The 57,671-nt window shown below is 33.2% G+C and carries 35 protein-coding genes, 46 tRNA genes, 6 rRNA genes, 1 other RNA gene and 2 other annotated features (1 of these 90 cut by a window edge); of the genes, 1 reads left to right on the top strand and 87 read right to left on the bottom strand.

Annotated features, from left to right (window positions below):
* Nucleotides 1-6: 6 nt before the first annotated feature.
* The 73 genes from IC758_RS00520 to IC758_RS00160 form a co-directional block, all read right to left on the bottom strand.
* Nucleotides 7-1,722, bottom strand: a complete 1,716-nt coding sequence (locus tag IC758_RS00520) for a proline--tRNA ligase (RefSeq protein WP_227437074.1) — start codon at nt 1,720-1,722, stop codon at nt 7-9.
* 63 nt (nt 1,723-1,785) lie between these two features.
* Nucleotides 1,786-1,994, bottom strand: a binding site (T-box leader).
* Between the two features lie 94 nt (nt 1,995-2,088).
* On the bottom strand, nt 2,089-2,574 hold the full coding sequence (gene ispF, locus IC758_RS00515; protein WP_227437075.1) for a 2-C-methyl-D-erythritol 2,4-cyclodiphosphate synthase: 486 nt from the start codon (nt 2,572-2,574) through the stop codon (nt 2,089-2,091).
* Complete coding sequence (gene ispD, locus IC758_RS00510; RefSeq protein WP_227437077.1) at nt 2,571-3,284, bottom strand: 2-C-methyl-D-erythritol 4-phosphate cytidylyltransferase; 714 nt, start codon at nt 3,282-3,284, stop codon at nt 2,571-2,573. Before ispD ends, ispF begins: the two co-directional genes overlap by 4 nt.
* 277 nt (nt 3,285-3,561) lie before the next feature.
* Nucleotides 3,562-4,494 carry a biotin/lipoate A/B protein ligase family protein gene (locus tag IC758_RS00505; protein ID WP_227860687.1) on the bottom strand — a complete coding sequence of 311 codons (933 nt, stop codon included), beginning with the start codon at nt 4,492-4,494 and terminating at the stop codon, nt 3,562-3,564.
* Nucleotides 4,495-4,671: 177 nt separating this feature from the next.
* Entirely contained in the window at nt 4,672-5,322 is a 651-nt protein-coding gene (locus IC758_RS00500) for a class II aldolase/adducin family protein (protein ID WP_227834975.1), read from the bottom strand.
* Nucleotides 5,323-5,497: 175 nt separating this feature from the next.
* A complete protein-coding gene (locus IC758_RS00495) occupies nt 5,498-5,971 on the bottom strand; it encodes a hypothetical protein (protein ID WP_227437083.1) in 474 nt (157 codons plus the stop codon).
* A gap of 29 nt (nt 5,972-6,000) precedes the next feature.
* Complete coding sequence (locus IC758_RS00490) at nt 6,001-7,356, bottom strand: PTS galactitol transporter subunit IIC (RefSeq protein WP_227437085.1); 1,356 nt, start codon at nt 7,354-7,356, stop codon at nt 6,001-6,003.
* Nucleotides 7,357-7,433: 77 nt separating this feature from the next.
* Nucleotides 7,434-7,736 carry a PTS sugar transporter subunit IIB gene (locus IC758_RS00485; RefSeq protein ID WP_227437087.1) on the bottom strand — a complete coding sequence of 101 codons (303 nt, stop codon included), beginning with the start codon at nt 7,734-7,736 and terminating at the stop codon, nt 7,434-7,436.
* Nucleotides 7,737-7,817: 81 nt separating this feature from the next.
* Complete coding sequence (locus IC758_RS00480) at nt 7,818-8,282, bottom strand: PTS sugar transporter subunit IIA (protein WP_227860686.1); 465 nt, start codon at nt 8,280-8,282, stop codon at nt 7,818-7,820.
* Nucleotides 8,257-11,208 (bottom strand): sigma 54-interacting transcriptional regulator, encoded by a 2,952-nt coding sequence (locus tag IC758_RS00475; RefSeq protein ID WP_227437091.1) that lies wholly within the window; start codon nt 11,206-11,208, stop codon nt 8,257-8,259. Before IC758_RS00475 ends, IC758_RS00480 begins: the two co-directional genes overlap by 26 nt.
* A gap of 389 nt (nt 11,209-11,597) precedes the next feature.
* Nucleotides 11,598-13,328: a dihydrolipoyl dehydrogenase gene (gene lpdA, locus IC758_RS00470; RefSeq protein WP_227825406.1), complete on the bottom strand. Its 1,731-nt coding sequence runs from the start codon at nt 13,326-13,328 to the stop codon at nt 11,598-11,600.
* Between the two features lie 157 nt (nt 13,329-13,485).
* Nucleotides 13,486-14,532 (bottom strand): 2-oxo acid dehydrogenase subunit E2, encoded by a 1,047-nt coding sequence (locus IC758_RS00465; protein ID WP_227860685.1) that lies wholly within the window; start codon nt 14,530-14,532, stop codon nt 13,486-13,488.
* Nucleotides 14,533-14,544: 12 nt separating this feature from the next.
* On the bottom strand, nt 14,545-15,531 hold the full coding sequence (locus IC758_RS00460) for an alpha-ketoacid dehydrogenase subunit beta (protein WP_227437097.1): 987 nt from the start codon (nt 15,529-15,531) through the stop codon (nt 14,545-14,547).
* A gap of 24 nt (nt 15,532-15,555) precedes the next feature.
* Complete coding sequence (locus IC758_RS00455) at nt 15,556-16,518, bottom strand: thiamine pyrophosphate-dependent dehydrogenase E1 component subunit alpha (RefSeq protein ID WP_227437098.1); 963 nt, start codon at nt 16,516-16,518, stop codon at nt 15,556-15,558.
* Nucleotides 16,519-16,555: 37 nt separating this feature from the next.
* Entirely contained in the window at nt 16,556-17,509 is a 954-nt protein-coding gene (locus IC758_RS00450; RefSeq protein WP_227437100.1) for a sugar-binding transcriptional regulator, read from the bottom strand.
* A 932-nt stretch (nt 17,510-18,441) separates the two neighbouring features.
* A complete protein-coding gene (locus tag IC758_RS00445; RefSeq protein ID WP_227851840.1) occupies nt 18,442-20,619 on the bottom strand; it encodes a hypothetical protein in 2,178 nt (725 codons plus the stop codon).
* A 128-nt stretch (nt 20,620-20,747) separates the two neighbouring features.
* Nucleotides 20,748-21,842, bottom strand: a complete 1,095-nt coding sequence (locus tag IC758_RS00440; protein WP_227437104.1) for a PIN/TRAM domain-containing protein — start codon at nt 21,840-21,842, stop codon at nt 20,748-20,750.
* Between the two features lie 88 nt (nt 21,843-21,930).
* Nucleotides 21,931-23,001, bottom strand: coding sequence for a DNA integrity scanning diadenylate cyclase DisA (gene disA, locus IC758_RS00435; protein WP_227437106.1), 1,071 nt, complete (start codon nt 22,999-23,001; stop codon nt 21,931-21,933).
* A 2-nt stretch (nt 23,002-23,003) separates the two neighbouring features.
* Complete coding sequence (gene radA / locus IC758_RS00430) at nt 23,004-24,377, bottom strand: DNA repair protein RadA (protein WP_227437108.1); 1,374 nt, start codon at nt 24,375-24,377, stop codon at nt 23,004-23,006.
* Nucleotides 24,378-24,556: 179 nt separating this feature from the next.
* The gene (locus IC758_RS00425; protein WP_227437109.1) at nt 24,557-27,004 is read right to left on the bottom strand and encodes an ATP-dependent Clp protease ATP-binding subunit; all 2,448 of its coding nucleotides are present in this window, start codon (nt 27,002-27,004) and stop codon (nt 24,557-24,559) included.
* The gene (locus tag IC758_RS00420) at nt 26,991-28,016 is read right to left on the bottom strand and encodes a protein arginine kinase (RefSeq protein ID WP_227860684.1); all 1,026 of its coding nucleotides are present in this window, start codon (nt 28,014-28,016) and stop codon (nt 26,991-26,993) included. The genes IC758_RS00425 and IC758_RS00420 overlap by 14 nt, the downstream gene beginning before the upstream one ends.
* A 15-nt stretch (nt 28,017-28,031) precedes the next feature.
* On the bottom strand, nt 28,032-28,526 hold the full coding sequence (locus IC758_RS00415) for a UvrB/UvrC motif-containing protein (RefSeq protein WP_227437113.1): 495 nt from the start codon (nt 28,524-28,526) through the stop codon (nt 28,032-28,034).
* Between the two features lie 6 nt (nt 28,527-28,532).
* Complete coding sequence (locus IC758_RS00410; RefSeq protein WP_227437114.1) at nt 28,533-28,997, bottom strand: CtsR family transcriptional regulator; 465 nt, start codon at nt 28,995-28,997, stop codon at nt 28,533-28,535.
* Nucleotides 28,998-29,488: 491 nt separating this feature from the next.
* Nucleotides 29,489-31,417 carry an elongation factor G gene (locus IC758_RS00405; RefSeq protein WP_227437116.1) on the bottom strand — a complete coding sequence of 643 codons (1,929 nt, stop codon included), beginning with the start codon at nt 31,415-31,417 and terminating at the stop codon, nt 29,489-29,491.
* A 239-nt stretch (nt 31,418-31,656) separates the two neighbouring features.
* Nucleotides 31,657-35,088 carry a pyruvate carboxylase gene (locus IC758_RS00400; RefSeq protein ID WP_227483617.1) on the bottom strand — a complete coding sequence of 1,144 codons (3,432 nt, stop codon included), beginning with the start codon at nt 35,086-35,088 and terminating at the stop codon, nt 31,657-31,659.
* 303 nt (nt 35,089-35,391) lie between these two features.
* Nucleotides 35,392-35,805, bottom strand: coding sequence for a hypothetical protein (locus IC758_RS00395; RefSeq protein ID WP_227437120.1), 414 nt, complete (start codon nt 35,803-35,805; stop codon nt 35,392-35,394).
* A gap of 74 nt (nt 35,806-35,879) precedes the next feature.
* A tRNA-Val gene (locus IC758_RS00390) sits at nt 35,880-35,955 on the bottom strand.
* 12 nt (nt 35,956-35,967) lie between these two features.
* Nucleotides 35,968-36,044 (bottom strand) — tRNA-Arg (locus IC758_RS00385).
* A 7-nt stretch (nt 36,045-36,051) separates the two neighbouring features.
* Nucleotides 36,052-36,125: transfer RNA gene (locus IC758_RS00380), tRNA-Cys, on the bottom strand.
* Nucleotides 36,126-36,132: 7 nt separating this feature from the next.
* Nucleotides 36,133-36,208, bottom strand: a tRNA-Lys gene (locus IC758_RS00375).
* Between the two features lie 8 nt (nt 36,209-36,216).
* Nucleotides 36,217-36,293: transfer RNA gene (locus IC758_RS00370), tRNA-His, on the bottom strand.
* Between the two features lie 21 nt (nt 36,294-36,314).
* Nucleotides 36,315-36,391, bottom strand: a tRNA-Ile gene (locus tag IC758_RS00365).
* A 15-nt stretch (nt 36,392-36,406) separates the two neighbouring features.
* Nucleotides 36,407-36,480 (bottom strand) — tRNA-Met (locus IC758_RS00360).
* Between the two features lie 7 nt (nt 36,481-36,487).
* A tRNA-Phe gene (locus IC758_RS00355) sits at nt 36,488-36,563 on the bottom strand.
* A 3-nt stretch (nt 36,564-36,566) separates the two neighbouring features.
* Nucleotides 36,567-36,655, bottom strand: a tRNA-Ser gene (locus tag IC758_RS00350).
* Between the two features lie 2 nt (nt 36,656-36,657).
* Nucleotides 36,658-36,733 (bottom strand) — tRNA-Lys (locus tag IC758_RS00345).
* A gap of 11 nt (nt 36,734-36,744) precedes the next feature.
* Nucleotides 36,745-36,820, bottom strand: a tRNA-Gln gene (locus IC758_RS00340).
* Between the two features lie 9 nt (nt 36,821-36,829).
* A tRNA-Arg gene (locus tag IC758_RS00335) sits at nt 36,830-36,906 on the bottom strand.
* 23 nt (nt 36,907-36,929) lie between these two features.
* Nucleotides 36,930-37,004, bottom strand: a tRNA-Gly gene (locus IC758_RS00330).
* 23 nt (nt 37,005-37,027) lie between these two features.
* Nucleotides 37,028-37,111, bottom strand: a tRNA-Leu gene (locus IC758_RS00325).
* 9 nt (nt 37,112-37,120) lie between these two features.
* Nucleotides 37,121-37,205, bottom strand: a tRNA-Tyr gene (locus IC758_RS00320).
* A gap of 14 nt (nt 37,206-37,219) precedes the next feature.
* Nucleotides 37,220-37,294, bottom strand: a tRNA-Thr gene (locus tag IC758_RS00315).
* Between the two features lie 18 nt (nt 37,295-37,312).
* Nucleotides 37,313-37,389 (bottom strand) — tRNA-Asp (locus tag IC758_RS00310).
* A 5-nt stretch (nt 37,390-37,394) separates the two neighbouring features.
* Nucleotides 37,395-37,470: transfer RNA gene (locus IC758_RS00305), tRNA-Val, on the bottom strand.
* A gap of 6 nt (nt 37,471-37,476) precedes the next feature.
* Nucleotides 37,477-37,550 (bottom strand) — tRNA-Gly (locus IC758_RS00300).
* A gap of 17 nt (nt 37,551-37,567) precedes the next feature.
* Nucleotides 37,568-37,642: transfer RNA gene (locus IC758_RS00295), tRNA-Glu, on the bottom strand.
* 7 nt (nt 37,643-37,649) lie between these two features.
* Nucleotides 37,650-37,725 (bottom strand) — tRNA-Met (locus IC758_RS00290).
* A gap of 16 nt (nt 37,726-37,741) precedes the next feature.
* Nucleotides 37,742-37,827, bottom strand: a tRNA-Leu gene (locus IC758_RS00285).
* 5 nt (nt 37,828-37,832) lie between these two features.
* A tRNA-Asn gene (locus IC758_RS00280) sits at nt 37,833-37,907 on the bottom strand.
* A gap of 6 nt (nt 37,908-37,913) precedes the next feature.
* Nucleotides 37,914-37,987 (bottom strand) — tRNA-Cys (locus IC758_RS00275).
* A gap of 7 nt (nt 37,988-37,994) precedes the next feature.
* Nucleotides 37,995-38,070: transfer RNA gene (locus IC758_RS00270), tRNA-Lys, on the bottom strand.
* 8 nt (nt 38,071-38,078) lie between these two features.
* Nucleotides 38,079-38,155: transfer RNA gene (locus IC758_RS00265), tRNA-His, on the bottom strand.
* A gap of 8 nt (nt 38,156-38,163) precedes the next feature.
* A tRNA-Pro gene (locus IC758_RS00260) sits at nt 38,164-38,240 on the bottom strand.
* A 19-nt stretch (nt 38,241-38,259) separates the two neighbouring features.
* Nucleotides 38,260-38,336: transfer RNA gene (locus IC758_RS00255), tRNA-Ile, on the bottom strand.
* Between the two features lie 14 nt (nt 38,337-38,350).
* Nucleotides 38,351-38,424: transfer RNA gene (locus tag IC758_RS00250), tRNA-Met, on the bottom strand.
* Nucleotides 38,425-38,431: 7 nt separating this feature from the next.
* Nucleotides 38,432-38,507 (bottom strand) — tRNA-Phe (locus tag IC758_RS00245).
* A gap of 3 nt (nt 38,508-38,510) precedes the next feature.
* Nucleotides 38,511-38,599 (bottom strand) — tRNA-Ser (locus tag IC758_RS00240).
* Between the two features lie 6 nt (nt 38,600-38,605).
* Nucleotides 38,606-38,669: transfer RNA gene (locus IC758_RS00235), tRNA-Lys, on the bottom strand.
* A gap of 23 nt (nt 38,670-38,692) precedes the next feature.
* A tRNA-Gln gene (locus IC758_RS00230) sits at nt 38,693-38,768 on the bottom strand.
* A gap of 7 nt (nt 38,769-38,775) precedes the next feature.
* Nucleotides 38,776-38,852, bottom strand: a tRNA-Arg gene (locus tag IC758_RS00225).
* A gap of 30 nt (nt 38,853-38,882) precedes the next feature.
* Nucleotides 38,883-38,966, bottom strand: a tRNA-Leu gene (locus IC758_RS00220).
* Nucleotides 38,967-38,975: 9 nt separating this feature from the next.
* A tRNA-Tyr gene (locus tag IC758_RS00215) sits at nt 38,976-39,060 on the bottom strand.
* 14 nt (nt 39,061-39,074) lie between these two features.
* Nucleotides 39,075-39,149, bottom strand: a tRNA-Thr gene (locus tag IC758_RS00210).
* Between the two features lie 18 nt (nt 39,150-39,167).
* A tRNA-Asp gene (locus IC758_RS00205) sits at nt 39,168-39,244 on the bottom strand.
* Between the two features lie 5 nt (nt 39,245-39,249).
* Nucleotides 39,250-39,325 (bottom strand) — tRNA-Val (locus IC758_RS00200).
* Nucleotides 39,326-39,333: 8 nt separating this feature from the next.
* A tRNA-Gly gene (locus IC758_RS00195) sits at nt 39,334-39,407 on the bottom strand.
* Between the two features lie 16 nt (nt 39,408-39,423).
* Nucleotides 39,424-39,498: transfer RNA gene (locus IC758_RS00190), tRNA-Glu, on the bottom strand.
* Between the two features lie 7 nt (nt 39,499-39,505).
* A tRNA-Met gene (locus tag IC758_RS00185) sits at nt 39,506-39,581 on the bottom strand.
* A 15-nt stretch (nt 39,582-39,596) separates the two neighbouring features.
* A tRNA-Leu gene (locus IC758_RS00180) sits at nt 39,597-39,682 on the bottom strand.
* Nucleotides 39,683-39,688: 6 nt separating this feature from the next.
* Nucleotides 39,689-39,763 (bottom strand) — tRNA-Asn (locus IC758_RS00175).
* A 6-nt stretch (nt 39,764-39,769) separates the two neighbouring features.
* Nucleotides 39,770-39,886: ribosomal RNA gene (gene rrf, locus IC758_RS00170) — 5S ribosomal RNA — on the bottom strand.
* A gap of 183 nt (nt 39,887-40,069) precedes the next feature.
* A 23S ribosomal RNA gene (locus IC758_RS00165) occupies nt 40,070-42,968 on the bottom strand.
* Between the two features lie 221 nt (nt 42,969-43,189).
* A 16S ribosomal RNA gene (locus IC758_RS00160) occupies nt 43,190-44,692 on the bottom strand.
* The 16S, 23S and 5S rRNA genes sit together here with 44 tRNA genes alongside, the layout of an rRNA operon.
* Nucleotides 44,693-45,185: 493 nt before the next feature.
* Here IC758_RS00160 and IC758_RS00155 point away from each other — a divergent pair.
* Nucleotides 45,186-46,391, top strand: a complete 1,206-nt coding sequence (locus IC758_RS00155) for an MGDG synthase family glycosyltransferase (RefSeq protein WP_227437604.1) — start codon at nt 45,186-45,188, stop codon at nt 46,389-46,391.
* Between the two features lie 64 nt (nt 46,392-46,455).
* Here IC758_RS00155 and IC758_RS00150 read toward each other — a convergent pair whose 3' ends face one another.
* The 14 genes from IC758_RS00150 to IC758_RS00085 all read right to left on the bottom strand — a co-directional run.
* Complete coding sequence (locus IC758_RS00150; RefSeq protein ID WP_227437601.1) at nt 46,456-46,677, bottom strand: hypothetical protein; 222 nt, start codon at nt 46,675-46,677, stop codon at nt 46,456-46,458.
* Nucleotides 46,678-46,818: 141 nt separating this feature from the next.
* A complete protein-coding gene (recR, locus tag IC758_RS00145; protein WP_227437599.1) occupies nt 46,819-47,418 on the bottom strand; it encodes a recombination mediator RecR in 600 nt (199 codons plus the stop codon).
* A gap of 12 nt (nt 47,419-47,430) precedes the next feature.
* Nucleotides 47,431-47,781: a YbaB/EbfC family nucleoid-associated protein gene (locus tag IC758_RS00140; protein ID WP_227437598.1), complete on the bottom strand. Its 351-nt coding sequence runs from the start codon at nt 47,779-47,781 to the stop codon at nt 47,431-47,433.
* Nucleotides 47,782-47,839: 58 nt separating this feature from the next.
* Nucleotides 47,840-49,477 carry a DNA polymerase III subunit gamma/tau gene (gene dnaX, locus IC758_RS00135; RefSeq protein WP_227860683.1) on the bottom strand — a complete coding sequence of 546 codons (1,638 nt, stop codon included), beginning with the start codon at nt 49,475-49,477 and terminating at the stop codon, nt 47,840-47,842.
* A gap of 76 nt (nt 49,478-49,553) precedes the next feature.
* An RNA gene (gene ffs / locus IC758_RS00130) (signal recognition particle sRNA large type) lies at nt 49,554-49,818 on the bottom strand.
* A 41-nt stretch (nt 49,819-49,859) separates the two neighbouring features.
* Nucleotides 49,860-49,951: transfer RNA gene (locus tag IC758_RS00125), tRNA-Ser, on the bottom strand.
* Nucleotides 49,952-50,407, bottom strand: a complete 456-nt coding sequence (locus tag IC758_RS00120) for a nucleoside deaminase (protein ID WP_227437594.1) — start codon at nt 50,405-50,407, stop codon at nt 49,952-49,954. It abuts the tRNA gene before it with no gap.
* A 319-nt stretch (nt 50,408-50,726) separates the two neighbouring features.
* Entirely contained in the window at nt 50,727-51,998 is a 1,272-nt protein-coding gene (serS, locus tag IC758_RS00115; RefSeq protein WP_227483911.1) for a serine--tRNA ligase, read from the bottom strand.
* 126 nt (nt 51,999-52,124) lie between these two features.
* Nucleotides 52,125-52,330, bottom strand: a binding site (T-box leader).
* Between the two features lie 126 nt (nt 52,331-52,456).
* A complete protein-coding gene (locus IC758_RS00110) occupies nt 52,457-53,338 on the bottom strand; it encodes a mechanosensitive ion channel family protein (RefSeq protein WP_227437590.1) in 882 nt (293 codons plus the stop codon).
* Between the two features lie 11 nt (nt 53,339-53,349).
* Nucleotides 53,350-53,859 (bottom strand): transcription repressor NadR, encoded by a 510-nt coding sequence (locus tag IC758_RS00105; protein WP_227825475.1) that lies wholly within the window; start codon nt 53,857-53,859, stop codon nt 53,350-53,352.
* 131 nt (nt 53,860-53,990) lie between these two features.
* Nucleotides 53,991-54,107 (bottom strand): 5S ribosomal RNA (gene rrf, locus IC758_RS00100).
* Between the two features lie 115 nt (nt 54,108-54,222).
* A 23S ribosomal RNA gene (locus IC758_RS00095) occupies nt 54,223-57,121 on the bottom strand.
* A 312-nt stretch (nt 57,122-57,433) separates the two neighbouring features.
* Nucleotides 57,434-57,509 (bottom strand) — tRNA-Ala (locus tag IC758_RS00090).
* Between the two features lie 55 nt (nt 57,510-57,564).
* A 16S ribosomal RNA gene (locus IC758_RS00085) occupies nt 57,565-57,671 on the bottom strand; it runs 1,396 nt beyond the window's last position.

Below are 57,671 nucleotides of genomic sequence, written 5' to 3'. Positions count from 1 at the left end.
AAATTATTATCCTAACTTAACATTGTTTTTGATAAATTCTGCTTTTACTTTTTCACTTATTTCTTCTATTTTAATTAATTCTTTATCTTCTTCGTATCTAAGTTTAAATTCTACTTTACCTTCATCAATATTTTTACCTACTGTAATTCTCATAGGTATTCCTATTAATTCTGAATCATTGAATTTAACACCAATTCTTTCATCTCTATCGTCTAACAAGACTTCTACACCCATATCTTGTAAATCATTATATATCTTTTCAGCTAATGACATTTGTTCCTCATTTTTCATATTTGCTGGAACTATCACAACATGATATGGAGCTACTGATAAAGGCCAAATTATACCTTTTTCATCATTATGTTGCTCAATTATAGCTGCTGCTGTTCTTTCTACACCTATACCATAGCATCCCATTATTATAGGTTTTGATTTACCATCTCTATCAATAAAGTTTGCATTCATAGCTTCTGAGTATTTAGTTCCTAACTTAAATATATGTCCTACTTCAACACCTCTAGCTATTTCAAGAGGTTTACCACATACTATACATTTGTCACCTTCTTGAACATTTCTAAAGTCTCCAACTATACCCTCAAAATCTCTTCCATAGTTAGCATTTCTTATATGATACTCAGTCTTATTAGCTCCAACAACTATATTTCTTTGCTCAACAATTTCTTTATCTATAAAAACATAATCAGCATTTACTCCTATTGGTCCAGCAAACCCAACCTCTGCATTAGTTACTTTTCTTACAACGTCGTCTGTAGCAAGTGCAAATTCTATAACAGAACCTATTGCATTAGATACTTTAACTTCATTAACCTCTCTATCTCCTCTTACAACAACTACAACGGTTTTCCCATCTGCTTCATATACTAAAGTCTTAGCAAATTTATCTGGAGAAGCATTTAGGAATTCTTCTAATTCTTTTATTGTAGCTGCTCCTGGTGTATGAACTTCTTCTAATTCCTTCATTTCTTCTTTTTCTGATACTGCATTACAAGACTCTGCTCTTTCTACATTGGCTGCATAATCACATCCACTACAGAATACAACTTCATCTTCTCCAACTTCTGATTTAACCATAAATTCAGCTGATGTAGAACCTCCTATAGCTCCTGAATCTGCTTGAACTGGACTGTTATCTAATCCACATCTATCAAATATACTTACATATGCATCAAACATATCTTGATATGATTTATCTAATCCTGCTTCATCTACATCAAAACTGTATGCATCCTTCATTGTAAAAGTCTTAGTTCTCATAACACCAAATCTTGGTCTTCTCTCATCTCTATACTTAACTTGTATTTGATACAAATTAAGTGGTAATTGTTTATATGAAGTAATCTCTTGTCTTATTATGTCAGTAAAAGCTTCTTCATGTGTTGGCCCAAGGCAGTACTCTCTTTCTGTTCTATCTTTTAACCTAAACATTTCTGCACCCATAGCAGTCCATCTTCCAGATTCTTTCCACAATTCTGATGGAAGTAAAGCCGCACATAGTATTTCTTGACAATCTTTTTTATTTAATTCTTCTCTAATTATTTGCTCAATTTTTTTAAATACCCTTAACCCCATTGGTAATTGATTATAAACCCCTGAAGTCATTTTTTTTATCATTCCTGACCTTACCATTAATTGATGGCTTGTAATTTCAGCATCTGCTGGAATCTCCTTCAATGTTGGCATAAACATTTTAGACATTTTCATTAATAAATTCCTCCTGAATATTGTTTTCCTGAAAATACAAAAAACCTCTCATCTCTATACAAGTATAGAGACGAAAGGTTTGATTTCCGCGGTACCACTCTAGTTAGCTATATAAATAGCTCTCTTTAGGGAATGTAACGGTTCCTACCGTAAAGATTTTTATACCTTTAAGCTAAAAGACAGGTTCAAAGACTTCCTCTTGAAAACTCTCACCTCTGTTTTCTCTCTGTGAAGATTTCATCATTTTACTATTTCTTTATCATAGCTAATTTTATATTTATATTAATTTTACTTAAATTCACATATTATAGATATTCTATATAGGCCTATTATTTGATATCCATTAAACTTATTACTAATAATATATTAATTATTCTGACTTGTCAATAATAATAAACAAATACTTTGTGAAGCTATTCCTTGTTTTGCACCTGTAAAACCAAGACCTTCTTCTGTAGTTGCTTTTATATTTATGTTTTCAATATCTGTATTTAAAACTTTTGCTATATTTTTTCTCATATTCTCAATGTGGGGAGCCATCTTAGGACTTTGAGCAATTATAGTACTATCTATATTTCCAATTTTATACCCTTTACTTGTTATTAGATTATATACATGTTCTAGTAATTTCATACTATCTATTCCCTTATATTTTTTATCTGTATCTGGGAAATGCTTACCTATATCGCCTAAAGCTAGTGCCCCCAAAATAGAATCCATTATTGCATGTATCAATACATCAGCATCAGAATGACCTAGTAAGCCCTTATCATGTGGTATCTCTACTCCACCAATTATAAGTTTTCTTTCTTCTGCCAATTTGTGTACATCATATCCCAATCCTATTCTCATATAATTCTCCTTCTACTATTCACTTCATCTCTTTTTTCCATGTTTAATATTTGTTCTGCTATATTTAAATCTTCTGGACTCGTTATTTTTATATTTTCATAAGAACCCATTACCATCGTAACACTTTGCCCTATATTTTCTACTAGCATTGAGTCATCTGTTCCATAATAGTTAGTCTTATACGCTTGTTCGTAAGCATTTATTATAAGATTATATTCAAAAGTTTGAGGGGTTTGTGCCGCCCACAATAGTCTTCTTTCTGGAGTTTCTTGTACTGTACCATCAGATACTATTTTTATAGTATCACTTACTGGTACACCTACAACTACGGCCTTTTTTTCTTTAGCCATTTTTATAGATTCATTTATTATTCTGTGGTCTACAAAAGGTCTCGCTCCATCATGAATAAGTACTATATCACAATTTTTATCTAGTTTTTTTAATCCATTATATATTGAGTCTTGTCTTTCTTTTCCGCCATATGCTATTTTTATATTTTTAAAGTTATATTTATTTATTATATTTTCCTTAAAAAAATCTTCCTCTTCTTTTTTTATACATACCACAATTTCATCTATATTTATATTTTCGTAAAAAACTTGAATTGTATGCGCTATGATTTCTTTTTCTCTTAATTTTATGAACTGCTTATTTACGTCTAAGTTCATTCTCCTTCCACTTCCTGCCGCAACAATTATAACACTATACATGGTATCACCTCGTATTTTATTTTTACCTATCATTTATTAAAACTTTTAATGTTTTTATATTTTAACCATCTGATTAATTATATATTAAATTTTCAGTTGTATAAATAGGTAATATCCATTTTCTAACCTAAAATATGTGCATCTGTTGCAAATTATATTGATTTTTCAATAACTTCATCTTTTTATTTTACAACTTTGTAACAGTTTGTATATCTATAAAAAATGTTTAAACCTCTAGATTGATATAAAACAAGTTTATCAATCTAGAGGTTTTGTATTAGAATATTAAATTAATTAAATCTATGTAATTCGGATAATTTTCTAAAATATTGTTTTTTATTTCTTGTTTATCAAAATCTACTTCTATCAATTTATCCATATTTACTATACCATCTATACAAGAAATAAAACATTTTGATATTTTCCATTTATTAACATGTAAATTAATTTTTCTTCTATTGTCAATTGGTAAAACTATTTGAAACTTAGGCGTTTTATTATATATCCATTCTGTTTTTTTATATTTATCTTCTACCAGATTGTATACACTTTTGATATCATCATCGTCTAATTCAATTTCTTTTATATTTTTTATATTATTTTTTATATAATCAACACAATAATCTAAAAAATAGTTTATATCTTTTTTGAGTAGAAAATTAATATTTGTAACTTTACTTGAAACAGACTTAGTTGCCTTTGATTCTGTTGATTTATCTGAATTTAAATACTTAGTTAATTTATTTAAATCTGAATCATAAAGAAGAGTTCCATGATAAAGAGAATTTTGCCTTTTTATAGATTGTGCAGAACCAGAAATTTTTTTACCATTTAAAAATAAATCTTTTCTTTCTGTTGTAGATACATTTAATCCCAATGATAAAAGCATACTTTGCATAAATTTAGTATGTTCTAAAAAATCGATTTCATGAAGATTCCTATTTTTTTGTATAAATGACATATTGATATTTCCTAAGTCATGATACACAGTACCTCCACCAGATATTCTTCTTAAAATGGGAATTTCACCATTTTCAATAACATCATAATGTATCTCCTGATATGGATTTTGATTTTTTCCTATAAAAATAGATTCTTCATTTCTCCATATGATTATGATATCATCATTATATTTCTCATTTAAAAATAGATACTCTTCTAGAGCTAAATTAAAGTAAGGATTGGTGTTTTTGTTTAATAAGTAATACATAAAAATTCAGACTCCTTTTATATTTTATCTTACTATTTATTTTAAATTAAAATAAGTTTATATAGTATTTAACTTTAAATTATTCTTTCTAAATCATTAAACCTATTATAACATAATACAACTCCTTACTATTACTGAACATCTGTGTTTTTTATTATTCTGAGAGTTTTGTTAAATTTACTTATCCTGACCATACACATTAAGAAATACATTTCTAGCTCTTTGAACTTCTTCATCTGGTAATAATACTGGTGTCCCAATTGATTTTGCTAAATAATATACTTTTGCTGCATCTTCTAACATTACAGCTGCGGTAAGTGCATGCTTTACAGATGGACCAACTGCAATCACTCCATGATTTGCCAAAAGACATGCTCTCCTATTACCTATTACATCAATAACACATTTTCCCATCTGATTAGATGTTGGTGGTGAAAATTTTGCAACTGGAACTGAACCTCCTACCTCATTTGCAAGAGTTGTACTTGCACACTCTATAGACTCATTTAAAATTGCAAAGCAACTTGAATATGTAGAGTGTGTATGTATTATACTATTTATATCATCTCTATGTTTATATATATATAAGTGGTCTGGTGAATCTACTGATGCCTTCCATTTACCATCTACAGTATTTCCATCTATGTCTATTAAAACAATATCACTTGGTGTAAGATTTCTATAATCCATTCCACTTGGTGTGATTGCTATATATCCAGTTTCTTCATCTCTTCCACTTACATTTCCTCCTGTCAATGTAACTAAATTATAGTTTAGAAGGTCTAAAGACGCTTGTAATACCTCTTTTCTCAAATTTTCTAATAACATTAGCTAAATCCTCCCATTTATTAGAAACATAGTTCTATATGTTCCTGTTATATATCTTACACAATAAGATTTTATTTCCGCTATTTTGATTGAAAATTCTAAAAAACCTTTATAAGATTTAAACTTATCTCTTTATACTAAACATAAGCCAATTTTAATTTGAAATTTTCATTTTTTATAGTTCATTACTCTTTAATCTTTTATTTCTAAATTTTAATGATTCTGGATGCAAACATTCTTCTAATTCAATAAAATAATTATATAGTTCTGTATTGTCATTAAACATGTTTGTTTTTATCCAATATCTCCCCTTAATAAAACTACCATCATTAATTTTTAGATACATTTTTTTGTCATGAAATTCTCTTATTCTTATTTTTTTTATATCTTTAATTTCATACTCATGTATAGAATTAAATGAACTAAAATATATATATTTATTGTCCATAGTAATCATGTTAGGATTACTTGAGGATACAAAAGTATTAAATATTCCATAAGTACAAATAACTATCATCAAGCTATATATATTAATACTAGGATTTATATAATTATTAAATAGTGCATAAATCAATATTAAAATCATAAAAATCCCTGGTATTGTTACACTAACTATATATCTTTTAGAATCATATATATATTTTTTCATAATTTATACACTCCTTAATAAAATTACATTTAAGCTTCATCTTGTGTAGATAATACTTTATTTTCCTTTATTATTCTACTTCTATTATAGATAGCCATCCCTAAAGCTATAACTGCCAAAATTATTCCTCCAATTACTTTGTAATTCATAATTTTTACAAATACCCAGCTTAATGGATTTGCTCCATCACAAATACTTGAAATCATAGTTGCTCCTTCAGGCATTTTAAAGCTTGCATTTAAAGCCATTTGAGTAAATAGTGGTGCTAAATTAGTTGCTATTAATAGCCCAGAAGTAATAATAACTATTCCTATTATTAAAGTTCTAAATACATTTCCTTTTGTAATTGGAACGATTAAAACAAGTGCAAATGGTATTACAGCTAAATCTGCAAATGGTAAAACTTTATTACCTGGTAATATAGCTGCTATAACTATAGTTAGAGGCACTAGTACTAATGCAACTGACAATGTAACAGGGTGTCCTATTCCTACTGCAGAATCTAAACCGATGTATATTTTACCTCTATTTTTAAATCTCTTTTCAATAAATTCTTGTGCTGCCTCTGATACTGGCAACAAACCTTCCATTAATAAAGCCGCCATTTTGGGAATTAGTATTAAAACAGCTCCCATAGTTATCCCTAACTGCAATATACCTTTTATGTCATACTTGGCTGCAATACCAATTATTATCCCTATTAAAGACCCCATTATTAAAGGTTCTCCAAATAGGCCAAATTTTTTTTGTAATGTATCAGCATTTATTTCAATTTTATTTATCCCTGGAATCAAATCTAATACTTTATTTACAACTATAGCAATTGGAACAAATGCTTGTGTAAATCCATGAGGAAGAGATATACCTGGCATCCCTAAGTATTCTTCTATCCCTGGGGCTGTTAAGTCTGCCATTACTAAAACAATTACCATATTTGCTACTGCTGCAAATACTCCCCACATAACACTTTGCGTAGCCCCTGCCACCAAAGCTCCTGTAAATGCAAAATGCCAGTAATCCCATATATCTACATCGACAGTTTGAGTTGTATTAGTAATTAACATAACTATATTTACTACAAGTCCTATTGGAATAATTAAAGCACCCACTGTTGATGCAAAAGCTATAGCTGATGCTGCTGGCCATCCAACATCTATTATGGATAGGCTTAATCCTAAGTTCTTAACCATTTGTTGTGTAGCTGGACCTAAGTTATCTGTTAACAAAGCTATAATAGTATTAAGACCTATAAATCCAACTCCTACTGTTAAACCAGCTCTTAAAGATTTTCCAAGCTTTGTACCTAATATCAAGCCAAAAATACATATTATTATTGGCATCATTACTTGTGCACCCAAACCAACAATGAAATTTAATATCGCCATCTAAATTTCCTCCTTCATTTAATTTTCAGTCTCTAAAACCGCAAGATTTTAGAGACTATTTCATTTAAAAATTCAAATTATAATTCTAATTTTTCAAGAACTTCTTTGATTAATTTATCCATTCCTACTCCAGTTAAAAAAGGCAGTCCATTTATTACAGGTGTTTTTATACTACTAGATATTTGTGTAGTACAGATTATTAAATCATAATCTGGTGCTTTTGAAGCTACCTCTACTACTTTACATTGTGTAATACTAACCCTATCTAATTTACCAGCTTCTTCTAATGCCTTCTTTAACTTGTTTATAGCAATTGTTGAAGTACATACTCCTGTTCCACATGCAACTAATATTTTTTTAGCCACATTATTCACCCCCATTAAAATTATTTTATTTTTAAAGATATCTGTAATTAGAAATCTTTGATAACTTTTTATATTTTTAATACTATTTTTGTATGTTTAATTATTCAACTTATAATTTAATAAATTACTTAAACTTTCTTCTCTTAAATCAATAATATTATTTAACATATTTTCATCTTGGAATATGGTCATAAGTCTTTCTAATAGTTGTAATTGCTCTTGTGGCTCTTTAACTGCCAGCATAAATATAACCTTTACATCAATTTCAGTGTCATCTGTACCCATCATTATGAATTTTACAGGTTTATTTAATATGCCAATAGCTATCCCTGGTTCATTTACATGGACTATATCTGTATGCGGTATTGCTACTCCATAGATTCCTGTTGGCAGTCCTGTAGCATATTTTTTCTCTCTTGCTATAACTGCTTCTATATAACTTTCTTTTACATATTGTTCGTCAAACAAACGTTGTCCTAAAAACTTCAAAGCATCTTCATTACTTGATACCTCAATATCTTTAAAAATTAAATTACTATTGATTATTTGCATTGACTCCATCTAATATCATCTCCCTAATAAAATCTCTATCTTTAATGTTTTTAATTTTTTTAAATTCATCTGTTTCTATAAATGTAAGTAGAGTATTCAATGGATTAAAACATTTCTGGTCTACAGCTAGTAGAAGTATTATTTTTACTTTGTTTTTACTCCATACAATAGGATTTTTTAAGATAGCTATGCTTATTGCTGGTCTGATTACATCAATCCCATCTGTATGAGGTATTGCTATTCCGTCTGACAACTCAGTTGGAAATAAATTATCTCTTTCCACTACTTTTTTATAGAAATTTTTTGTTACATAGCCTTTTTCTCTAAGTTTTTTGCTCATGTATTTAAGTACTTCTTCTTTTGATTTAATTTCTAAATCTACAAATATGTCTTCTTTTTGGATTAAATCAGATAATTCATATTTTTTATTTGTTTTAGCAATTTGATTTGTATCAATTAAGTTATTTATTTGATTTAATTTTGTTTTATCATTAATGTCTACTAGGCTAAAAAATGGGATGTTTGGTATCTGAGGGTCAATTGTTCCAACTATTGCGATTACATTTTTTTCATTACTTATTTGTTTTATCTCTAAATCAAGACTTGGATATTCAATCATACCAATAGTCTCTATATCAACCTTTTCATTTATCCCTTTAATGCTTTCCTCTAAACTTTGCTTTATCTTGCAAGCTCCTCCTAATCCAGTAATACATAATGTTACAATTATAGGCTTTCTATTGTCTACTTTTGAGTTGTTCTCTTTGCTAACTTTATCTTTTACTAATGGCTCTATATTTTTAACTTCATCAACTATCTCATCTATTGTTAAATCTGGTAGAACTGCTCTTCGTATGACTTCTATACAGAGTAATGTATCAAATCTAGATATTGTTCTTATATCAATCCCTGTTTTTCCAGAGATAATATCTCCAAAGTACGAAAGGGAACCCATATCAACTAATATAATTACTCCTCTTCCTTCATCAATATCTTTTATTACAGTAGTAGCTTCTTCAATCATTTCTTCTGGCTTTTTCTCAAATGGCATATCCAAATACCTTGCATGATTAATACCTAATAACTTATTGGTAACCTCACATACAGATGACGCAACTCTTCCATGAGCCATTAGAAGTACACCTATCTTTTTTTGTTCAGAAATTTCTCCTCTACTACTCATTTTAAAATATATTGCTATTATACCTATTTCTTCTTTTGGCAAATTTATATTGTATCTTTCCTTTAAATGTTGTGCTACCTTTTCTGCTACAGAATACTCTAATGGATAGTTTCCTATTATCTCTTTTAAATGAGCATTTGATATTACTTTTCCTTCTTTTAATCTTTCAAAAGCTGCTTTTAAATGAATTGCTAGACATAAGTGTAGATTTGGTTCTAATGAATTAAGATACTGTGATGCTATTTTGATTACTTCACAAGTTAACTCTACAATGTATTTTCCAACAATCGGACTTATATCAGGTAAATTCTCAGTGATAGAAACTTTCTTAACTTGTTTTATGTACTTCTGAATACAGCTTTCTAATTCTCCTCCAACAATCCTGTTAATAACATCAAAGTCTAAACCTTGTTCTAATAAATCAATGTGTCTCCTTTCAGTAAGCTTGTATATTTCATCTGGGAAAGTATATATATCTTCATTTTTCTTTTCTATCTCAACTTGAAGGTCTGAATCTATAATTAAATCTCCATCTACATAATTTTCTATCTTTCCTCTACAATTTCTTATCCTTATTAGACCTTGTTTCACATACCCAGGTACATCTGATATATTTATAGTTACTTCTTTTTGTTTATTTGTAAGTTGATTTAATAGTCCTCTAGCACAAGCTACTTGAATATCACTTCTAAGCTGACCTACATTTCCTATACAATCGTAAAGCATAAGAGCTTTTAAGACATCTGATTTTATGTGTATGTTGGCTCCCATTCGTTGGGCTTCTATCAAGAAAAAATTGTTTATAATGTCAAATCTTTCGTTTAATGGTCTTGCAACCAATTCTGGGATTTCAATTGTCACAGGTATACGTCTTTTAAAGGTATTAAGTAAATGAGAATCTATTGGCTCAGAAGTTGCAGAAATAATCATTACATTTATTTTATTTGTAAGCTTTGTTTCTCCTAATTTTCTAACCATTCCTTTATCAATCAATTGAAAGAGTATTTCTTGACCTTCATAAGGCAATCTATGTATTTCATCTATAAACAATATACCCCCATCTGCTTTTGATACTAATCCTTCTTTAGTTTCATCAGCTCCTGTAAAAGCACCCTTAACATGACCAAATAATTGAGATAACAAAAGTTGTGGATTTTCTGAGTAGTCTGCTGCATTGAAAACTATAAATGGTGCATTTTTAGGAAATCTAGATGATTCTACTGCAAAGTTATACATGCACTCTGCTAACTCGCTTTTTCCAACACCAGTTGGACCCATAATAATAGTATGCAACCCATGGGGAGGATAAAGTATAGCTGCCTTAGCTAATTTGACGATTGTACTTAAACTTCCAGTACTTCCTATTAATTTATCAAAGGCCACATCTATTTTTTCTTCTTTAGCATTTAGTTCCTCTTTTTTATCATCATTTTCTTTATCATGTTTTAAATCACCAGAATCTTGGATTTCTTTTAAATACTGTATAACTGTAAATCTTGATACAGTAAATCCAATACTATTTAATCTTCTTGTTATATCATTTTTATTTATATTTTTTTCTTCTTTTACAATATCTTTTATAGCTTTAATCAAAACAACTTTTCTTCTTTGTCTAGAATCTTCTATTTTTAATTCATTTCTTAAAAAGGTAACGTCTTCTCTTCGAATATTTAACATACTTGAAATTGCTTCATCTGTTAAAGGATTTTTCTTATCTTCATTTTCAATTAAGCTTTTTATTCTTTGCCTCATTTCTAATTGTCCCTCCTTACTATTTATATAAGCAACTTACATGCCACATAGTGTTTTTTTTGTGCCATTTTTCACTTCATAAACTTATAACGTTTAAATTAAGCTATTCTTTTATTTAAATATTAAGAAAATTTTTTTTATTTTTCACAAATAATACTTTCGTAAAAAACAAAAAAATCTTTTCTCTTAAATTTTTCTGTAATAAATCTAAAATGACACCCTTATTCTATATTACTATCTTTTTTGTACAACAAAAACTACAAATAACCTTATGATATATTTTTACAAAAAGAAACCCCTTTTGTATAAATAAATACATTTATACAAAAGGGGTATGGCTAAGTGAGTTTTTAAAGATTTTATATATTATATAAACTTAGGTTAATAGCTTATTTTTTTGGTAAATGTAAGCATTCACCACTTACATCTGCTAAAGCTTCCATCAGAGCTTCTGAAGTACATGGGTGACCAAAAATCAAGTCACTAGCTTCATCAGCAGGTATTTCTAATGCTTTAAATGATGCTGCATGATTTATAAGTTCTGCTACACCATATCCAAACATATGCACACCTAAAATTTCCCCATACTTAGCATCTGATATTACTTTTACATATCCTTGCTCTTGTCCAGAAGCTAAAGCTCTTCCATTTCCAGCAAAGTTAAATTTACCAATTTTTATATTATATTTTTGTTTAGCATCTTCTTCTGTAAGTCCAACTGATGCAACCTCTGGAACTGTATAAACACAACTAGGTAATGCACTTAAATCTGCTTCTTCATCCATACCTAAAGCATTTGAAGCTGCTACTTCTCCCATTTTAAAAGCTGCATGAGCTAGCATTATACCTCCAGTAACATCACCTACTGCATATACACTTGGTACACTTGTTTCCATTTTACTATTTACAACTATTGAACCTCTATCTATTTTAATATCTAAGTCTTCTACACCAGATAGATTAGCTTGTCTTCCTATAGCATATAGACCTAAATCTGCCTTTATTGGTTCTTCTCCTTCAATACATACTATTATTTTATTTCCTTCTTCTTTAAATTCAGAAACTTTCTTTTCAGTTAATATAGTTATTCCCTTTTTCTTAAGTGAATCTCTTAAAGACTGGCTCAATTCTTTGTCCATTCTTGGAATTATTCTGTCTTCCATTTCTATTATAGTTACTTTAGAACCTCTTGAGTTGAATATCTCTGCAAATTCACAACCTATTACTCCACCACCAATTATTACTAACTCTTCTGGTACTATGTCTAAATCTAAAGCTTCTGTACTAGTTATTATTAATTTTGATTCTATTCCTTTTATTGGTAAGATTCTCACCTTAGAACCAGTGGCAATTATTGTATTTTCTGTATCTAAAACTTTTCCATCTGATAGTATTACTTTATGGGCTTCTTTAACAGTAGCTTTAAGATTAAAGACATCTACACCTCTGCTTTTTAACAACCCACCAACACCAGCTGTAAGTTTTTTTACTACTCTATTTTTATACTTTATAGCCTTTTTTATATCTTGTTCCTTATCAACAGATACTTTTACACCTCTTTTTGATAATTGTTCAATTTCTTCTAATATTTCTACTGTTTTTACATAAGTTTTTGTAGGAATGCAACCTCTATTTAGGCAAGTTCCTCCTAATGTGTCCTCTTCTACTAATGCAACTTTGCCTCCTAATATAGCTGATTTTAGTGCTGATAAATACCCTCCAGGTCCTCCACCTACTACTACCACATCATAATCATGATTACTCTCTTTTTTAATTGTCTTTTCTTCTTTTATTTCTATTTTTTCTGTTTCAACAATTAAATCTTCTTTTGATACGTTTCCAGATAAGTATTTAGCCTTTATTTCTTCTTGCTTTTCTCCCTTTTCTGCTATTACACCTATTACTGTAAATACTGGTAATACTTCTCCTTCTTCTTTATGTATAATTGCAGCAAGTATACCTTCTCCTTCTGATTCTATTTCCATGTTGACTTTATCTGTTGTTATCTCTAGTATAGGTTCTCCAATTTTTACTTCTTCGCCTTCTTGTTTTAGCCAAGATACTATAGTACCTTCTTCCATAGCTACTCCAGCTTTTGGCATTATGACTTCTACTGACATAGGCTATCCTCCTATTTATTTTTTATATATTTTAGTTAATCATCTTATATTCATACAGATATCTTTTACATACAATAATTTTAAATCTAGTAAAATTAAATACATCTTTTTATGTGGTCTATTCAATCTATTTACATAAAGAGTAAAATATCAAAACCTATACGAGCATTGCTAATGGATTTTCTAATAATTCTTTTAAATCTTTTAAGAATTTTGCTGCTACTGTACCATCTATTATTCTATGGTCTGATGTTAATGATAAATTCATTATAGGTTTTATTTTAGCCTCTCCATTTACTGGCACAAACTTATCTTGAGTTGCTCCTACCCCAAGTATCGCACTTGAAGGCATATTTATTATAGGTGTAAATGTCGTTATACCATACATTCCAACATTGCTTATAGTAAATGTATTACCTTCTTGGTCTGCTGGTAGAAGCTTTCCTGTTTTTACTTTTTCAGCAAGTTCTTTGCTTTCTTTAGCTATTTCTTTTAGCGATTTTTCATTTACATTTTTTACTACTGGGACATATAAACCTTCATCTAGTCCAACAGCAATAGCTATATTTATATCTTTATATCTAAATATTCCATTATCTGTCCATGCTGAATTTAATGCTTGATGCTTTGGAAGTACTCTAGATACAGCCATTACTATTAAATCTGTCATTGTTAATTTTACTCCAGTTGATTCTTTTACTGTATCTATTAATTTTGCTCTAAGTTCTTTAAGTTCTGTAGCATCTACCTCTATATTGAATGTAAATACAGGAGCACTGAAGTAGCTTTCTGACATTCGTTTTGCTACAGTTGCTCTCATTGGATTTGGCTTTTCGAACTCTCCTTCTACAGTATTAAACGTACTTAAATTCTCATGTTTTGATTCTATTTCTTTTGTTTCATTAGATTTAGATACATCAGTTGATACGATAGTCTCTTGTGTATGTGCCTTTTCTATATCTGCTTTTTTTATTTTTCTATTGTATCCAGTACCTACAACATTTTCTAAATCTATATTTAAATCCTCTGCTATCCTTTTTGCTAAAGGAGTTGCTTTTACTTTATTATTTTCTAGATAGTTTAACACATCCACTAGATGTATTCTTCCATTTTCTCCACTTCCAACCAGCCTATCTAACTCTATATTGTCTTTTCTTGCTTGGTTTTTGGCTGCTGGTGTGGCTTTTACTTTATTTGCCACCATTTCTATCCCCCCTTATCTAACAATTAAAGATTTTATTGCATCTTCTATTTCATCAATTCTTGGGACTACTGCTTTTTCTAGCTCTGGATTATATGGTATTGGCACATCTTTTCCACATATTCTTTTTACTGGTGCATCTAAATAATCAAATGATTCACTTTCTGTTATTAATGCTGATATTTCTCCACCTAGACCACCAGTCTTAGCTGCTTCATGGCAAATTAAAACTCTACCAGTTTTACATACACTCTTTATGATTGTATCTTTATCTAATGGATATAAAGTTCTTAAATCTATAATTTCTACATCTATATTTTCTTTTGATAGGTTTTCTGCAGCTTCTTCAACACTTTGTAACATCCTTCCATAAGTGATTACTGTAACATCAGAACCTTCTTTTTTAATATCTGCCTTTCCAATATCAATTACATAATCTCCCTCTGGGACAATTCCTTTTTTTCTATATAACAATTTATTTTCAACAAATATTACTGGATTATTGTCTCTTATAGCTGCTTTTAATAATCCCTTAGCATCTGCTGGTGTTGAAGGTGCAACCACTTTTACTCCTGGTACATGACAAAACCATGCTTCCAAACTTTGTGAATGTTGTTCTGCTGAACCAGTTCCAGAACCTCCAGGACATCTAACAACCATTGGAACCTGAGCCTTCCCACCAAACATATATCTCATTTTTGCTGCTTGATTTACAATCGCGTCCATAGATATTGTAACAAAATCCATAAACATTACTTCCATAATCGGTCTTAACCCAGTTGCCGCTGCACCTGCTGCTGCACCTGCTATAGCTGCCTCTGATATAGGAGTATCTCTTACTCTTTCTGGGCCAAATTCATCTATCATTCCCACTGATACGCCAAATGCTCCTCCATATATCCCTATATCTTCTCCCATAAATATTACATTTTCATCTCTTCTCATTTCTTCTGACATTGCTTCTTTTATTGCTTGTGCATATGTTAATTCTCTTGTACTCATTTTTATTTTCCTCCTTTACTATTTTTAGTCTGCATATACATCATCTAATAAAGATTCTATTTTTGGATTTGGGCTATTTTGAGCAAATTCTACTGCATCTTCTATTGATTTTTTAGCAAAATCTTCAATTATATCTAATTCATTTTCATTTGCCATATTATTTTCTATAAGATAATTTCTTAAAAATTTTATAGGGTCTTTTGCCTTCCACGATTCTATCTCTTCTTTCGTTCTATATACATTTGCATCTGATTTTGAATGACCTAGCCATCTATAAGTCCTACTTTCAATTAATACAGGCCCTTCCCCTCTTCTACATTTTTCAGCAGCTTTTTGTACTGTTTCATATACTTCTATTGGATTATATCCATCTATTGATATTCCTTCTATACCATAAGATGCTGCTCTTGTTGCAACACTATCTATATTCATGTGACGTTTTATACTTGTTGACATGCCATATAGGTTGTTTTCACAATAAAATATTATTGGTAATTTCCATATTGATGACAAGTTTATTCCTTCATGAAATGTACCTTCATTTGATGCACCATCACCAAAACTACATAAAACTATTTTTCCTGTCTTTTTATATTGTTGTGTAAGTGCAGCGCCAGGAGCTATAGTAAGACCTCCACCTACGACTCCATTTGCTCCTAAGTTACCTGACTCAATATCTGCTATATGCATTGAGCCTCCTTTTCCTTTACAAAATCCAGTTTCTTTTCCCATAAGCTCAGCCATCATTTTATTTAAATCTATTCCCATTCCTATAAATTGGCTATGACCTCTATGAGTTAATGAAACCAAATCTCCTTTTTCTAATGCCATTACTGCGGCTACACTTGAAGCTTCTTGACCTACTGATAAATGAGTTGTTCCATGTACCATACCTCTTGCAAAAAACCAACTAACTTTCTCTTCAAACTTTCTAGCTTGATTCATTCTCTTATACATTTCAAGTAATGTTTCTTTTGATAATGTCATATCAATTCCCTCCTATTAATTTTTATCTATATTTCTATTAGTCACAATCTTCTAATAATTCAAGTGCTAAACTGTGATTAATTGCTAAGCTATTTATAAATTTGGCTTTTAATGATGCTTTTATTGCTTCTATCTTTTCATCTCCTGAAGCAACACCTATTGTTCTTTTTATCTTTTTTAAATCATTTAGTTTTACCCCTAGTACCCTTTGATTAAATTCAAGTATAGAAGTTTTTCCTTCCTTATCAAAAGCTTGCAAACAAATTGCGCCTATTGAGTTATACTTTTTTAAATCATCTATATCTTCTTCATGCATATATCCAGAAGCCATTATTGTTGAGTTTAAACTCATAGGATTTCCTATACCTACAATTGCAATAGTTGTTTTATCTATTAAGTCTAGTACTTCTTTAATTTTTTCATCCTTACAAAGCTTTTCTTTTGTAGATAAATCAGACATCACAGCAGGAGCATGTAATAACTTAAAATCTCCTCCAAAAGCTCTTGCTAAACTTACAGCTATTTGATTTGCGTGTATATCTATTTCATTATCTCCAATTCCTCCTAGTAAAGGTATGAACGTAACATTTTTACAGTTGCTTTTTTCTACATATCTAGGAATTTCTTTTAGAGTTGTTCCTATGGAAACCCCAATTATATCATTTTCTTTTACTACTCTGGTAAGATATTCAGACACAGCTCTTGCTAATTCTTGTTTTTGTGTTAATGAGTCTTGTTTATCATCTACCACTATTACTTCTTTCAATTTATATTTTCTTTCTAAACTTCTTTCTATTTTTTGATAGTCATTTTTTAAAACATCAACTATTTGTATTTTTACTATTCCTTGCTCAAAAGCTTCTTTTAATATTCTTGATATTGTTGGTCTTGATATTCCCAATTGATTCGCTATTTCTTGTTGATTCAAATTATCTTCATAATAAAGTGAACAACACTTCATCATTAACCTTAAGTCTCCAATTTTTTTCATTTTCCTTCCTCCAAAATCAAGATTTTTCAATTATTTTTACATTTGTTCAATGATTTTACTTAATTTCAATAACATTATAGAAGGGGTTCGTATAAAAAGTCAACTGTTTTTTTTGTATAATTAAAAATAAGTTGTTACATTAAGTTAAGGAATACTTTTTTTATTTCTTGTTTGACTGCTTTACCTGATAATTTGCTCAATAAGTATTTTGTCTAAAGGAAATTATACAATCGCCAAAAAAGATTTTACTAAAGATGGTAAACTAAAATTGTACTATTTTATGTATAAAGAAATTATTATAAATATAAAGGCATTAAGCAATAAACTTTAAGAAACTGAGATTGAACGAGAATAACTTGAAGTTTCAAAAACTCATTGACTTGCTGATATATCACAGGATTTGAAAACACTATTATCATATATCACAGGATATTCATATCTAATGCTTAATAAAAACTACCGCTTTAGTGAAGAAGAAAGTATAATATTTTTAGATAATATATATAAAAAGTGAGTATATAATGAAAAGTTAATAGACAATTTAAGTCTGACATTTTTTATAGATTTTTCTGGAAAAATACAGCTTAAACATACACAATTTGAAATGATTGCCTTTCTTCAAAACCTTATTGCCAATGTTGCCAATAATCCAAAATCTGAAAAGCAGATATTTGGATTTCATACAGATTTAGAACATTTACATTAATACTACTGACAATGGTGTTGGAATAAACACGGAGAAAAGGTACATCATTTCAAATTACATTAAAACAAGATAAAGTTTAAATTATTATATAAAAATCCCAAGTTAAAATAAACTTGGGATTTTTGTGTAATAATTAATTTTTGTAAAATTTTTTCTTTAAAGTTATTTCGTCAAAATAAATTCAAATTAACATATCATCAATATTTATATAGAGACTATATGTAACTTATTCTTTTAATACTATCAGATTTATACTTAATATAATCATAGCTACAATTACATAAATAAAAGCTGTAGCTGATGACACAATTCCAGAATCATTTACTAAAAGAGTTACAAAGCATCCTGCTATTGACGCTATAAATCCTTTAAATACGACTGGGTATTCATCAATTAATTGTTTAAAGTATCTAATCTGATTAATCATAAGAACTAAAATTACTCCGATTCCAGTTAGTAGTATATTTACCCATGCACTGGTTTGAGCTAGCTTCAAGTTCATCTCTATCTTTCTGCCAAATGTTTGTATTATTTCTCCTGGTCCATTAAAGTAAACTTCTTTTACAAACATACCTAAATGTGAGTTACTTCCTGAAATCATATCTATAGCTACAAAGGCGCCTAAAACAAGCAATACTGCTACACCTAATAATACAACTTTTTTAAAGTCTATTTTTACATTATATATCAATAGTATAAATAGTAAAAATGCAACACATTCAGAAATAGCAGTTCCAACATTTGCACCCATAGCTGGAGATGCACTCGTAATTAAGATAACTAAAGAAAATACTATTACAGACCACTTTGGTATCTTTTTATATGTAAGCAAAATCGTAAATGTAAATATTGCACTACCTATTGCCACTCCTTGATATTCATTTCCTACTCCGTAGTATCTAGCCCCAATTATACAATCATAACTCATTACATTACTTTTCATTAAATATGAACCAAATGCAGAATCAATAACCATAATCAATATAGTTAAACCTGTAAAGAATAACATATTTTTTAAATCATTCTTTATCAGAACTTTGCTTATTAAGTATATAGTAAGTGTTATTATAATTATTCCTAAAGATATTGCTACTGGTGTTTTAAAATTCATTATTGGAGTTATCATAAATGATAATGGCATTACTATTCCTATTTTTAGAAATTCTTTTAATATAAAAAATATTGTTTCTTTGTGATTTTTCGATATATGCTTTCTAAATAGAATTAGAATCATAGCAACTATCCATGACAAAAATACTATACTTACAAATCCATTAAGTATTGTAGACCTTATGCTTGAAACAGATACTATCTTTTGGTATTCATCCATCAGATACTCTTTATTATCATCTCTGTTAATAAGTTCATACTTCTTTCCAACCATATTTTGATTTTTTATATCAAAGTTATTTAATATCTCAGCTCCAACATCTAGATTAGTAACAATACCTTCTCTTCTAGTAGTTGAAGATGATAACATCCCTTTTCCATTGCCATTTAATTTTATTATTGGAGAAAGCCTTCTTTTATTTTTATAATCTAAATCACTTGGAAATGCACTAGCTATGTAAACAGTATCATTTTCTCCAACCATAGAAAATATATTTTTTAAATATTCATCTATGTTTTTTTCTATCTTGTCTTTCATGTTTTTATATGTTTTTTCATTCAAGTTAGATTTATATAAATCTAACCTATATGTATCTCCAAGTTCTACAAAAACTACATCACTATTTTTATAAGCTTCTTTAGTTTCAGCAACAAGCTTAGTGTAATCAGTTGATATTCCATAAGGCATAGATAAATCTTTTTTATTGATATTATCTACATTTCCGTAAGAAATTCTACCATACTCATCCATAGCTGTTAGGCATAAGTTTCTATTTTTTACAAGTTTACCATTTTCAACTATATCTGCATTTCCTAATACAGATGTTTTTAATTTATTTTCAGATAAACTTTGACCTAATGAACCTAATGTAGAACCATATTCTCCAAAGTTTAGATTCTCATTTATTGACATATTTATAGTCAAATCATTTATACCTTTTGCTTTCTTACCTGTAGCTGATTCAAAAACTATATTTCTATCTTTGCTTGAGCTTTCAAAATTAATATCTTCTTCATTAGCTACATTGGCTCTTCCTCCAGCACCCATACTGGCATATGACCTTCTATCATCACTACCTTTATCGCCTCTTATGTTCATCAAGCCAATATATCCTCTATCTTCTAGCTCTTCTCTCAATGATTTTATTCTTAACATATTGTTCATACTAGTTCTATTCATATCTATAAATATTACTTTTCCATGCGTTGGTATATCATCTGCAAAGCTATACTGGCTCATCGATGTTAATATTATGATAAATGTTGCTAAGAAAGATATAATCTTTTTTCTCATAAATTCTCCCTGCTTTCTGATTTAAATCCTCACACTTAAGAATACATTAAACATTGTCGTTATAAACAAATAAATTTGGACCATCTATTTATAATAAACAGCCCAAATTTTAGGTTTATTTGAATATATCAATTTTTAGGTTTTGCAAATATCATTCTACCAGCAGGAGTTTGAAGAACAGAAGTTACTAAAACTTTTATAGTCTCATTCATATGTTTTCTTCCTCCATCAACAACTATCATAGTTCCATCATCTAGATATGCAACACCCTGTTGAGCTTCTTTTCCTTCTTTAACCACTTGGACAACCATATCTTCACCTGGTATTGCAACTGGTTTTATAGCATTAGCCAACTCATTTATATTTAATACTTCAACACCTTGAAATTGAGCAACCTTATTTAAGTTATAATCATTAGTAACAACTTTTCCATTTAATACTTGGGCAAGCTTTAATAATTTACTATCAACTTCTGCTATATCATCAAAGTCCCTTTCACTTATTTCAACCTCTATATTTAATTCTTTCTGAATTATATTTAATATATCCAGACCTCTTCTACCTCTTACTCTTTTCAAATCATCTGAAGAATCTGCAATATGTCTTAATTCTTCCAAAACAAAAGCAGGAATAATAAGTTTTCCTTCTATAAATCCTGTTTTACAAATATCAGCTATCCTTCCATCAATTATTACACTTGTATCTAATACTTTTGGAGGTATCGCCTTTACTTCTTTTTTATTATCTTTATCCTTATCCTTATCTTTAATAGGATTTGCCAATCTTCCTAATTTTCCAATATTAAATAAATCATTTTTACTTTTAAGCGCAACTTTCATTCCAAGATATCCTAGGAATAAATATAATAGTAATGATAATATTCCACCTACTATTGGTATTCTATTTACTAGCCCACTTAATAAATATGCAATTACAAATCCTACTATAAGACCCATAGATCCTAATAATATATCTGTTTGAGGATATTTTGATAGTTCTTTATCCACAACTTTAGCAATTTCTTTTGTTCTATTCACAACCCATGGCTCTATAAGATATCCTAAAATAGCTATTACTATACCTGCTACTACAGCTGCTATATAACCATAAGTTTCTTTTCCAAATGTTAATATTTCAAAATCTCTCATCAATGTTAAATAGGTCGTTATACCTATCGTAAATCCAAGTAAAATAAACAATATCCTTGTTACTTTCCTTATCAATGCTTCACCCCCTAGTTATACTTATCTATTATAGACCAAAGTGTATATTATATTCAAGAAAAAAGTAGTAAAATTCACTTAAAATTCATTATATGTGTCTATCTAATAATACTAATTGTTTCATTTTTATAAGTCCATTTTTTATATATGTTGCTCTTATTTCACCTATTCCTTCAACTTCATCTAACTCTTCAATAGACGCATCCAATATTTCTTGAAAGTTTTCAAAATAATTTACTAAGTTTTCTATTATTGCTGTTGGTAGTCTATGTATTTTGCTAAGAATTCTATAGCCTCTTGTTTTTATAGGCATATCCATACTTTCTGAAAATCCACTATACCCTAATAGTTTTGCCATATTAAATAATTCTATTAGTTCTTCTGAATTTAAATTTTTAACTTTTTTCATAAGTTCTTTTATTTCAGTATTTTCTTTGTTATAATCTTTGAATATTAATTTCTGATCTATTCTAGTTGTACCCATTAATTCCTCTAATTGCATGCTTACTAAAGTTCCTTCATCCCCCAATTCTATCACATATTTTTCAATTATACTTGTAACTCTCATTACCATTTCCATTTTCTGCATGACTAACGCTACATCATAAATAGTTACCAAATCATTAAACTCTAAAGCATTTAAATTAGTTATAGCTTGGTCTAATACTGTTTTATATTTTTCTAAAGTTTGTATTGCTTGATTTGCCTTAGTAAATATCTTAGATATATCTTCGACCACATACTTCTCATTTCCTCTATAAACTGTTATAACATTTCTTCTTTGTGAAATTCCTATGACTATAGCGCCAGTTTGTTTTGCTACTCTTTCCGCCGTTCTATGTCTAGTTCCAGTTTCTGATGTTTCTATAAAGTAATCTGGTATAAGTTGTGCATTAGCAAATAATATTTTCTTTACATCACCACTTAAAACTATCGCTCCATCCATTTTGGCTAATTCATATAGATATGATGGTGAATACTCTGCATTTATAGCAAATCCTCCATCTACTATTTTCATTACATCTTCATTTGTTGCAATTACAATTAAACCGCCAGTCTTAGCTCTTAGCACATTGTTTAGGCCTAATCTAAGAGGGGTTCCAGGAGATATCATTTTTAATGCATATAGCATATTTTTGTTATCCAAAAAATTCTCCATATTTATTGATTCCTCCCAAGTACTATATTTATAGCTTGTCTTAAGTTGTCTACTGGCCATATTTCTATACCTTTAGTATCTTTTACAACATCATAATTACTTCTAGGAACTACTATCTTTTTAAAGCCAAGTTTTTTGCACTCAGCAATTCTTTTTTCTATAAAACTTACTGATCTAACTTCTCCTGTAAGTCCTACCTCTCCTGTAACAGCTATATCTTCATCTATAGGTATATTTCTAAAGCTAGATGCTACAGAAATAGCTATTCCTAAGTCAATCGAAGGTTCATTTATCTTTATACCTCCAACTATATTTATATATACATCTTGGTTTTGTATTTGCAGACCAACACGTTTTTCTAAGACTGCTAATAACATACCAACTCTATTATAATCTACTCCTGTAGATGTTCTTCTTGCTATACCAAAACTTGTTGGTGAAACTAATGCTTGTAATTCAAGTAGCATTGGTCTTGTACCTTCTACAGTGGATATTATGACTGAACCTGCTACATCTTTTGGTTTTTCAGATATCAAAATCTTAGATGGGTTATCAAGCTCTACTAATCCCAAGTCCCTCATTTCAAATACTCCAAGCTCATTTGTTGAACCAAATCTATTTTTAACAGCCCTTACTAATCTATATGTATTATATCTTTCACCTTCAAAATATAAAACAGTATCAACCATATGCTCTAATAATTTTGGACCTGCTAGTGAACCTTCTTTGGTTACATGACCAACTATGAATGTTGAAATTCCCATTTTTTTAGAAATCTTCATGAATTTTGAAGTACCTTCTTTAATTTGGCTGACAGTGCCTGGTGCTGAAGATATTTCTGGACTAAAGACAGTTTGAATTGAGTCTAGAATTATTAATTGTGGATTTACACTTTCTAAATAAGATTCAATTATACTCAAATTATTTTCAGCAAATATATATAAATTTTCTGAATTAATACCTAATCTTTTTGCTCTCATTTTTATCTGTGATTCTGATTCTTCTCCAGTTATATATAAAACAGTCTTTCCTAAATTAGCTACATTACTAGAGACTTGAATTAAAAGTGTGGATTTACCTATACCAGGGTCTCCACCAACAAGTACTAGAGAACCTTTAACTATCCCTCCACCAAGAACTCTATCTAATTCTTTTATATCTGTTGTAAACCTTTCTTCTTCTTTACTCTCTATTGAAGTTATACTAACTGGTTTAGATGAAGATTTATCTATTATAAAGACCTCTTTTTTTGTGCTTTTTTGATCTACTTCTTCTACAAATGTATTCCATTTTGTACACTCTGGACATTTTCCAAGCCACTTAGCTGTTTCATATCCACAAGATTGACATACATATTTAGTTTTTATTTTTGCCATATTTTAATCATCCTTAATTTATTATTATATACTATAATTTTAGCATATGTGAAAGATAATAGGTAAAGATTAAAAAAAATAATTAAGGGCAATGAATTATTTTAGATTCATTGCCCTTAAAATTTTCTTTAAACCCTAAAGCTTATATCTATAAGATTTTAAAATGCAACTCTATTGAATTATTTAGTTTCAAAAACTATTTTTTCATCTTTAACTTTTGCTATTATATTACTTCCTTTTTTTACATCGCCTCTTAAAATCGCTTCAGATAACTCATCTTCTAGTTCTTTTTGTAAGGCTCTTTTAAGAGGTCTTGCTCCATATTCCAAATCAAATCCAGATTTAGAAATTAATTTTATAGCTTCATCACTCATTTCTAGTTTTATATCCATATCTTTTAGTCTTTCTTGTAATTTATCTACCATTAAAATTACTATTTTAGATATATGCTCTGTATTTAATGAATGGAAAACTATTATATCATCTATTCTATTTAAAAACTCTGGTCTGAATCTTTGCTTTAATTCACCCATTATGTTTTCTTTCATTTTTTCATATTGAGACTTTTCTTCTTCATCTCCTTTAGCTATACTAAACCCTAAAGTTTTTTGTCTACCAATTGTAGATGCACCAACATTTGATGTCATTATCACAATAGTATTCTTAAAATCAACAGTTCTTCCTTTTGAATCTGTTAATCTACCATCATCTAGAATTTGTAATAGAATATTAAACACATCTGGATGAGCTTTCTCTATCTCATCAAATAAAATAACTGAATATGGGTTTCTTCTTACTTTTTCAGTTAATTGACCTCCTTCATCATGACCTATATAACCAGGAGGTGAACCTATCATTCTTGATACAGCATGTTTTTCCATATATTCAGACATATCAATTCTTATTATTTGATTTTCATCTCCAAATTGCACTTCTGCTAATGCCTTAGATAACTCTGTTTTCCCTACTCCTGTAGGTCCTAAAAATAAGAATGAGCCGATTGGTCTATTAGGGTCCTTAAGACCTGCTCTTGACCTTCTTATTGCCTTGGAAATAGATTTTACTGCTTGCTCTTGACCTATAACTCTATTGTGTAAGATTTCTTCAAGTTTTAAGAGTCTATCAGCTTCTTCCTCAAGAATTTTATTAACAGGTATTCCTGTCCATAAACCTACTACTTCAGCAATGACTTCTCCATCAACTAAATCAGAATGTTTAGATGACTTATTCCATTTTTCTCTAACATCTTCTAATTGTTTTTTAAGTATACCTTGTTCATCTCTTATTTTTGCTGCTTTCTCAAAATCTTGGCATCTTACTGCCTCTTCTTTTTCTTTATCTATATTTTCTATTTCTAATTCTAATTTTTTTATTTCGGCTGGAGGAGTATTTTCCTTTAGCCTCACTTTTGATGCCGCTTCATCAATCAAATCTATAGCTTTATCTGGTAGATATCTATCTGATATATATCTAGTTGATAATTCTACAGCTGTTTTTATAGCATCATCAGTTATTTTAACTTTGTGATGAGCTTCATATTTATCTCTCAATCCTTCTAATATTTTTATTGAATCTTCTTTACTTGGTTCATCCACCATAACTGGTTGGAATCTTCTTTCTAGTGCAGAGTCTTTTTCAACATGCTTTCTATACTCATCTATTGTTGTTGCACCTATAACTTGTATTTCTCCTCTAGCTAATGCAGGTTTTAATATATTTGACGCATCTATAGATCCTTCTCCTGTAGACCCAGCTCCTATTATGGTATGCATCTCATCTATAAATAAAATTATATTTCCATTTTTAACAACTTCATCTACAACTTCTTTAATTCTTTCTTCAAATTCTCCTCTATACTTAGCACCAGCTAATAATGAACCCATCTCTAAAGAATACAAAGTTTTACTTTTTAGTGTTTCTGGAACATTTCCTAATGCTATATTTGTTGCTAAACCTTCAGCTATAGCTGTTTTACCTACTCCTGGATCTCCTATTAGTACAGGGTTGTTTTTAGTTCTTCTACTTAATATTTGTATAACTCTTTGTATTTCTTTTTCTCTTCCTATAACAGGGTCTATTTTATTTTGTTTTGCATATAGTGTAAGATTTCTTCCATATTTATCGAGAATCTTGGACTCTGTTTGATTTTGGTTGCCCGTGTAACTATTTTCTGATTTATATTGATTATTATCACTCATACCCATCATATCAATTGTTAATTGGGCTAGAGTTCTGTCATTTACACCTGCATAGTTCAAAACTTTATTAGCTATTCCTTCACCTTCTTGAATAATAGCTAATAATATATGCTCAGTTCCTATATAATTTGTTTTTAATTTATTTGCAAACATTCCTGATAGTTCCAATATTTGTTTACTTCTTGGGCTTAATACTATGTCTTCTGGAATTCCTTCTCCCTTACCTTCCATATCAATTATTTTGCCTTCTAAATAAGCCTCTGTAAATCCAACTTTACTTAGAACTTTGGCAGCTATTCCTTCTTCTTCTTTTAAAAGCCCTAAAAGTATATGCTCGCTTCCAACAATATTATGCCCTAAGTTTTTAGCAGACTCAAACGCTAAATCAATTGCTTTTTTAGCTCTTTGTGTAAATCTATTGAAGTTCATAATTTATCCCTCCTCTTAATTTTTCCAAAGTTTCTCTAATGTATGTTGCTCTATTTATATCTCTATTTTCAACATCATCACTCTTATACATTATTGACTGATGTGCTGGTTGTATACCTATCATAAGTTGTTCTATAGCTTTTAAATCTAGTTTTTTTATATAGTTCATTTCTATTCCCATTTTTATATTTGATAGATGGCTCATTGCCTCTGAACTACTCATTACCCTTGAATTTTCAAGTGTTCCTATTGACCTAAATATTTTATCTTCTAATTTTATACCCAATTTTTTTTGTAAGATTTCTCTGGCTTTCACTTCTTTTGAAATTGCATCCTTTGTAAGACCACTTACATTCTCTATAATATTAGACTCTGTTCTTCCAAGCGTAAGCTGATTAGATATTTGGTATATATTTCCCAATGCTTCTGTTCGCTCTCCATATATACCTCTTATTGCTATACCTATTTGTGATGAAATCTTATAAAGTTCATCCATATAGCCTAATTGACTCAATGCAGGCAAGTGCATCATTACAGAAGCTCTCATTCCAGTTCCCGTGTTAGTTGGGCAAGATGTTAGATAACCCAAGTTTGTGCTAAATGCATACTCTAAATTTGATTCTAATAAATCATCTATCTCATTTGCTATGTTATAAGCATTTTCTAAATTTAAATCATCATACATAGTTTGTATTCTTATATGGTCTTCTTCATTTATCATTATACTTACAGTTTTATCTTTTTTTACTATAACAGCACTTTTATCATTTTCTGCTAAGTCTGGACTTATCATATGCTCTTCAACCATGAGCATCTTTTTAGATTGGTCTAAATCTTCAATCTTATAGAAATCAAACTCTTCTTTATGTTCTAAACTAGAATTCATAAATGCATTTTTTACCTTTTCTATTATTTCCATAGCACACTCTTTATCTAACCTATTTGGAAAAGGATAATTGCTCAAGTTCCTAGCCAGCCTAACTCTTGATTTCATGACTATATTCTCTTTCATAATATCACTCCAATCTTAGTCAATAGAGCCTTTTAAATACTTAATCTTATCTCTAAATTGAGCAGCTAATTCATACTCTTCATTTTTTATAGCTCTATCCAAATCTTCTTTTAATTCTCTAATCTCATTTTCTACACTTATTTTATAAAAAGATTTTTTAGGTGCCTTACCTATATGTTCTATATGACCATGTATATTTTGAAGCATTGGATTTACTTGACTACTAAATGCATTATAACATTCACTGCATCCAAATCTTCCATTATTCTTAAATTCACTATATGTCATATTACATTTTTGGCAAACTAACTTTTCTTCAAGCTCTTTTTTAGGTTGAAATCCTAAGTTGGAAAATATATCCATCATTGAAAAAGGCATATCTAAATTAAAATTCATCTCTGTATTTTCTTTAGCACATTCACTACACAGATACATTTCTGTCTTTTCTCCATTGACTATTTTATTATAATATACAGATGCTTTATTTTTATTGCATTTTTGACATAGCATAAATTATCACTCCTCTATACTAAATACTCCTATTATTATATTCTTTAAAACATTAGACCTTACCTTCTCTTTTAATTCATATACTGGCATACATAATGATTTATCATCTATTGCATATAATATTAGTTTTAATTCTCTTTCACTAATTAAGTCTGATTCTCTCAAACTTTCTACCAACTCTTTTGCTTTCTTATAGGATATTTGGCTTCCTATCCTTTCGTTTAGTATTTCTCTAATATGTCCATCTTTGCTTCTTCGTATTTTTTCTATCTGAACATATCCTCCGCCACCTTTTTTGCTTTCTATATAATAACCTTTATCTATGGTAAACCTTGTTGTTAAAACATAATTTATTTGTGATGGTGCACAACTAAACAAGTTTGCTAGTTCATTTCTTTGAATCTGTATACTATTATCCTCTTCCATCAAATCTTTAATAAATTTTTCAATTATATCTGTCATAGTTGCCATTTATATCACCACACACCTTTTTATTTTGACTTTCTTTGACTACTATTTTACACCTATTATTTAAATTTTTAAAGCCCTAAATTGTGTAAATTTATTTTTTTCATAATAATTTAAATAAGGTGTCCATCTTTTGTTAAATATAATCTTCTACTTCTTACATTTATAACAATTAAGTCTTAAAATTATTGGTTATTAATTGATTTTTAATGTATCTATACCTTGTATTTGTAAATATACCTTCATATCATTATTATTAAACATTTCTAAAAATAATAATATAAAAAGATACTTTCTTTTATTAAAACAGTTTAAGAAAGTATCTTTTATTCTTCACATTTTTTATTACTTTAATTTGGTTTTTTCTTGTTTTTTATAAAAACACATAAAAACTAGATATACACTTCTTTAAAATAAGTATATACCTAGTTTTAATTACAAAATTATTTTACATAATAGATGGATATTAATTATTTAATGTTCTATCTTCTTTATTACTTTGCAGTAGCTAGTCCAATTATTTTTTCTGCAAATTGTGATGGAACCTCTCCATATCTTTCTAATTCCATTTCAAAATACCCTCTACCTTGTGTCATTGCTCTTAAATCTATTGCATATTTAAATGTTTCTGCTTGTGGAGCCTCTGCAAATATTATTTGTTTTCCTTTATTATCTGGCTCCATACCAAATATTTTTCCTCTTCTCTTGTTTATATCTCCCATAACATCTCCCATATATTCTTCTGGAACAGTTATCTTAAGTTTCATAATAGGCTCTAATAATATTGGATGAGCTTCCTCCATACCTTTTTTAAATGCTGCACTTGCTGCCATCTTAAAAGCCATTTCAGAAGAGTCTACATCATGGTATGAACCATCATAAAGTGTAGCCTTTATATTTGTAACAGGGAAACCAGCCAATACTCCTTTTTGCATAGAATCTTTTAACCCTTTTTCTACTGCTGGTATATATTGTTTTGGTACAGACCCACCAAATATTTCTTCTGTAAATTCAAAATCAGATTCACATCTTTCAAATCTTATCTTTACATCTCCATATTGACCATGGCCACCTGATTGTTTCTTATGCTTACCTTGTACATCAGCTGTTTCCTTTATAGTTTCTCTATAAGGAACTTTAAGGTCATTTAATTCAACATCTACCCCGAACTTATCTTTCATTTTATTTTTAATTGTTTTTATATGAAGCTCCCCTTGTCCTCCTAAAAGAGCTTGTTTTGTCTCTGTATTTCTATACCAATGTAATGTAGGGTCTTCCTCTACAAGTTTGTTTAATACAGCAGCTACCTTTTCTTCATCACCCTTATTCTTAGGATTAACAGCATAATATATTTGTGGTTTAGGGAAGTCTATCTTATCTAAAGCTTCTGCATCTTTATCTACAGATATAGTATCTCCTGTCTTTAGAGAATTAACTTTAGTTACAACTACTACATCACCAGCCTTAGCTTTGTCTATTTCAACTAACTCACTATTTCTCAATGTATATATGTTAGCTATTTTTTCTTTTATGTTTTTGTTTATATTAAAAACTTCTTTATCTTTAGAAATTGCACCTTGAGTAATTTTTATATATGACATTTTTCCTACAAATGGGTCAACCATAGTTTTAAATACTAATCCTTTAAATGGCTTACTCTCTTCTGTAAATATAGGTTCTAGATAATTTGATATTGTATCTAAAATTTCTTTTGTTCCTATATTATTTATAGTTGAACCACATATTACAGGTATAATATCTCCTCTTTGTATACCTATAACAATACCTTTTTGGATTTCTTCTGTAGTTAACTCTTCTCCATTAAAATACTTATCTAATATTTGATCATCTGTTTCTGCTATAAGTTCCATTAAAGCTTCTTTTACACTCATAGCTTGTTCTTTAAATTCACCTTCTAAATCATCTATATTTTCAAATACATTATGTAACTTGACAAAGTTTTTATCTTTGTATATAGGACTTATCATTGGAACTATCTTATTATTGTATTTTTCTCTTAACATTGCTATTGCATCTTTATATCTTGCTTTTTCATTATCTATTTTATTTATAAACATTATCTTAGGAATACTCTCAGTTAGTTCTAATGATTTCTCTGTACCAACTTGAATAGGTGCTGTTGCATCTATTACTATTATTGCTGCATCACTTGCTCTAAGAGATGATACAACGTCTCCGCTAAAGTCAAAATATCCTGGTGTATCCAATAAGTTAAACTTATAGTCATTATATTCTATAGGTATTAATCCCATACTATAAGTCATATTTACCTTGTCAGTTAATTTAGGTATCTTATTAGTGTTTGCTGTGTAAGCTATAGTTTCGATTAGATTTGTTTTACCACATCCGCTATGTCCTAATACTGCTACATTTCTCAACATATTACTATCATAAACCTTCATATAAGCACCCACCTTTTAAATTTATGTATTTTCTCTTAGCTGTTATTTCCTAAGAAATAGTCTAGAAAATGTTTATTATTTTTAGAATTTTTAGATAACATTTTCCTTACTAGCTTTATTTCTACATAGGGATATAATTTTCCTCTTTTTTTTAACAAATATTTAATTTAAACAAATAAAAACACTCTAAATATTTAATAAAAATATTTTAGAGTGTTTTATAAGTTGTTTCAATTCAATTATTTCATTATCATTAATAGTTGTTTATCTTCAACCATATCATCTTCTTTTACTTTAATTGATTTAATTACTCCATCAGTTTTAGCAACTATTATAGTTTCCATTTTCATTGCTTCTATAACTATTAATGGTTGATTTGCTTTTACTTCATCTTCTTCTTTAACCATTATTTTTATAACTTTTCCTGGTATACTTGCTCCGATTTGAAGTGGATCATTCATATCAGCTTTCTCAACATTAGTAACTTTTCCAGAGAAGTTTCTATCTTTTATTTCCACTTCTCTAACCATTCCATTTAATTCAAAGCCTATAGTTCTAAATCCATCTTCTTTAACTTCACCAATTTCAACTAATCTTATTGTTAATACTTTACCTTCTTCTATTTCTACTTCACATTCTTCATTTTTATTTAATCCATAGAAGAATACATCACTTTCAAGTTTAGATATATCATTATAATGTTGTAAATGTTTAATATAGTCTTCATAAACTTTTGGATATAAAGCATAACTTATAACATTTCTTATATTTGCATTTATATCATATTTTTCATTTAGATATTTTGCTATGTCATCAAAATCTTCTGCTGGTAATAGTGAACCAGGTCTTACTGTAATAGCTTCTTCGCCTTTTAAAACTACTTCTTGTAAATCTTTTGGGACTCCACCTTCTGGTTGACCAATCATACCTTTACAGTAGTCTACAACAGAATCTGGGAAGGATAAGTTCTTACCTTCTTCTATTATATTATTTTTATCTAATTTATTTTTAGTCATAAAGATAGCTAAATCTCCTACAACTTTTGAAGATGGTGTTACTTTTATTATATCTCCTACAACTTCATTAGCTTCTTTATATTTTTCTTTAACTTCATCAAATCTATTAACTAATCCTAAACTATCAGCTTGAGGTTTTAAGTTTGTATATTGACCTCCTGGTATTTCAAAATTGTATATTTCTGCACAAGAGTTAGTTAAGTCACTTTCAAATTTATTATAGACTTTTCTTAAATCTTTATAGTATTTTCCTAACTCATCATATCCAAATAAATCTATACCTGTATCTCTTTCTGTATTTTTAAGAGCTTCTACTATTGCATTAAGTGATGGTTGACTTGTAAGTCCTGCCATAGATTCTAATGCAGCATCAATTATATCTACACCAGCTTCTGATGCCATCAAACAAGTTGCCACACCATTTCCACTTGTATCATGAGTGTGTAAATGTATTGGTGCTTTTACATTTTTCTTTAGTTCTTTAACTAATGTATAAGCAGAATATGGTTTAAGAAGTCCTGACATATCTTTTATTGCTATTATGTCTGCTCCTAAACTTTCTAACTCTTTTGCCATCTTAATATAATATTCTAAGTCATATTTAGTTTTAGTCTTATCTAATATATCACCTGTATAACACATAGTTGCTTCAACTATTTTTCCAGTTTCTAGAGCTGTATTAATAGATGGTTTCATATTTTCAACCCAGTTTAATGAGTCAAATATTCTAAATACATCTATTCCTTGTTTAGCAGACTCTTTTGTAAATTCTTCTATTACATTATCTGGATAGTTTTTATATCCAACTCCATTTGATGCTCTAAGCAACATTTGGAACATTATACTTGGTATTTCTTCTCTTAGTTTTTGTAATCTACGCCAAGGTGACTCTTTTAAGAATCTATATGCAACATCATAAGTAGCTCCACCCCACATTTCAAGTGAGAATAAATCTTTTTGATATTTTTCTGTTGGTTTAGCAGCTTTTAATAAATCATATGTTCTTAATCTTGTTGCCAATAATGATTGATGTGCATCTCTCATTGTTGTATCTGTTAATAATAGTCTTTTATCATTTTTTATTTTTTCTATATATGCAGATTTACCTAACTTATCAAAAAGTATCTTACTTCCTTCTGCCTTTGAACCATCTTTATTCATTCTTGGTTCATGTAACGCATCAAATAATGGTTTTTCTTGACAAGCGTTATCATTTACAATTACATCACCTATAAATTGAAGTAATTTTGTTCCTCTATCTTTACTTTCTGTTATTTCAAATAAATCTGGATTTTCATCTATAAATTTAGTACTACATTTACCATTTGAGAATATAGGATTATTTAAGACATTAACTAAGAATCCTACATTAGTCTTAACACCTCTAACTCTAAGTTCTTTTATAGATCTTATAGTTTTGTTTATTGCTCCTTGGAATGTTCTATCCCAAGATATTGTCTTAACCAGTAAACTATCATAGTGAGGACTTATGTTTGCTCCTGTAAATCCATTTCCACCATCTAGTCTTATACCAAATCCTGAACCAGTTCTATAAACTTGAATTTTACCTGTGTCTGGCATAAATCTATTTTTAGGGTCTTCTGTAGTTATTCTACATTGGATAGAATACCCTCTTATTTCAACATCATCTTGTGATTTTATATTTATTTCTTCACTATCTAGGCTGTATCCTTGAGCTATTAATATTTGACTTTGAACTATATCTATTCCTGTAACCATTTCTGTTACAGTATGCTCAACTTGTACTCTTGTATTCATTTCTATAAAATAATGACCACCATTTGCATCTACTAAGAATTCTAGTGTCCCTGCATTAGAATAGCCTACATATTTTGATAACTTGACTGCATCATCACATATTTCTTTTCTTACTTTTTCATCTAATGAAAATGCTGGTGCATATTCTATTATCTTTTGATGTCTTCTTTGAACAGAACAATCTCTTTCGTATAAATGAACTATATTTCCATAGTTATCCCCTAATATTTGAACTTCTATATGTTTTGGGTCAGCTATATATTTTTCTATGAATATAATATCTTCACCAAAAGCTTTTCTTGATTCACTACAAGCAGTTTCATATTCAAGCTCTAAATCTTTTTCATGATGTACGATTCTCATACCTCTACCGCCACCACCATTAGATGCTTTTATCATAACAGGATAACCTATTTTATTTGCAACTTCTTTTGCTTCTTCAGTACTTCTTATTGCTTTTTCCACCCCTGGTATAGTTTGAACATTAACTTCTTTTGCAATTTTTTTAGAGTTTATCTTATCCCCCATCATATTCATTACTTTAGATGATGGGCCTATAAAAGTAATTCCATTTTCTTCACATTTACGAGCAAATTCTGCATTTTCTGCTAGAAAACCATATCCTGGATGTATAGCGTCAACTTTTTTTCTCTTTGCTAAGTCTATTATTCCATCCATATCTAAGTATGCATCTATTGGACCTTTGCCTTCCCCTATTAAATATGATTCATCTGCTTTTGTTCTAAATAATCCGTATTTATCTTCTTTACTATATATACCAACACTTTTTATCCCCAATTCTGAACAGGCTCTAAATATTCTTATAGCTATTTCGCCTCTATTAGCTACTAGTATTTTATTAAACTTTTTAAGCATACTCTATTCTTCTCCTTTATTGTTTGTGTAATATTAAAGATTATAGACTAAAATACTTTATTTTTGAAGATGTTTAAGCAAGTTCCTTAATTAATAAGATAAATTTATAAATATATATAATTTTTAGACTGTATAAACTCAATTTACCTCACTAAAATTAAGGGGTTTTTTATGGGATTTCAGACAAACTTGTGTGAAAATTTCTACAATTGACCTTATTTTATACTATTTTTTTCTCTGTTTACATAATTATTTTCATCTTTACGTAATATTTCACATACTTTTCTCAATATAGTTCATATCTTAATCTATCTGTCTTAACAAACGTTTTATTACATCAGAAAGTTTTAGATGACCTAAATCTGCATATGCTATAACTAGTATTATTTTTACTACTCCTTCTACCTCATCTAATTTATATGCTCTAGCATTTATTATTGTGTACTTTGGCATAAGTTCTTCTAAACCTAGTGCAAGTTCATCAGATAAAGTCATATATTCATCAAATTTTTCCTCATCAGATAAGGTGATATATTCATCTTGCTCACTTATAATAGTATCTAAATAATCCATATTTATACTTAATTGATAAGCTATTATGTCCTCTCTTTTTGTGCTTTTACTCAAATCCTTTTCAACTTTGAACTTACTATTCTTATCTATTATTATTTTAAGTTCTTCACTATCAACTATTTCATTTCCTATAATTATATACAAACTTTTTACCTCCTAAATATAAATCTTTTTTAATCAAAAATAAAACCTCTAGTAAAATTACTAGAGGTTTGCACTGGTGGGATTAACAGGGCTCGAACCTGTGACCCCCTGCTTGTAAGGCAGGTGCTCTCCCAGCTGAGCTATAATCCCTCGATATTTATATGGTGCGCCCAAAGGGACTCGAACCCCTAACCTTCTGATTCGTAGTCAGACACTCTATCCAGTTGAGCTATGAGCGCATTTTATTGGAGGCGACACCCAGATTCGAACTGGGGATCAAGGAGTTGCAGTCCACTGCCTTACCACTTGGCTATGTCGCCACCTTTTTGGTGATCTATCCGCGACTCGAACGCGGGACACCCTGATTAAAAGTCAGGTGCTCTACCGACTGAGCTAATAGACCATATTAGTTGGGGTGGATAATGAGAGTCGAACTCACGACCTCCAGAGCCACAATCTGGCGCTCTAACCAACTGAGCTATACCCACCATATATCTTCAAATTTAATGTGGTGGGCCATCAGGGACTCGAACCCCAGACCTACCGGTTATGAGCCGGGCGCTCTAACCAACTGAGCTAATGGCCCACATTAAATTTTTAGTAGCGGTAATAGGAGTCGAACCTATGACCTTTCGGGTATGAACCGAACGCTCTAGCCAACTAAGCTATACCGCCATATTCTTGGTGCCCAGAGGCGGAATCGAACCACCGACACGGGGATTTTCAGTCCCCTGCTCTACCGACTGAGCTATCTGGGCATTTGGCGGAGAGGGTGGGATTCGAACCCACGGCCCCTTTCGAAGTCACTGGTTTTCAAGACCAGCTCCTTAAACCACTCGGACACCTCTCCATTGGTGATCTATCCGCGACTCGAACGCGGGACACCCTGATTAAAAGTCAGGTGCTCTACCGACTGAGCTAATAGACCATATTTTTATTTGGCTGGGGATGCAGGACTCGAACCTACGCATACATGAGTCAAAGTCATGTGCCTTACCGACTTGGCTAATCCCCAATATATATGTGGTGAGCGCACAGGGATTCGAACCCCGGACACACGCCTTAGAAGGGCGTTGCTCTATCCAGCTGAGCTATGCACCCACATTGCAATATAAACATAAATTTGGAGCGGGAAACGAGATTCGAACTCGCGACTTCAACCTTGGCAAGGTTGCGCTCTACCACTGAACTATTCCCGCTCGTTTATTAAATTAAATAAAAATGGTGCGGATGAAGGGAGTCGAACCCCCACGCCAATGGCGCTAGATCCTAAGTCTAGTGCGTCTGCCAATTCCGCCACATCCGCGCATTTTTTTGGTGGAGGATGGTGGATTCGAACCACCGAAGTCGATGACAACAGATTTACAGTCTGCCCCCTTTGGCCGCTCGGGAAATCCTCCGTATTAATTTTACATGGAGCTGGTGATAGGAATCGAACCTACAACCTGCTGATTACAAGTCAGCTGCTCTACCGTTGAGCCACACCAGCATTTTTTATATTTTATTTTGGCGACCTGGAAGGGGTTCGAACCCTCGACCTCCAGCGTGACAGGCTGGCATTCTAACCAACTGAACTACCAGGCCGCAAATGGTGGGACCAGCAGGGCTCGAACCTGCGACCCCCTGCTTGTAAGGCAGGTGCTCTCCCAGCTGAGCTATGATCCCATTTTTTGGAGCGGGTGAAGGGGATCGAACCCTCACAGCTGGCTTGGAAGGCCAGAACTCTACCATTGAGCTACACCCGCTTATTTAATTGTTTTTTTGGTGACTCGTAGGGGAATTGAACCCCTGTTACCGCCGTGAAAGGGCGGTGTCTTAACCTCTTGACCAACGAGCCATTTTAATGGTTGCGGAGGCAGGACTCGAACCTACGACCTTCGGGTTATGAGCCCGACGAGCTGCCAACTGCTCCACTCCGCGATATTATTTTATAAAGTGCCGAAGACCGGAATCGAACCGGTACGAGAGGTAAGTCCCGCAGGATTTTAAGTCCTGTGCGTCTGCCAGTTCCGCCACTTCGGCTTTTTTGGCTCCAAGGGTGGGGCTCGAACCCACAGCCTACCGGTTAACAGCCGGTTGCTCCACCGTTGAGCTACCTTGGAATATTTTGGAGGCGACACCCAGATTCGAACTGGGGATCAAGGAGTTGCAGTCCACTGCCTTACCACTTGGCTATGTCGCCGCCTTTTTGGTGATCTATCCGCGACTCGAACGCGGGACACCCTGATTAAAAGTCAGGTGCTCTACCGACTGAGCTAATAGACCATATTAGTTGGGGTGGATAATGAGAGTCGAACTCACGACCTCCAGAGCCACAATCTGGCGCTCTAACCAACTGAGCTATACCCACCATTATATTGGTCGAGGTGAAGGGACTCGAACCCCCGGCCCCATGGTCCCAAACCATGTGCGCTACCAAACTGCGCTACACCTCGAAATTTTATTAATTTAATGTGGTGGGCCATCAGGGACTCGAACCCCAGACCTACCGGTTATGAGCCGGGCGCTCTAACCAACTGAGCTAATGGCCCACATTAAATTTTAGTAGCGGTAATAGGAGTCGAACCTATGACCTTTCGGGTATGAACCGAACGCTCTAGCCAACTAAGCTATACCGCCATATTCTTGGTGCCCAGAGGCGGAATCGAACCACCGACACGGGGATTTTCAGTCCCCTGCTCTACCGACTGAGCTATCTGGGCATTTGGCGGAGAGGGTGGGATTCGAACCCACGGCCCCTTTCGAAGTCACTGGTTTTCAAGACCAGCTCCTTAAACCACTCGGACACCTCTCCATATTCTACTTCCAATGATCGAACTCGGGACACCCTGATTAAGAGTCAGGTGCTCTGCCAGCTGAGCTAATGAACCTTAACTTTAATATTTAATGGCTGGGGATGCAGGACTTGAACCTACGCATACATGAGTCAAAGTCATGTGCCTTACCGACTTGGCTAATCCCCAATATATGTGGTGAGCGCACAGGGATTCGAACCCCGGACACACGCCTTAGAAGGGCGTTGCTCTATCCAGCTGAGCTATGCACCCACAATAAATATGTATAAATTAAATAAAAAATGGTGCGGATGAAGGGAGTCGAACCCCCACGCCAATGGCGCTAGATCCTAAGTCTAGTGCGTCTGCCAATTCCGCCACATCCGCGCATTTTTTTGGTGGAGGATGGTGGATTCGAACCACCGAAGTCGATGACAACAGATTTACAGTCTGCCCCCTTTGGCCGCTCGGGAAATCCTCCGTATTAATTTTACATGGAGCTGGTGATAGGAATCGAACCTACAACCTGCTGATTACAAGTCAGCTGCTCTACCGTTGAGCCACACCAGCATTTTTTATATTTTATTTTGGCGACCTGGAAGGGGTTCGAACCCTCGACCTCCAGCGTGACAGGCTGGCATTCTAACCAACTGAACTACCAGGCCGCAAATGGTGGGACCAGCAGGGCTCGAACCTGCGACCCCCTGCTTGTAAGGCAGGTGCTCTCCCAGCTGAGCTATGATCCCATTTTTTTTGGAGCGGGTGAAGGGGATCGAACCCTCACAGCTGGCTTGGAAGGCCAGAACTCTACCATTGAGCTACACCCGCTTATTTAATTTTTTTTTGGTGACTCGTAGGGGAATTGAACCCCTGTTACCGCCGTGAAAGGGCGGTGTCTTAACCTCTTGACCAACGAGCCATTTTAATGGTTGCGGAGGCAGGACTCGAACCTACGACCTTCGGGTTATGAGCCCGACGAGCTGCCAACTGCTCCACTCCGCGATATTGTTTTATAAGTGCCGAAGACCGGAATCGAACCGGTACGAGAGGTAAGTCCCGCAGGATTTTAAGTCCTGTGCGTCTGCCAGTTCCGCCACTTCGGCTTTTTTTGGCTCCAAGGGTGGGGCTCGAACCCACAGCCTACCGGTTAACAGCCGGTTGCTCCACCGTTGAGCTACCTTGGAATATTTACGTGGCTATGTCCTACTCTCCCAGGCAGTTTCCCACCAAGTACCATCAGCGCTAAAGAGCTTAACTTCTGTGTTCGGAATGGGAACAGGTGTATCCTCTTTGCTATTATAACCACATATTGCCTATTTATAAGACAAGTATTATATTAACATCTTTATTTTTAAATGTCAATACTTTTAAAGTACTAAATAATAATAGTTTTTTATTAAATATCTTCTATTAATTGAAGTTAGTACTTTACATAGAGTTAACACTCTAAAAACTACATATATATTTTAATCAATGAACATCAAATAATATTGGTCAAGTCCTCGACCTATTAGTATCGATAAGCTAAATACATTGCTGCACTTACACCTTCGACCTATCAACCAGATAGTCTTTCTGGGGTCTTACCCTTGCGGTGGGAAATCTTATCTTGAAGTTGGCTTCGCGCTTAGATGCTTTCAGCGCTTATCCATTCCGTACATAGCTACCCAGCCATGCCCTTGGCAGAACAACTGGTACACCAGAGGTACGTCCATCCCGGTCCTCTCGTACTAAGGACAGGTCTCCTCAAATTTCCTACGCCTGCGACGGATAGGGACCGAACTGTCTCACGACGTTCTGAACCCAGCTCGCGTACCACTTTAATGGGCGAACAGCCCAACCCTTGGGACCTACTACAGCCCCAGGATGTGATGAGCCGACATCGAGGTGCCAAACCTCCCCGTCGATGTGGACTCTTGGGGGAGATAAGCCTGTTATCCCCAGGGTAGCTTTTATCCGTTGAGCGATGGCCCTTCCACGCAGAACCACCGGATCACTAAGTCCGATTTTCATCCTTGCTCGACCTGTATGTCTTGCAATCAAGCTCTCTTTTGCCTTTACACTCTACGTACGATTTCCGACCGTACTGAGAGAACCTTTGAGCGCCTCCGTTACCTTTTGGGAGGCGACCGCCCCAGTCAAACTGCCCACCTGACAGTGTCCCAAGACCAGATTCATGGCCTATGGTTAGAGTCCCAGTACTACAAGGGTGGTATCCCAAGGATGGCTCCGCCAAAACTGGCGTCCTGGTTTCAAAGCCTCCCACCTATCCTGTACATGTAGTACCAAGACCCAATGTCAAGCTACAGTAAAGCTCCATGGGGTCTTTCCGTCCTGTCGCAGGTATCCGGCATCTTCACCGGAATTACAATTTCACCGAGTCTGTTGTTGAGACAGTGCCCAAATCGTTACGCCTTTCGTGCGGGTCGGAACTTACCCGACAAGGAATTTCGCTACCTTAGGACCGTTATAGTTACGGCCGCCGTTTACTGGGGCTTAAGTTCACTGCTTCGATTACTCTAACAGATCCCCTTAACCTTCCAGCACCGGGCAGGCGTCAGCTCCTATACATCGTCTTGCGACTTAGCAGAAACCTATGTTTTTGGTAAACAGTCGCTTGGGCCTATTCTCTGCGGCCACCGTATGGTGGCACCCCTTATCCCTAAGTTACGGGGTCATTTTGCCGAGTTCCTTAACAACAGTTCTCTCGCGGGCCTTAGGATACTCTCCTCACCCACCTGTGTCGGTTTGCGGTACGGGTACCTTTAACCTCGATAGAGACTTTTCTTGACAGTGTGAAATCAGCTACTTCGCTACTAAATTTCGCTCCCCATCACATCCCAGCATTATCAAAGCGGATTTACCTACTCTGACTGCCTCAATGCTTGGGCACACATAACCAACAGTGTGCTTAGCTTATCCTACTGTGTCATCCCATCTCTCAAACGGTTATCGGTAGTACAGGAATATCAACCTGTTGTCCATCACCTACGCCTTTCGGCCTCAGCTTAGGTCCCGACTAACCCAGGGCGGACGAACCTTCCCCTGGAAACCTTGGGTTTACGGCCTGTGGGATTCTCACCCACATCTCGCTACTCATGCCAACATTCTCACTCCCATACTGTCCACATGTCCTTACGGTCATGCTTCAACCCGTATGGGAAGCTCCCCTACCCATCATTACTGATGCCGTAGCTTCGGTAGTAAGTTTTAGCCCCGGAAATCTTCGGCGCAGGATCACTCGACCAGTGAGCTATTACGCACTCTTTGAATGAGTGGCTGCTTCTAAGCCAACATCCTGGTTGTCTGTGCAATCCCACATCCTTTACCACTTAACTTACATTTAGGGACCTTAGCTGACGATCTGGGCTGTTGCCCTTTCGACTATGAATCTTATCACCCACAGTCTGACTCCCAAGTATAAGATGACGGCATTCGGAGTTTGATAGTCTTCGGTAGGTGCAATACCCCCTAGGACATTCAGTGCTCTACCTCCGTATCTCTCACCTTGAGGCTAGCCCTAAAGCTATTTCGGGGAGAACCAGCTATCTCCGGGCTCGATTGGAATTTCACCGCTACCCACAAGTCATCCCCGAGCTTTTCAACGCTCGTGGGTTCGGACCTCCACGAAATTTTACTTTCGCTTCATCCTGCTCATGGGTAGGTCGCCCGGTTTCGGGTCTACGTCAAGTAACTGAACGCTCAGTTAAAACTCGCTTTCGCTACGGCTCCACACCTTAAGTGCTTAACCTTGCTACTTAACGTAACTCGTTGGCCCGTTCTACAAAAAGTACGCGGTCACACAAGAAATGTGCTTCCACAGCTTGTAAGTGCAGGGTTTCAGGTTCTATTTCACTCCCCTCCCGGGGTTCTTTTCACCTTTCCCTCACGGTACTATACGCTATCGGTCACTAGGTAGTATTTAGCCTTGGAGGGTGGTCCCTCCTGCTTCCCACAGGGTTTCACGTGTCCCGTGGTACTCTGGATCATATCTGAAGTTTTCTCGTTTGACATACAGGACTATTACCTTCTGTGGTGGGTCTTTCCAAACCTCTTCAATTACGATACCTCTTCGTTTAAGATATGTCCGCAACCCCAATAAAGAAAACTTTATTGGTTTGGGCTATTCCGCGTTCGCTCGCCGCTACTTACGGAATCGAATTTCTTTCTCTTCCTTCAGGTACTTAGATGTTTCAGTTCCCTGAGTTCCCCTCATTAAGCTATGTATTCACTTAATGATACTTAGACATTACTCTAAGTGAGTTTCCTCATTCGGAAATCTTCGGATCAAAGTTTACGTGCAACTCCCCGAAGCTTATCGCAGCTTATCGCGTCCTTCATCGGCTCCTAGTGCCAAGGCATCCGCCCTGCACCCTTAATAACTTGACCAGTTAAAAAGGTTTGATAGATTAGAAGCTATCAACTTCGATAATTTTTAAAAGTTATCAGCTTTATATATTACAAATTAGATGTCATATCACTAAATATATATATGCAGTTTTCAAAGTGCTAAAGCACGTCGCCAACGAATAAATTCTGTTGCTCAAAGTGCTAATTGAGTATTCGTAAAAACGAACCCTCAAAATTAAACAGTAGGCAATTCTCCTTAGAAAGGAGGTGATCCAGCCGCACCTTCCGATACGGCTACCTTGTTACGACTTCACCCCAGTTATTGATTCCACCTTCGACGACTTCTTCCAAAAGGTTAGATAATCGGCTTCGGGCGTCTCCAACTCCCGTGGTGTGACGGGCGGTGTGTACAAGACCCGGGAACGCATTCACCGCAGCATTCTGATCTGCGATTACTAGTAACTCCAGCTTCATGTAGGCGAGTTTCAGCCTACAATCCGAACTGAGAGTAGCTTTAAGGGATTAGCTCCACCTTACGGCTTGGCAACCCTCTGTACTACCCATTGTAGCACGTGTGTAGCCCTAAGCATAAGGGGCATGATGATTTGACGTCATCCCCACCTTCCTCCAGGTTATCCCTGGCAGTCTCTCTAGAGTGCCCAACTTAATGATGGCAACTAAAGACAAGGGTTGCGCTCGTTGCGGGACTTAACCCAACATCTCACGACACGAGCTGACGACAACCATGCACCACCTGTCACCAATGTCCCCGAAGGGAACTCTCCGATTAAGGAGATGTCATTGGGATGTCAAGCTTAGGTAAGGTTCTTCGCGTTGCTTCGAATTAAACCACATGCTCCGCTACTTGTGCGGGTCCCCGTCAATTCCTTTGAGTTTCACTCTTGCGAGCGTACTTCCCAGGCGGAGTACTTAATGCGTTAGCTGCGGCACCGAGGGGGGTAACCCCCGACACCTAGTACTCATCGTTTACAGCGTGGACTACCAGGGTATCTAATCCTGTTTGCTCCCCACGCTTTCGTGCCTCAGCGTCAGTTACAGTCCAGAGAGCCGCCTTCGCAACTGGTGTTCCTCCTAATATCTACGCATTTCACCGCTACACTAGGAATTCCACTCTCCTCTCCTGCACTCAAGTCTCCCAGTTTCAAGAGCTTACTACGGTTGAGCCGTAGCCTTTCACTCCTGACTTGAAAGACCGCCTACGCACCCTTTACGCCCAGTAAATCCGGATAACGCTAGCCCCCTACGTATTACCGCGGCTGCTGGCACGTAGTTAGCCGGGGCTTCCTCCTCAAGTACCGTCATTATCTTCCTTGAGGACAGAGTTTTACGACCCGAAGGCCTTCATCACTCACGCGGCGTTGCTGCATCAGGCTTTCGCCCATTGTGCAATATTCCCCACTGCTGCCTCCCGTAGGAGTTTGGACCGTGTCTCAGTTCCAATGTGGCCGATCACCCTCTCAGGTCGGCTACTGATCGTCGCCTTGGTAAGCCGTTACCTTACCAACTAGCTAATCAGACGCGGGTCCATCCTGTACTGGCTCACCTTTGATATTTAAGAGATGCCTCTCAAATATGTTATCCCGTATTAGCATACCTTTCGGTATGTTATCCGTGTGTACAGGGTAGGTTACCCACGCGTTACTCACCCGTCCGCCGCTCTTTACCGAAGTAAATCGCTCAACTTGCATGTGTTAGGCACGCCGCCAGCGTTCATCCTGAGCCAGGATCAAACTCTCAAATAAAAGTTTATCAGGCTCAGATACTATTGTTATCTAAATATCTGGCTTTATGGTTTGTTTCTTGTTTTTATAAATTAACCTACTGTTTAATTTTCAAAGTTCATTTTTCATGTCTGCCCTTTTCTTAAGGACAAGTAATACTATATCAGCTTTATTTATCTAAGTCAATATAATTTTTTATTTTTTTTAAGATTTTTAATTTTTCTATGTTTTATCAGCTTAACTCTCAGAAATTAATAATAAACAAAAGTCCCTATTTCATAGGACTAATATATATTTTATGCCCAATTTTCCTTTTTATTCTATATTTAAATTTTTTATTTGTAGCAATACACATTTTTTTAAAATTAATTTACATTTCTTTCACTTGTAATTTTTGTAATCTTGTATTAGATTATTATTAAAAAATGATTTATCAATAATTTGATTGAGAACGACATTTTTACACATCAAAATATTATATAAATACTATGCTACATTTTAGGAGGATTTTATTATGAGCAAGAAAGTATTAATCATGTCTGCTTCTACAGGTGGTGGACATAATAGAGCGGCTCTAGCTATTAAAGAAGAACTTACATCCAAAACAATTGATGGAGAGCCAGTTGAGTGCGAAATAATAGATAGTTTGAAATTAGTCAATAACATAATGGATAAAATAATTTCAAGAGGATATGAAAAATCCGCCATATATACACCCAAAGCATATGGAAGTGTATATAGATTATCTGAAACAAACCTTTTATCGAAAAATGAATTTAAAGATAATCTAATCATTACATTTATGGCAAAAAAATTTAAAAAACTCATTAAAAACACTAAGCCAGATTTAATTATAGGTACACATCCTTTTCCAATGATTGCTCTAAGTACATTGAAAAAAAATTTTAACTTACATAATAATGAAATAAATGCTTCTACTGATCATTTTTATAAGCATCATACAAGTACTATTAATGTTCCTCCACTTATTTCTGTACTAACTGATTATACTACTCATTCCACATGGATACAAAATGAGATTGACTACTATATTGTTGGTCATGAGTATGTAAAGGAATTATTAGTATTTGATGGAGTCGAGCCTAGCAAAATTAGAACATTTGGAATCCCTGTTGAAAAATCATTCCACTCTCATAGAGATAAAAAAATTGTTCTTTCTGAACTAAATTTATCTCCTGATAAATTAACTGTTTTACTTATGGGTGGCAGTTTTGGAGCTGGGAATATAAAAGAAACTCTTGATGAGTTATTAGATACAGATAGAGATTTTCAGATACTTGTAATAACTGGTAGAAATGAAAGTTTAAAAGAGAAAATTGAAAAAAAACTTGTATCTCGTTATCATGACAAAAATGTATGTGTACTTGGATACACTAATAAAATGAATGATATTTTAGCTTCTATCGATGTTTTAGTCAGTAAGCCTGGTGGACTTACTACAACTGAAGCACTATTAAAAGATGTACCCATGATAGTTCCATATTATATCCCTGGACAAGAAGAAGAAAATCTTGATTTCTTATCCAATTGTGGTGCAGCACTTAGAACTACAAAGAAATATAATTTATCAATATTATTAAAAGTTTTAATAGATGACTCTAGTAGGCTAGAAATGTTAAAGAAAAATATAAAATCTATAAGAAAATCAAATTCAGCCCAAAACATAGCTAATTTAGTATTAAGTATAATTTCTGATTAATAAAATAAATAAAATCCCTATAGTATACCTATTAGGGATTTTTTATCTTCTAATTATTTAATTGCTAGATTGGTTCATAAAAATCTTCTTCATAATCATACTGATAGTTTTTATAGTTATTTCTGAATTCAGTATTTTTATTTTTTGGAGTTTTCTTAGTTTTTTTCTTGTTAGAAAAACTTATCTCCTCAAAATCATCATATTTAGGCTTGTCTTTTGATTTCATTTTTTTAATTCTTTTTTCTTTCATTGCATTATGTTCTTCTAAGTTCATAATTGGTTTCATGTTGCACCCCTATCAAAATTTTTAAATGATTTATACAACAAATTATACAATACAGAAGAGATTTATTCAATAAATCTAAATCAAAATTAATCTGAATTTAACTCCAAAAAATTACAAAAATCGAGGTAGTAACCTCGATTTTTATATTTCTCTTCTGCCTTCCAATGCTTTCGATATTGTAACTTCATCTGCATATTCTAAATCGCCTCCAACAGGAAGACCATGAGCTATCCTAGTAACTTTGATTCCCATTGGCTTTACTAATCTTGCAATATACATAGCTGTAGCTTCTCCTTCAATAGTAGGATTTGTAGCCATTATTATTTCTCTTACATCTTGATTACCAAGCCTTTGTATAAGCTCTTTTATTTTTAGCATATCTGGTCCAATACCATCCATTGGAGAAATAACCCCATTTAATACATGATATTGCCCTTTAAACTCTCTTATTCTCTCCATAGCTGCAACATCTCTCGGATCTTCTACCACACATATAGTACTAGAATCCCTATTCTTATTTGAACACATACTACATGGGTCTGTATCTGTTATATTGCAACAAATTGAACAATACTTTATCTCTCTTTTTGCGTCTATAATTGCCTTAGATAAAGCCTCCACATCATTAGTATTCATATTAATAATATGAAAAGCCAACCTTTGAGCAGTCTTTCTTCCAACTCCTGGAAGCTTTGAAAATTCTTCTATTAGTCTCGTTATCGGACCTGTATAAACTTGCATAAATATCACCTACTAGAATAACCCTGGTATATTCATACCTCCAGTTACCTTACTCATTTGATTTGCTTGTATATCATCAATATTTCTCAATGCTTGATTTACTGCACTTAAAACTAAATCCTGTAACATTTCTATATCGTCTGGATCAACAACTTCTGGTTTAATAGTTATATCTAAAACTTCTTTTTTACCATTAACTTTTACAGTAACTGCTCCTCCACCAACTGAAGCTTCTACTTCTTTATTTTCTAACTCTTGTTGAGCTTTTTGCATGTTTTCTTGCATCTTTTGAGCCTGTTTTAATAAATTATTCATATTTCCACCACCAGGCATCATTCCGCCTCCAAAACCTTTTTTAGCCATAAACACTATTCCTCCTAAACTTATTTTCATTTTATTATTATATCATAATAGTATTTTATTATTTACTTTCATTTTCATCAATACTATCTTTTATTTCTAGTATATCTTCGTTTACTATGTTCTTTAGTATCTCTTCACCAATGTCTTTTTTTTCTTTAACTTCAAGATTTATATCTTTGACTTCTGATGACAATACTATTTTTACACTAAAGCTTCTATTTAAAACTTCTCTTATAGTCTTCTCTAGATAATTTATTGTATCTGGGGAGCTTAATCTAGTTTTTGCAAAATCAAATTTATCATCAAATATTACATATAACATGTTAGAATATACATTAAAACTTTTTACCTCACTTAAAAGAGCGTATATTGGCATTTTTTTATCTTTTTTAATTTGTTTAAGTATATTTTTCCATGATGATTCTATAAGTAGAATATCTTCATTTTTTACCTCTTCATAAACTATACTTTCTTTTTTTGAATCTATTTCTCTATTATCCTCATATTCCTTTTCTTTACCACTATCATTATTTGTAATTTTAAAGCTACCCATTTCAATCATTTTTTCCAAATTCTCAACCCTTTTAATAAGAGCTTCTTTACTTTCATCAAACATTGGCTGAGCAATCTTCATTATAGTTATTTCTACTAAGACTCTTGGATTTGAAGATGATTTTATATCATCTTGAGTTGTTGACAGTATATTTAAAATTCTTATTAAATCATTCATATCTATGTCCTCAGATTGAGATTTAAGTTGCTCTATAGTTTCTTCTGGTAATGAGATTATTTCATCTAATTCTGATGATACTTTGCAAACCATTAAATTTCTAAAATGGTCTATTAAATCATTTATAAGGTTTCTTATATCTTTACCCCATAAAACAAATTCATTTAATATTTCAAGAGATTTTTTAGTATCCTGTGCTACAATACATTGAGACAACTCAAATAATTGTTCTATATTCACGCTTCCCATCAACTCAACAACATCTTTATAGTCTACTGTATTTTCTCCAAATGATATACACTGGTCTAATATGCTAAGAGCATCTCTAAGTGCTCCTTGAGAGTTTCTAGATATCAGATTAAGAGCTTTTTCATCTATGTCAATTCCTTCATCTTCACAAATTTTTTTCATCCTAAGAGTCATATCTTTAACAGTAACTCTTTTAAAATCGTATCTTTGGCAACGTGATAAAATAGTTGCAGGTATCTTATGAGGTTCCGTAGTAGCTAATATAAAGATTACATATGAGGGAGGTTCTTCTAATGTCTTTAACAATGCATTAAAAGCTCCTTGAGACAACATATGAACCTCATCTATTATATATACTTTATATTTAGCATTAGCTGGAGAATATTTTACACTTTCTCTAAGCTCTCTTATATCATCTACACTATTATTTGATGCTGCATCTATTTCTACAACATCCATTGTATTATCTTTTAATATTGATTCACATATTTCACACTCATTACAAGGTTCTTCATTCAATTTATTTAAACAATTTACCGCTCTTGAAAAAATTTTTGCAGTAGATGTCTTTCCAGTACCTCTTGTACCACAAAACAAATAGGCATGTCCTATATTATCATTGTATATTTGATTTTTTAAAGTCTTAATAATATGTTCTTGACCAACAACATCATCAAATCTTTGTGGCCTATATGCTCTATATAATGCTTTATGCATCTTTTTACCTCTCTTTAGTAAAATTAATAAAAAAATCCCTCATTATCTAAGGGATTAGTCTTTTATATATTAAATGCTGTACACCATCTATCGACTTAATTCCATAGGCGTTACCAAAACAGTTAGCTCAACTTAGGCACCCCCGCGGCACACAAAAGTGATCACTTACCGCTGCTTCCTTCCGGATCTGACGGGGTTCATGAGCTTTCATTGCGCAGGACCTAAGCATCAACACCACTTATTCAGGGCGGCCCTACAAAAAATAAGCCTTTAGATGGAATTCAATCCTGCTATAGCGGATTGCAGGTTACAGGGCACCGCTACCTCCCCATCTAGTACAGCAAAATTACAACCATATTTAATTACTTTTATTTATTGTTTCTGGCGGAGAGAGTGGGATTTGAACCCACGATACAGTTTTACCCATATACTCGCTTTCCAGGCGAGCGCCTTCGACCACTCGACCATCTCTCCTTAATCTCTTTTTCTTAATGCCTTAAAAAATTCTTGCAATATGATCGAGCATTCTTCTTGCAAAACATCAAAAGCCACTTTTACATTATTATTATCAAAATAATCTAATTTAAACTCATGCTGTTTCTCTATATATGAATTTTTTATATGTCTTGTCCCTATTATAAGCTTTTTTATTCTAGAATTAACTATTGCACCACTACACATTATACAAGGCTCTAGTGTAACATACAAATCACAATCTGTCAATCTCCATCCACCTAATTTTTCTGATGCTTGCTTTATCGCTAAAATTTCTGCATGAGCTGTAGAATCTTTCAATGTTTCTGTAAGGTTATGAGCCCTTGCTATTATCTGATTATCTTTAACTATAACAGCACCTATTGGTGTTTCTCTCTTATTATATGCTTTATATGCTTCTTTTAATGCTTCTTTCATATAAAATGAACTTTCCATAATTCCTCCCAAAACTTATAACAAACTTATCTTATCATAATTCATTTTATAATTCAACTTAATTTTATTTTGTTTATTTAATATATTGCTATACATAGCTACATTTAATTTAAATTAACCTAAAAAAAATTTTTCAACGTCTAATTAAATGTTGATTTATGAAAATATTTAGCTTTTTATGATGAATATTCTATTATATATATTAACATAAAAAAGTTATGAAATTATTAAATCTCATAACTTTTTCTAATTTACTATTTACTTACAGTATATTTTTAATCTTAAAATATATTATCACTTATATAATATTAATACATAATTATTTTATAACATCAACACCCATATAAGGTCTTAATTCTTCTGGAACCACTACAGAGCCATCTGCTTGTTGATAATTTTCTAATATAGCAGCTAAACATCTTCCTATAGCCAATCCAGAACCATTTAATGTATGAACATATTCTGCTTTTGATTTTTTATCCCTTTTAAATCTTATTCCCGCTCTTCTTGCTTGGAAATCTTCAAAGTTTGAACAAGAAGATATTTCTACATATCTATTATAACTTGGCATCCAAACTTCTAAATCATATTTAAAAGCAGCTGTAAATCCTAAGTCTCCTGTACATATTCTTACAACTCTATATGGAAGACCTAACATTTGTAACATAGTTTCAGCATCATGAGTTAATGATTCTAATTCCTTATAAGAATCCTCTGGTTTAACAAATTTAACTAATTCAACTTTATTGAATTGATGCTGTCTAACTAAACCTCTTGTGTCTCTTCCTGCTGAACCAGCTTCAGATCTAAAGCAAGGAGTATATGCACAATATTTTATTGGAAGTTCTGCAACATCTAATATCTCATTAGCATGTATATTTGTCACAGGTACTTCAGCTGTTGGTATTAAGAAATACTCTAGCCCTTCTATTTTAAACATATCTTCCTCAAATTTAGGAAGTTGACCAGTGCCTATAAAACTATTTCTATTAGCCATAAATGGAGGTAAAACTTCTGTATATCCATGTTTAGCTGTATGAGTATTTAAGAAGAAATTCATTAAAGATCTTTCTAATCTAGCACCTAATCCTCTATATAAAGTAAATCTTGAACCAGTTATTTTTCCAGCTGTTTCAAAGTCTAATATCCCTAAACCAGTTCCTATATCCCAGTGAGCTTTATGTTCAAAATCAAATTTTGTAGGTTCTCCCCAAGTTCTTACTTGAACATTATCTTCATCTGTTTCACCTTGTGGCACATCTGGATGAGGTACATTTGGAATTCTCATCAATGCATATTCCATTTTTCCTTCAACTTCTTTTACTTTCTCATCAATACCTTTTATCTTGTCTGATAATTCTTTTAATCTTGCTTTTTCCTCTTCTACATCTTTTCCTTCTTTTATTAATTGTGGTATCTTTTTAGAGTTTACATTTAATTCATTTTTCATAACTTCAACTTCTTGAAGTATCTCTCTTCTTTTATTATCTAATTCCACTACAGCATCAAGGTCGAATTCTTTTTCGCCTCTTATTTCCATAGCTTTTTTAATATCATCTAAATTTTCTCTTATTCTTTTAATATCTAACATATTAATTCCTCCTAATAATTTTTATAATATAAATTAATAATTCCAATTTAAATTAAAACATTTTTAACTGCAAATTCTTAGTTTAAACAAATTTTGAAAATAAAAAAAGACCTCCGTTTACCCTATAAAAGGGACGAAAATCTTTTATCCGCGTTGCCACCCTAATTGATTATACCCATATGTACAATCCTCTCAGACCTGTAACGTAGGTAAACGTCTAGCTTTAACTAGAAGCTCTAGAGTAGATTCAAAAACCATTGTAATGAGTTCTCACCATCCACTCATTCTCTGAATACAACCTGTTTTTTACTATTTTCTTTCAATGCTTTTAACTAATTGTTTTATTTGATAATCATTATATTATATATATTAACATCTTTCAATACTATTATTCAATTTTTTTTAGAATTTTCTTTAATTTGTTATCTTGAATTTGATTTTTTTGTTTAATTAAAATATTATCTTTTATCTAAAGAATTTAAATTACTTGTGTTATTAAACAATAATGAAGCAGGAATAAATGGAACTTCTATTTTATTTTCATCAAATTTCTTTTTAACTTTTTCCATTATATCAAAGTATACATCCCAGTAATCATCAGTTTTAACCCAAGGCCTAGCAACTATTTGCATAGTATTATTACCTATAGAGTTTAACCCTATGATTGGCTTTGGATCATCTAGTATCCTTTTTTCATTTGTAAAAATTTCATTTAATATAGATTTAACCATATCTATATCGCTGTCATAAGAAATATTATACGAAAAATCTATTCTTCTTTTATTTTGATGTGTGTAATTAATTATATTATTACTTGTCAATTGAAAATTTGGTATTATTATAGTTTTATTATCTGGAGTTTTAAGAACAGTGCTAAATATTTGTATATCAGAAACTGTACCTTCCACACCTGACCCTTGAATATAATCACCTATATTGAATGGCTTAAAAAACAAAATAATCATGCCTGAACCTAGGTTTGATAATATTTCTTTAAATGCTAATCCTATACTAAATCCAGCTGCTCCTAAGACCGCTACAACTGATGTAGTTTGTATTCCTATAATACCTAAACTTATCAGTGATATGATGGATAGCATTGATATATATATACCATATACAATAAAATTATTTACACCTTTACTCATTCCATATTTAATTAGAAATTTAGAAACCATCTTTCTTACTATCTTAGCTATATAAATACCTATTATAAATATTGTTATTGCATATATAATATTTGGTATATTATCACTGAAATTATTAAGCATATTTTCTAAAGTTCTCTTCGTTATATTACTATTTGTTGAAGTAGTCTTAGCCAATGACAAAAAATTCATTTAACTCCTCCTTATGATAATATTCCACTGTCATCTAGTTTTTTTATTATATCTTCAATAGTTTTTTCTTTGAGTGCTTCAATTGTATGAATATGACTACATTCTGTTAAAACTGATAATTGTTTAAACTCATTTGTTTCAACTTTTATCATAAAATCATCTATATCCATTTTAGAATAAATATTAAGTTCCGCAGTTATTTGACCATATGTCGGATGATTTACAATAACATCTTTTACAATTCCACCCAAATCTACAATAATTCTTAGTTCTTCATAAATTTCTTGGGGATTTCTATGATTTTTACATTTTATTTGTCTGGAAAAATATGGTTGATTATATATTATATATCCTTGAGGTGTCGCTATTATTTCAAAACCTTTAGCTCTTATAAGCGCTATATCTTGTACTATTACTTGTCTGCTTACATTTAATAGCTCTGCTAGCACTCCACCTTTTACAGGATGCTTGGATTCCTTTAAAATATCTATTAATTTGTTTCTTCTTTCATTAGAATTCATATCATACCTTCTTTCTAAATCAAAACTTTTTGTCTATATTATATAATTCTATATTTTATCTTAGTATAAATCAATACAGAGTTTATATTCTGTTTAATTTTAGATTTTATAGCAAACAATAAAAAAAGACTACGTGGCTACGTCCTACTCTCCCAGGCAGTTTCCCACCAAGTACCATCAGCGCTAGAGAGCTTAACTTCTGTGTTCGGAATGGGAACAGGTGTATCCTCTCTGCTATTGTAACCACATAATCTCTATGCTTAATATTACTATTAAGTTATTGAAACTAGTAAAACTAGATTCTTTAGAGTTAACACTCTAAAAACTACATATATATTTTAATCAATGAACATCAAATAAATATTGGTCAAGTCCTCGACCTATTAGTATCGATAAGCTAAATACATTGCTGCACTTACACCTTCGACCTATCAACCAGATAGTCTTTCTGGGGTCTTACCCTTGCGGTGGGAAATCTTATCTTGAAGTTGGCTTCGCGCTTAGATGCTTTCAGCGCTTATCCATTCCGTACATAGCTACCCAGCCATGCCCTTGGCAGAACAACTGGTACACCAGAGGTACGTCCATCCCGGTCCTCTCGTACTAAGGACAGGTCTCCTCAAATTTCCTACGCCTGCGACGGATAGGGACCGAACTGTCTCACGACGTTCTGAACCCAGCTCGCGTACCACTTTAATGGGCGAACAGCCCAACCCTTGGGACCTACTACAGCCCCAGGATGTGATGAGCCGACATCGAGGTGCCAAACCTCCCCGTCGATGTGGACTCTTGGGGGAGATAAGCCTGTTATCCCCAGGGTAGCTTTTATCCGTTGAGCGATGGCCCTTCCACGCAGAACCACCGGATCACTAAGTCCGATTTTCATCCTTGCTCGACCTGTATGTCTTGCAATCAAGCTCTCTTTTGCCTTTACACTCTACGTACGATTTCCGACCGTACTGAGAGAACCTTTGAGCGCCTCCGTTACCTTTTGGGAGGCGACCGCCCCAGTCAAACTGCCCACCTGACAGTGTCCCAAGACCAGATTCATGGCCTATGGTTAGAGTCCCAGTACTACAAGGGTGGTATCCCAAGGATGGCTCCGCCAAAACTGGCGTCCTGGTTTCAAAGCCTCCCACCTATCCTGTACATGTAGTACCAAGACCCAATGTCAAGCTACAGTAAAGCTCCATGGGGTCTTTCCGTCCTGTCGCAGGTATCCGGCATCTTCACCGGAATTACAATTTCACCGAGTCTGTTGTTGAGACAGTGCCCAAATCGTTACGCCTTTCGTGCGGGTCGGAACTTACCCGACAAGGAATTTCGCTACCTTAGGACCGTTATAGTTACGGCCGCCGTTTACTGGGGCTTAAGTTCACTGCTTCGATTACTCTAACAGATCCCCTTAACCTTCCAGCACCGGGCAGGCGTCAGCTCCTATACATCGTCTTGCGACTTAGCAGAAACCTATGTTTTTGGTAAACAGTCGCTTGGGCCTATTCTCTGCGGCCACCGTATGGTGGCACCCCTTATCCCTAAGTTACGGGGTCATTTTGCCGAGTTCCTTAACAACAGTTCTCTCGCGGGCCTTAGGATACTCTCCTCACCCACCTGTGTCGGTTTGCGGTACGGGTACCTTTAACCTCGATAGAGACTTTTCTTGACAGTGTGAAATCAGCTACTTCGCTACTAAATTTCGCTCCCCATCACATCCCAGCATTATCAAAGCGGATTTACCTACTCTGACTGCCTCAATGCTTGGGCACACATAACCAACAGTGTGCTTAGCTTATCCTACTGTGTCATCCCATCTCTCAAACGGTTATCGGTAGTACAGGAATATCAACCTGTTGTCCATCACCTACGCCTTTCGGCCTCAGCTTAGGTCCCGACTAACCCAGGGCGGACGAACCTTCCCCTGGAAACCTTGGGTTTACGGCCTGTGGGATTCTCACCCACATCTCGCTACTCATGCCAACATTCTCACTCCCATACTGTCCACATGTCCTTACGGTCATGCTTCAACCCGTATGGGAAGCTCCCCTACCCATCATTACTGATGCCGTAGCTTCGGTAGTAAGTTTTAGCCCCGGAAATCTTCGGCGCAGGATCACTCGACCAGTGAGCTATTACGCACTCTTTGAATGAGTGGCTGCTTCTAAGCCAACATCCTGGTTGTCTGTGCAATCCCACATCCTTTACCACTTAACTTACATTTAGGGACCTTAGCTGACGATCTGGGCTGTTGCCCTTTCGACTATGAATCTTATCACCCACAGTCTGACTCCCAAGTATAAGATGACGGCATTCGGAGTTTGATAGTCTTCGGTAGGTGCAATACCCCCTAGGACATTCAGTGCTCTACCTCCGTATCTCTCACCTTGAGGCTAGCCCTAAAGCTATTTCGGGGAGAACCAGCTATCTCCGGGCTCGATTGGAATTTCACCGCTACCCACAAGTCATCCCCGAGCTTTTCAACGCTCGTGGGTTCGGACCTCCACGAAATTTTACTTTCGCTTCATCCTGCTCATGGGTAGGTCGCCCGGTTTCGGGTCTACGTCAAGTAACTGAACGCTCAGTTAAAACTCGCTTTCGCTACGGCTCCACACCTTAAGTGCTTAACCTTGCTACTTAACGTAACTCGTTGGCCCGTTCTACAAAAAGTACGCGGTCACACAAGAAATGTGCTTCCACAGCTTGTAAGTGCAGGGTTTCAGGTTCTATTTCACTCCCCTCCCGGGGTTCTTTTCACCTTTCCCTCACGGTACTATACGCTATCGGTCACTAGGTAGTATTTAGCCTTGGAGGGTGGTCCCTCCTGCTTCCCACAGGGTTTCACGTGTCCCGTGGTACTCTGGATCATATCTGAAGTTTTCTCGTTTGACATACAGGACTATTACCTTCTGTGGTGGGTCTTTCCAAACCTCTTCAATTACGATACCTCTTCGTTTAAGATATGTCCGCAACCCCAATAAAGAAAACTTTATTGGTTTGGGCTATTCCGCGTTCGCTCGCCGCTACTTACGGAATCGAATTTCTTTCTCTTCCTTCAGGTACTTAGATGTTTCAGTTCCCTGAGTTCCCCTCATTAAACTATGTATTCACTTAATGATACTTAGACATTACTCTAAGTGAGTTTCCTCATTCGGAAATCTTCGGATCAAAGTTTACGTGCAACTCCCCGAAGCTTATCGCAGCTTATCACGTCCTTCATCGGCTCCTAGTGCCAAGGCATCCGCCCTGCACCCTTAATAACTTGACCAGTTAAAAAGGTTTGATAGATTAGAAGCTATCAACTTCGATAATTTTTAAAAGTTATCAGCTTTATATATTACAAATTAGATGTCATATCACTAAATATATATATGCAGTTTTCAAAGTGCTAACGCACAGCGCCAACGAATAAATTCCGTTGCTTAAAGTGCTAACGCACGTCGCCAACAAACAAACTTCACATGTGTTCAGTTTATTCTGTTGCTTAAAGTGCTAACGCACATAGCTTGTCTAAAGATAAGCTAGAAGTGCATGTAAGAGGCTACTAGATAAATCAAAGATTTAAGTAATATACTCTTAATGGTGGAGATGAGGAGAGTCGAACTCCTGACCCCTTGCTTGCAAGGCAAGTGCTCTCCCAACTGAGCTACACCCCCAAATATGAAGTTCATAAAGAACTTTCAAAATTAAACAGTAGGCAATTCTCCTTAGAAAGGAGGTGATCCAGCCGCACCTTCCGATACGGCTACCTTGTTACGACTTCACCCCAGTTATTGATTCCACCTTCGACGACTTCTTCCAAAAGGTTAGATAATCGG

The organism is Clostridioides sp. ES-W-0016-02, from assembly GCF_020641035.1.
GTDB lineage: Bacteria > Bacillota > Clostridia > Peptostreptococcales > Peptostreptococcaceae > Clostridioides.
This window is presented reverse-complemented; position numbering and strand designations above follow the sequence as displayed.

Coding starts and splice junctions, on each gene's coding strand:
- IC758_RS00110 (WP_227437590.1), bottom strand. CDS start 53,338: ATGAATTTTTTGTCATTGGCTAAGACTACTTCAACAAATAGTAATATA.
- IC758_RS00480 (WP_227860686.1), bottom strand. CDS start 8,282: ATGGAGTCAATGCAAATAATCAATAGTAATTTAATTTTTAAAGATATT.
- recR (WP_227437599.1), bottom strand. CDS start 47,418: ATGCAAGTTTATACAGGTCCGATAACGAGACTAATAGAAGAATTTTCA.
- IC758_RS00505 (WP_227860687.1), bottom strand. CDS start 4,494: ATGTATTACTTATTAAACAAAAACACCAATCCTTACTTTAATTTAGCT.
- IC758_RS00155 (WP_227437604.1), top strand. CDS start 45,186: ATGAGCAAGAAAGTATTAATCATGTCTGCTTCTACAGGTGGTGGACAT.
- IC758_RS00450 (WP_227437100.1), bottom strand. CDS start 17,509: ATGAAAAAAATTGGAGACTTAAGGTTAATGATGAAGTGTTGTTCACTT.
- ispD (WP_227437077.1), bottom strand. CDS start 3,284: ATGTATAGTGTTATAATTGTTGCGGCAGGAAGTGGAAGGAGAATGAAC.
- IC758_RS00475 (WP_227437091.1), bottom strand. CDS start 11,208: ATGAGGCAAAGAATAAAAAGCTTAATTGAAAATGAAGATAAGAAAAAT.
- IC758_RS00405 (WP_227437116.1), bottom strand. CDS start 31,417: ATGAAGGTTTATGATAGTAATATGTTGAGAAATGTAGCAGTATTAGGA.
- IC758_RS00445 (WP_227851840.1), bottom strand. CDS start 20,619: ATGAGAAAAAAGATTATATCTTTCTTAGCAACATTTATCATAATATTA.
- dnaX (WP_227860683.1), bottom strand. CDS start 49,477: ATGCATAAAGCATTATATAGAGCATATAGGCCACAAAGATTTGATGAT.
- disA (WP_227437106.1), bottom strand. CDS start 23,001: ATGGAGAATTTTTTGGATAACAAAAATATGCTATATGCATTAAAAATG.
- lpdA (WP_227825406.1), bottom strand. CDS start 13,328: ATGTCAGTAGAAGTCATAATGCCAAAAGCTGGAGTAGCTATGGAAGAA.
- IC758_RS00490 (WP_227437085.1), bottom strand. CDS start 7,356: ATGGCGATATTAAATTTCATTGTTGGTTTGGGTGCACAAGTAATGATG.
- ispF (WP_227437075.1), bottom strand. CDS start 2,574: ATGAGAATAGGATTGGGATATGATGTACACAAATTGGCAGAAGAAAGA.
- IC758_RS00485 (WP_227437087.1), bottom strand. CDS start 7,736: ATGGGGGTGAATAATGTGGCTAAAAAAATATTAGTTGCATGTGGAACA.
- IC758_RS00460 (WP_227437097.1), bottom strand. CDS start 15,531: ATGAGTACAAGAGAATTAACATATGCACAAGCAATAAAAGAAGCAATG.
- radA (WP_227437108.1), bottom strand. CDS start 24,377: ATGGCAAAAATAAAAACTAAATATGTATGTCAATCTTGTGGATATGAA.
- IC758_RS00425 (WP_227437109.1), bottom strand. CDS start 27,004: ATGAACTTCAATAGATTTACACAAAGAGCTAAAAAAGCAATTGATTTA.
- IC758_RS00420 (WP_227860684.1), bottom strand. CDS start 28,016: ATGAAAGAGAATATAGTCATGAAATCAAGAGTTAGGCTGGCTAGGAAC.
- IC758_RS00410 (WP_227437114.1), bottom strand. CDS start 28,997: ATGGCAACTATGACAGATATAATTGAAAAATTTATTAAAGATTTGATG.
- IC758_RS00105 (WP_227825475.1), bottom strand. CDS start 53,859: ATGAATTCTAATGAAAGAAGAAACAAATTAATAGATATTTTAAAGGAA.
- IC758_RS00465 (WP_227860685.1), bottom strand. CDS start 14,532: ATGGTGGCAAATAAAGTAAAAGCCACACCAGCAGCCAAAAACCAAGCA.
- serS (WP_227483911.1), bottom strand. CDS start 51,998: ATGTTAGATATTAAAAGAATAAGAGAAAATTTAGATGATATTAAAAAA.
- IC758_RS00500 (WP_227834975.1), bottom strand. CDS start 5,322: ATGTTATTAGAAAATTTGAGAAAAGAGGTATTACAAGCGTCTTTAGAC.
- IC758_RS00415 (WP_227437113.1), bottom strand. CDS start 28,526: ATGCTATGTCAAAAATGCAATAAAAATAAAGCATCTGTATATTATAAT.
- IC758_RS00140 (WP_227437598.1), bottom strand. CDS start 47,781: ATGGCTAAAAAAGGTTTTGGAGGCGGAATGATGCCTGGTGGTGGAAAT.
- IC758_RS00150 (WP_227437601.1), bottom strand. CDS start 46,677: ATGAAACCAATTATGAACTTAGAAGAACATAATGCAATGAAAGAAAAA.
- IC758_RS00400 (WP_227483617.1), bottom strand. CDS start 35,088: ATGCTTAAAAAGTTTAATAAAATACTAGTAGCTAATAGAGGCGAAATA.
- IC758_RS00495 (WP_227437083.1), bottom strand. CDS start 5,971: ATGAAAAAATATATATATGATTCTAAAAGATATATAGTTAGTGTAACA.
- IC758_RS00520 (WP_227437074.1), bottom strand. CDS start 1,722: ATGAAAATGTCTAAAATGTTTATGCCAACATTGAAGGAGATTCCAGCA.
- IC758_RS00455 (WP_227437098.1), bottom strand. CDS start 16,518: ATGACATTATCAAAAGAAACATTACTTGAAATGTATAAGAGAATGAAT.
- IC758_RS00120 (WP_227437594.1), bottom strand. CDS start 50,407: ATGGAAAGTTCATTTTATATGAAAGAAGCATTAAAAGAAGCATATAAA.